We start from the raw sequence: 57,671 nt of genomic DNA on the forward strand, positions 1-57,671 counted from the left end.
TTTTACCTGCATTATTTGGTCCTATAAGAACATTTATCTCATTTAATTTTATCTTCACTTCTCTCAAACTACGAAAATTGTATATTTCTACTTTTGATATATGCATTTATTTACCTCCATATAGGAAAAGATACTTTTACTTTTAATGGTAATATATTAAATACTAAATTTTATAAAGAAAATTAAATGAGTTTCCTTATTTCTCCTTCATTAATAACTTTGCCTCTTTTAAATCTATTTTGGCCTTATGTCCATGTTTATGGAGTAAATGCAATAGATTATTGCCATTAAGTAAAGTTAAAGGTTTATCCTTAGTAAAGTTGTATGCATCGGGACCAAAATCTGCAGTAGAGACTAAAATCCCTTTTGTTGCTCCCTCATTCATTACTGTTCCATATAAATCACGAACCGCTGAGACTCCAACAACATTTGTATACCGCTTAGCCTGTATAACTATTTTCCCTCCCCTAATAGGGTCTGGATCGAACGCAACTGCGTCTACTCCACCATCTTTGCTTGCTCTTGTAATTTTAACTTCTCCACCAGATGTATTAAATTCTTTCTCAAAAAGTTCTCTTATTAAATGCTCAAAGTCCTGCCAATCCATTGCAGCTAAATTGGTTTCTTCATCAATTTCTCCTGTTACATTATAAGAATCAACAAAACGGCTATCTTCCCTATTAATTTTTTGAATAGGTGCAATTGGGGTAAGACTAGATAATTTACTGCTACCGATACCTTTTAGATTCTTAAAACAAGTTTTTGGATCTACCATTTTTAAATTTACTATATTAAACTCATCTTTTTGTGTTTGAACTGATAATATGCATATATTCTCCCTATTACCAGTTGCCTTGTTAACAGTATTCACCCATCCATTAAACACTATTGAATCTATTGCATTTATTGCATCTGCTTCAAAAAGTTCATGCAAAGTACGCAAAGTAATATCATAGAGTAATTTATCATACATCTTTCTAACTGCAGCCTCGGATAAAAGTGATTCTTTATACTCGTCCTTTGTAGCAATATATTTGACCTCTTTCAAGGTTGGTAAATCTGACATATCAGGTAGGATGTATTCGACAATCAATGTTCTGTTATTTGAATTATATTCAATATCAAATTCTTGTGGAAAATAATCAGGATAATCAGAATTAGACAAAACCATATCACAATACTCAATTATTGATTCACTTTCACCGGCTAAGTATTGTTCCTTTTTCTTTTCAATAGCATCATTTTTCTCTTTCTTCTCAAGTTCAAACTCTTGTTTTTTCTCCTCCCAAACTCTAAGCTTTTCCTCAAAAACAGTTAACTCTTTTTCATGCATTGATTTTAAGTCTTCTGTTTTTCGTCTCCAGTTATTTAAAGCGTTTTCAAATAACTTTCTAGATATCCCTATTTTCTTCTGTTTGCTTGAAGAAGAAATTTTATCCCACAAACCCAACTTAGGTTCAAAGTTTTTTTCCTCTGGCTCTATGGGGAACGACGGTTCCTTAGGTGCTAGTGGCTTTGGTTCGGAAAAATTAGATACATCTTTTAAAGAGTCCCAGTCGATCTTATCATCTATGTCTAAAGTATGTAGCAATGTCTGATCAATTAAATCAAGTTCATTTAATGCATCTTGTGTTTGTTGCTCTGCCATAGCTTTCTTTTGAGCCTTTTCCATTGCTGCATTTTCACGTTCACGCTTTTTTCGTTCTATTTCTTGCTTTTTATTCCACATTTCGTCCCATTGTTTCAATTGTACATAAGCCTTTTGTTCAACTACATACCTATCATTACCTTTAATTACACGATACTTATGTAAACCTTTGTGCTCTATCTCAACGGAATACATTTGGAACACTCCTTACAATTATAGTTATTGGAAAATTAGACCATATCTATAGTATATAATAACTAAACTGCTTTTTTCGACATTTTCATTAAATCTACTTCTATTTTTAGTATTAGATACATGTGTGAGAAGGGTTTTATAGGGAGAGGAAAAAGCAACTTTACGTGATTCCTACTTTTTAGCACAACAGTTCAATCTTGATATAAAAAAGAGTTTTAAGTACATAAACAAACCCTAAAATCACTTATAATTGTTAACGAAATCGGGGTTTAATTTACAAGAGTTAATCTTAACAAGTATCTTATATATATTTGTTCATCATTTTAACACCAACTCCGCAACTGCTTCAAAAGTCCAGAGTGTAAGTGCAACAAATGGGATACTGGTAATCTACGATAAAATATACAAGTATTTTCAAAGTCTGTAATTCAAGCTAGTGACATGTTCGAATATTCATCGTAAGTTTTATTGTTCTACTTCTCTTTCAAAACAGGATTTTTGCCCCCACCCCTTGCTTAAAGACAGGCTATATAATTACAAAAGCACCCTCGAAAAGGTGCCTTACTTTTTAAATTCCTTGTATTTTTGTAACCATTACCAATGATTAACAACATTATTATTGATAGAATCAACCAATACTGCCAAAACTCATATTGGCAATAAAAAGCGCAAATGAAGTCTTACTCCTGCTTTCACTTTCCATAATTACGTCTATCCTTATTAAACTTGCAATAGGGTCTGTATTATTAATTAATATCGAGATCACTTTCTGTAATTGCTGCTCCCATTCTTTGTTGGTTAGTCTATTCAGTTCTAAAGATGCAATTTCACCATAAGTGTAAAATAAGCATTTACTGATATATCTTGTTTATTATCAATGTTTTTGTATTCTCTTTTTTTGTATTAACATTACATAATATTCCCTAATGTTATCAAGGACAATATATTGTTCTTTACTACTAACCCAATCAAAGTTGCCGCGAAAGAAAACATTAATCTGATTGTTTTTATAATCTGTTTCAGAATAACTGAAATCTAGAAGTACATCAAAATGTTCGTTAATTTGTTTAGTTAAAAAATGGTTAATTTCTTTTGTTTTCTGCTGATCATGAATCCTTCAAACAACTATATCTGTAACCAAAGATGCTGCTAATACAACATACAATGCATTTTTTAAATTGCATCATTAAATATTGAGATTTCCTCATAATACCACCTCAATATTATTATTTTATAACTATGGTGAAAATTTATGGATATGTTAAGTTGGTTTTTATTAGGAAATTAATATTTTTTATGGGTTTATATGGTAAAATAGTCTTAATTTACAAAAAATATTACTGGGGGGTTCATCAATGTTACAAGAGCGTGTAAACGAATTGAAAAGCGGCATTTTGGATATTGATTATGGTAAAGTTCTTGTTACTGGATTTACACGTGAGGAAATGTTACTAAGGCATTTAGAAAATGGAACGCAATGTTTTAGTTCCAAAGGCATATATAAAAATCAAAATTTAGTATTTCATAATATTCAAAACGATGCTTTGATTATCGTTAGGAAAGATGGAAAAGAGATCCGTCGACATCAGTATAAGCCCATACATAAAGAGTTGATTCAATATAAAGAATGGAAAGACGGGGAAGAAAAGCTTTTCTCTGTTACATATACCATCCGTAAAAGCACCTACAGTGACCATTATCATTTTTTAACGGAAACATCGTCTTTGTTATTTGAAAATAAAGTGGAATTAGATAAATATTTATTAGAAAAATATAAAATTGGAGGGATAAAATTCGACTTTATTGCAATCGATTTTGAGATTGCCAGTAAGGAGCTAGGTAGTGCGTGTTCAATGGGTTTAGTTTTTGTAGCGAATAATGAAATAGTGGATAAAAAACATATTTATATTCAACCTCCTGGATTAGAATTTGATCCAGAGATGGTGGATGTTCATGGGATTACGTTAGAAGATGTTAAAGATGCAAAAAAATTTGATGAAATATGGATGGAATTTAAAGATATCTTCACAGATTCAAACATTTTTGTAGCTCATAATGCACAGTTTGATATGAGTGTTTTACATGCTTGTCTAACGGAATATAATATGGAACTGCCCGATTTTACTTACATAGATAGTATTGCAATAAGCACACGAGCATGTAGAGGAGTAACTGTGGGGAATTCTTTAAAAGAACGAACAGAATTCTTCGGCATTTCATTAGAAAATCATCATGATGCATTGGCTGATGCACTTGCAACTGCGGAGTTGGTTCTTCATTGTGTAAATTTAAAAAAGAAAAAGTCACTAGAATCATATTGTCGTTTACATCGTAGTATTACTATAAAATCCTTTTCGGAATTAAAACCAATAAAATCGTTTGTAAAAAGAAGAAAGTTTACTAAGGTGAGTGTGACAGAAATTTCCGCCCGCGCTGAAACGTTTGATGAAAATCATATCCTTTTTGGAAAAAACATCGTCTTTACTGGAGAACTAGAGACAATTGATCGAAAAACTGCGATGCAAAAAGTTGCGGATTTAGGTGGCGTTTTAAAAACCGGGGTTAGCAGCAAAACTCATTATTTAGTTGTTGGAAAGCAAGATAAATCACTTGTTGGTGAAGATGGATTAAGTACAAAAGAGGAGAAAGCTTACGAACTTATTGAAAAAGGGAAAAAGATCAAAATTATTACTGAACATGAATTTTTAAAAATGATTGATTAGTACACTAGTATAAATTAAATCATTACAGTTGGAGGTGGTGTAATTGGAGATTTGTGGGAATTACGCGCGAAATGGGAAAAATGCCTGTAGCCATCATGCCATTAGAGAGTAATTTCTTATTGATACAATTTCAACTGACATTCAAGAACTAGTTGAAGATATTGATAAAGACCATTACCTTAAGCAATTCGATGATGAATCCACGAAAATAAAAACAAAAGGCTCCAAAGACAGATCGAGATGTTGGACAAGCAAAACGATTCCATAAAGGATCGAAAAAGAAAATACATCAATTTACTAGCAAAAGAGATAATTTCAAAAGAAGACTATCCTGAAAGTGTCGAAGTGAATAATATTGAAATTGATAATTTAATCGAAAAGAAAAATGATTTACTAAGGGGCTTAGAAAATAAACAAACTTTGGATAACATTGGTCAGTTAGAACAAAAATTACAACAATTCCTGAATTCAGATGAGTTAACACCAGAAATCTTACATCGCATAGAAGTGAAGTAATGTCTGATGGAAAACCAGTTATCCATTATAGTTTCACGCCTCCTAAAATTGAATAAATGCAGCAGGAATCCCCTATTTGGGGCCTGCTGCTTCTTTTAAAACTATCTATGCAACCGCCTCCACGTGGCTTAAGTGTTGATCGCAGTCATATTGATGTAGTAGTGTTTACCTTTCGAGTTTAACGTTTTCCTATTTTTGATTCCAAAAAATCTATGTTCTATATTACTTTAGATATTGATAAAATATGTCTTTTATAATTTTTACGGTCAGATTCATACTAGGGATTTTAGCTGTATTTAAGTAGTATACTCTATATCATTGTGGAATATCTTTGAAGTTCTCTGATCTATAACGTTCTTCTATCCCATTGAAGAATGGTTATCTTTTTGCAAAAAAAAATTGTGCTATCGCTAGCACAATCTCCTAAAAGCTTAATTCACATCATAACCTTGATCATCTATAGTTTCTTTTATTTTATCTAAAGATACATCATTTGAGTTAAATTCCACATCAACAGTACCATTTTCAAGATGGACTTTTACGTTTACCACTCCATTTAAATCCCCAACGCTTCCTTCAACTGCTTTTACACAATGACCACAAGACATTCCATCTACTTTTAACGTTATCTTTTGCATTATTAAACATCTCCTTATTTTTTCATTAATTTTTGAATTGTTATTATAACTTCATCCAAAACTTCCATATCCCCTTCTTGAAGTCGATCAACAACACACCCTTTAAAATGACCCTCCAAAAGAATCTTTGCAACACTATTTAGCGCAGATTGAGTTGCTGAAATCTGTGTTATAACATCATCACAATAAGTATCTTTTTCGATTAATCCTTTAATCCCTCGAACCTGACCTTCTATGCGGTTCAATCTTGTAATCAAATTTTTCTTAACTCTATTAGAATGATGGCTTTTTCTGTCACTTAAGGGTGAGCAACATCCTTCTTCTTCTGATAAGAGGCTGTTTTCATATTCTGAATCTATTGCCATTTTAGTTTCCTCCCTCATCAAAACATCATTATTTATGATTTTTAGGATAAGAATAATCCTTTTTCGCTAATAATGTATTTATTTTATTTAATGATTAAACTATTAATGTATTACCAATCACTTATGATGTTTTTTCAAGTAATTGAGAATGGCAATGACAAGAAACAGAATGACCTGAATCAACTAGCTCAAGTTCAGGACATTTTGTATGGCAAACACTTTCTTGGTGTGGACACCTTGATACAAAAGGACAACCAACATCATTCTTCGTAGCATCCACTTCGCCATCCAGTATCAATTTCTCTCTATTTTGAATAAAATAGTTAAGGTCTTTAACGACAGAGACAAGCGCCTTTGTATAGGGATGTGAAGGACGTTGAATTATTTGCTTTGTTGGTCCTATTTCAACAATTCTACCTTGATACATAACTGCAATCCGATCACACATATAACTAGCGGTTGTTAAATCATGTGTAATAAACATCATAGTTAAACCCATTTTCTTTTTTAGTTCTAATAATAAATTAAGTATTCCAGCCCTCACAGATACATCCAGCATTGAAGTGGGTTCATCTGCTGCAATAAACGATGGTTTTAAAATGATTGCCCTTGCTATGGCAATTCTTTGTCTTTGTCCTCCACTTAATTGATGTGGGTAACGGTACATATAATCATCTGCTGGCACTAACCCTATGGATTCAATTGCCTCTTTGACTTTTTCTACTTTTTTACTGTATGGTAAGGCCTTTTCATGAGCATTAATTGGTTCCATAAGAATATCTAGTATTCTCATTCCAGGATTTAAGGTGTCATAAGGGTCTTGGAAAATCATCTGCATTTTGCTTCTCATCCGATTAGTTTCTGCTTCCTTTAAAGTACAGAGATTTTTTCCTTCAAACCAAATTTCTCCACTAGTTTCCTGCATTAAACGCATAATCATTCTCGCTGTTGTTGTCTTACCACAGCCGCTTTCCCCAATAATTCCAAGAATCTCTCCTTTGTGGATTTCAAAGTTAACATTATTTACCGCATAAACATTCGTAATTTTTCTCTTTAAAAATGTACCTGTTTTTTTCACAAATGTCTTTTTCAAATCGTTTACTTTTAGAAGTATTGAATTACTCATTTTCCTCCCCCTCTAAAAAACAAGCTGAATAATGACCAGGCTTTACCTCAACTAAATCTGGTGATTCTTTAAGACATCGTTCAAAAGCGTGAGGACAACGAGTATGAAATCGACAGGATTTAGAAAAATTAATAAGGTTAGGCACACTTCCTGGAATTGAAACTACTTCTCTATCTGGTTCTGCTAAATCAGGGGTTGCCTTTAAAAGCGCCTGGGAATAAGGATGTATTGGATTTTTTATTATTTCTTCAGTTGTGGCCCATTCCACTATATTACCTGCATACATTATTGCTATTTTATCGCAAATGGCTGTTACCATTGGTAAATCATGCGATATTATAATTACTGATGTATTTAGCTTCCTTTGTAAGTCCTTAATAAGTGCAATAACTTGTGCTTGTGTTAATACATCTAAACCAGTTGTCGATTCATCAGAGATTACTAGCTTTGGGTTACAAGCTAATGCCATTGCGATGGCTACCCTTTGTTTCATTCCACCGCTGAATTCATGAGGATAACTTTTCCACCTATCCCCATCAATACCAACTAGCTCTAACATTTTTTTAGCCCTAAGAATCGCTTCTGATTTTTTTATATCCTCATGAAGCATAATTGCTTCAATTATCTGATCCCCTACTGTATAAATGGGATTTAATGCATTCATAGCACTTTGCGGTATCACTGAAATCTCTTTCCATCTTAATTTATATAATTCTGATTCTGTTGCTTTTAATAAATCAATTCCATTTAATTTTGCGCTTCCGGAAACAACCTTTCCAGGGTACTCAATTAATCTTAATATAGATTGAGCAACAGTAGTTTTTCCACATCCGGATTCACCAATTAAGCCAAGCATCTCCCCCTCTTCAACGGTAAAGGAGACATTCTCTACAGCTTTTGCAATGCCTTTGTCTGTTTTAAAATAAGTAGATAGGTTCTCGACTGATAACACCGCCATGATTTAACGCTCCTTCCTTAAACGAGGGTTTAAGATTTCTTCTAATGAATAGCCCGTAAAAGCAAAACCTATAACAAGTGTGGTAATTAATAAGCCAGGCGGAAGCACCCACCAAATCCAAGCATCTGTTAAAAATGCCCCTCTCGCTTGAGCATAATACAAGATTGTTCCCCAGCTTTTTGTAAAAGGGTCTCCAAGTCCAAGAAAGCTTAAGGAAGCTTCTATTAATATCGCGTTACTGGCCGCAAGTACAAATTGTGAAAGTGCAATTGGGATAACACCAGGTAAAATGTGGCGTGTTAGAATTACCTTTATACTGGTTCCAATCGACCTTGCTGCCTCAACATACCCTTTAGTCTTCAAAGTTAAAACCTGAGATCGAATTACTCTGGCCGGACTTGCCCATGAAATTAAACTGATAACTAGAATGATATTCCAAAAACTCGGCCCTATGAAAGCAGCTAAAAGTATCATCAATGGCAGAAAGGGTATTACCAAAACCAAATCTACTAATCTCATTAAAATAGTATCGATTTTACCTCCGTAGTAACCAGCAATAATACCCACTATGCAACCTAACAATATTGATATAAAAGCCGCAATTACTCCAATTAATAAAGAAATCCTAGTTCCATATAAAAGTTCACTTAAAATATCTTGTCCGACATCATTTGTACCTAACAAAAATTGTGAACTTGGTTTCTCAAATGGGGCCCCTACTCGTAGAGAAGGGTCAAAAGGAGCAATAAGAGGTGCTAACAAAGCAATCAATAAAAATACTCCTAAAAGACACAAACCAAACATCCCGAGATTACTAGAAGTCAGTACATTCCAATATTGTTTCCACTTATTTTGATTACCCATTATTACTTCCCACCTTTGGATCTAGTAAAGGATAAATCAAGTCTGCTAGGAAATTTGCAATAACTACACTGAACGTAATAATTAAAAAGGTTGCTTGAATTAGAGGATAATCCCTACTTAAGACTGATTCAAACATTAAACGGCCTACTCCTGGATAAGCAAAAACAGTCTCTATTACGGTAGCCCCACCTAGAGTAAAACCAAGACTTAGCATAAATACTGTTGCGACTGGTAATAGTGCATTTCTCATTGCATGTTTATATTTAATAACTTTTTCTTTTACTCCTTTAGCCTTAGCCATCATGATATAATCCTCACCTAAAACATTTAACATTGAATATCGCATAATCATATATGTACTCGTGACTGATATTAGTACAAGGGTCGTTAAAGGGAGAATTAGATGTTTCCCGATATCCAGCATTCGATCAATGCCTGTAAGATTTGACCATGCTTTTTCGGCGCCAAATACTGGTAACCAGCCAAGTTGCGAAGCAAAGATTGATACCAATATCATACCTACCCAAAATGATGGCATTGCACTTAAAAACATAAACAAAGTTAAAAGGTTTGCATCAGTTTTAGTTCCTCTTTTCCACGCTGAAACAGCACCAAAAATAACCCCAATGATCGTGGACAATACAAGTCCCAGACCTGTCAAAAGCATCGTCCACGGCAAACGTTCCAACAAAAGTTCTGAAATTGGTCGTTTTTGCTGATACGAATAACCAAAATCGCCAGTTAAAATACTCTTTGTATAAGTTATATATTGCTGCAATATAGAATCATTCAGCCCATGTTTTTCTAAAATGGCTTCCTTTTCAGCACTTGACATGAAACCTACATCCTCACCAGCCAAAAATACCAAAGGATTTCCTGGCATGAGTCTTGGTAAAAGAAAATTTAATGTTAGCATTAAAAAAATAACGATTAAATATTGCAATAGCTTATTAGCAATAAATTTACCCAATGCCTTCACCCCCAATAAAACTTGTTTAAAATTTCTCCCGTAAAAGGTTAACCTACTACGGGAGAAAACAAATTAATTAAAAATCAAAATCATCATCTTGCTTAGTTTTGTTTTTGTTTCTTCTAAGTATGAAGAAAATAATACCACCTAGAAGAATAATAGCTCCAAAAACATAAAGCATAGTGTTGTTCGAATTAGTAGAAGCATTATCAGACGGTTTATTCGTCTCTGTTTCAGATGCCTTATCTTTCTCAATTCCTTGATTTCCTGTTTCTTCTAATGACTGTTTTTCACCGGAAACAAAAGATAATTTGTTGATAATACCCTTACCTACCTGAAACACAAATTGATCATATTTATCAGGATTATAAGCATTAATTATTTCCTGATAATATAACGTCACAAATGGCGCTTCTTCAGCCACAAAAGACTGCATCTCTTTAATAATGTTATTTCGTTCAGTCTCGTTAAAAGTTGCCCTTAGTTCCTCACCCAATTTATCAAAATCTTGATTGTTGTAACCACCTATGTTTACAGAGCCTATTGCTGGATCTGAGTGGAATAGTTCTACCATACGATCAGGGAACAATTGCATGGTATTTGACCAACTCCAAACTCCTAGATCATAATCTCTTCCTTTACTAACATCAAAATCAGGCCACATTAATGAATCAACAGTCGTTGAATCCATTGCTTTTACAGTGTTTTTAATTCCCACTTGATTTAGCCATTCAGAGATTAACTCTGCAGTCCGGATTCGGATTGGATTACTTGCATAAACTAGCGTAGTTAAATCAATTTTTTCACCATTCTGACCTTCTCTAAAACCGTCTCCATCTGTATCAACAAAACCAGCACTTTCCAATAATTCTTTTGCCTTTTCTGGATCAAATACTGGCTTTAAGTCACTGTTGTAAAATGTGGATGAAGGATGAATAAACCCTGGGCTTCCAACTTCCGCATATCCAAGTAAGACGGTATCCACTATATTTTTTTTATCAATTGCATAATCTATCGCTTGACGAAATGCAGTTTCTGTCATAGGATATTTCTCTGCATTAATCTGAAATAAACTAGTACTATATCCTGGGCCTCTTATTACTTTCAGAGAAGGATTAGAATCAAACTGTTCAACTAACTCAGGAGAAATACTAGAAGAAATAGCATCTATTTCACCAGCTTGAAGAGCATTTAACATGGCTGTCGTATCTTCGATGATTGGGAAAATTAACTCATTTATTGGTGGAGCACCTTTGAAGTAATCTGGGTTGGCTTTCATTTTGTAGTATTGACCTGATTTATGTTCTTCCAAAATATAAGGTCCACTTCCAAGTGCATTTGTCTCATCATCTGGTGTCGTAATTGAGGACCAAATATGTTCAGGTAAAATTGGTAGATCGGCAAGTGGTTGAATCATGAAGTTTGAATTTGGTTCAGATAACACAAGTTTAATCGATGTGTCATTTGCTACCTCTATTGATGTGATTGTTTTTAGTGGATTTGTAAACCGTGATTTTGGATACTTAATAAAATATTCCATTGTAAATTTCACATCTTGTGCAGTGAATGGTTCACCATCGTGCCAGTTTATATTTTCATGAAGTGTAAATTCATAAGTTAAACCATCATCACTTACTTTATAATCTTTAACAAGCCATGGCTGTGGAATATTGTTTTCATCAAGGTTAAATAGAGTATCATAGAGTAGATTTACTAAATCCAATCCTGGATAGCCCGTTACATAAGTATATGGGTTTAACCCATTTTCATCTTTTGTAATACCCACCTTTAGTGAATCAACAGCTTCTGCAGCTTTTACAAATGATAAATTTGAAAATAATAATAAAAATATTAATCCTATGCTTAGAAAATACTTCTTCATTTTTATCCCCCCCTAAATTATAAAGATTTTTTTTAAATGGTTAATTCCTGCAAATGAAAATTCCCTTCTCTTTTGTATGCTTCTGCAAGGGCAAAGTGTCCATGTGAAGGAAGACCGTGATAAACATGAACTGCCTTGTCAAGGACCTTGTGGATAGCTCTTCCTTTTTCGTGATTATTCTTTAATTGTGAAAAACCAGGACATAATATTTCCGCTGTTTCAGGATCTAACATTCTATCAAAATGCATCCCACTAAATTCCATTTGGCTTTCTAACATGTCCATTGCTTTTTCTTTCTTTTCCCATACATCGGCAATATCCACGACCGTATTTGGATGGTGTGGTGTCATATAATATATTGTCGGAATCGGATGTGGGCTTAATCCTGGCAACTCATCTAAACCAAAGTCTCTACTTGCTAATGCAATAGATTCTAACAATAATGTCATCGCAGGGCGACGATCGGGGTCTAAATCGTGAAACGAATGCTCTGGGTCTTGGGTAATAATAATATCTGGTTTCACTTCTCGAATCACTTTAATCAGTTTTAGTTTGGATTCTACACTTAAATCTACTTCCCCGGCTTGAAAATTCAAGAAGGAAACTTGAACACCTAATACTTCCGCAGCTTGCCTTACTTGCGGTTGACTTTTTTCCCGACAAAGCATTATCGAAGCGTATGATTCTCCACCACTTAACACATTTTTTGCTAAAGCTCCTCCACATTCGACAACTTCCATCCCATAAACACCTAAAAATAAAATTTTTTGACCCTTTGCCATTGTACTTCCCCTCCTAAGATACAATACCCCACTACTGTATATTGTGAGTATTATAACAATAATAGTATTAAATTTCGTGGTTGTAAATACTAAAAATTTAGAAAATTTAAAACTGTATTATCTTTTTCCACCTCCTTTTTTAATTAGTTCTGAGGAAGAATTAATTTTTAGCATTGCCTGTCTAAATCGTACATATCATTTAGGAATACAAGGAGGTAGAGTATATGAGTTTGTTTTATAATTTTGTTATAATTATCGTCATTGCCTGTACGTTGTTAGCAGTTGTTTTAACATTTCTACTAAAAAAAAGATTGAAAGATATGCATGGAATGGTTCTTTCAATGTCAATGGGAATGAATGTTGGATTAGTTGTTGGAGTATTATTCGGGTCTGTATATCAAGGAAATTTATATTATTCCACAATACTATCTATAACTATCGGTTCACTTGCGGGACTAGCTTGTGGACTTAGTTTAGGACTACTTCCTATTATTGAAGGATTCATGTCTGGACTTATGGGTGGGATGATGGGTGCAATGCTCGGGGATATGATTACTCAAGAACAAGCGAATGTTTTGATTAATATACTGCTCACTCTCACAATCTGCTGTTTACTTCTTTTTCTGGTTTTACCAAGTTCGCAAGGAAATGAAAATAAAATAGAAAAAAGAAGTTGGTTTTTAAAACCAATTCTTACATTTGCCTTTATAATCACTTTACTCCTTTTTGGTAATCAATTGGATAAAAATTCGAAAATAGCAAAACCTGAATCTTCAACAGGGACAAGTCATAATAACCATGAAAATCATGAAGGAACAACTGTAAATAAGCCATCAGAAATCACAATTAATATAAACTCATCAACATTTTCTTATACTCCTTCTAAAATTATTGTAAAAAAGAATCAGCCAGTTATACTAACTTTAAAGAATAACGATTTAATAGAACATGATATTGAAATTAAAGAAATCCCGATTCATTCCAAGAGCGAAAAAAACCACTCTGAGCACTCCCATGGTGAAGCAGATCTTCACCTGTATGCCACAGAGAATAGCAGTAGTATGATATACTTTACTCCTTTAAAAGAAGGCATTTACAAATTCAATTGTACAATTTCTGGTCATGCGGAAAATGGTATGATTGGAGAATTAGTGGTAGTAAAATAGCAGCAGGTCAATAGCCTGCTGCTTTTATGGTTGATTAGATTTTAGTTTAAATTAATCATTTTTTTTAGACAAAGATAGCTTGAATTCATAACTAAACAAAAATTCGCCACTTCTTCTGCACGATTATTTATATTTATATAATGTTTAATCCAACCCTTGATTTAGTTCTAGCTCTATTAGTATATTCATAATATTTTCTGCTGTTTTTATTGAACGAGCTAGGTAGATCCAAAGTGGATCTAAATCAATTTATACTCAATATGACAACTATGCCCCTCTTCATGGTCTTCCTCTCCCTCTTCCGAACCAATTAAATTAACTTTCTCCGTTACATTAACAATTAACACCATTTCATTTTCTAAAGCTTCAGCAACAGAATCAGTACAACCCTCTAATCCTGTACCTGTATGAATGAAAGCATCCCTTTCAGCAAAACTTGCCATTTGCCTTTATTAAATCGCCACCATTAAATTAGGGTTATTAAGTTTATTTTAAAAATCTTACCCAATATTCAAAATATTTATAATGACAATATCCCCCTAGGGGGGATATAATCCATTTATAGAAGGAGTTGGTATTATGAGTAAACAAGAAAATCACACCCATAAGCACAATCACAAAAATCGGAAAAGTGTCATTAATAGACTAGCAAGAATTGAAGGTCATGTAAGAAGCGTAAGACAAATGGCCATTGATGACAGAGATTGCTCTGAAATCCTTTTACAAATAGCTGCGGTTAGAAAAGCATTGGATAATACAGCAAAATTAGTTTTAACTGATCATATGGAAACTTGTTTGGTTGATGCGGTACATGAGGGAAATGAGGATATAGTCATCAAGGATATAAAAAAAGCACTAGATAATTTTATCCGTTAGGGAGATGAAAGGACATGGGGGAGGAAAAGCTTCAAGAACTTAAACTAAATGATAATAAAACTACAAAACAAAAAATTTTAGTTATTCTTGCTTTGGCCGTTCCAGCAATGATTGAAAATATATTACAAACGGTTGTCGGATTTGTTGATACACTTTTCGTTGCAAAACTGGGTTTACATGCTGTAACTGCCGTTGGGATAGCAAATACTGTGATAGCTGTCTATATTGCCGTATTTATGGCGCTAGGAGTTGGAACTACCTCTCTTATAGCTCGAAACATAGGAGCTGGTAACCTTCAAAAGGCAAGATCAATCGCTCGTCAATCAACGTTCATTTCAATAGTCAGTGGGTTGCTTTTTGGAGCGATTTCATTATTTTTTAGTGAACCTTTACTACGTTTAATGGGGGCAGAAGGTGAAGTACTAAACAATGGTATTACCTACTTCCAAATTGTTGCAGTACCATCTGTTTTTATTTCACTGATGCTCATCTTTGGAAGCATTTTACGGGCGGCTGGTGATACGAAAACTCCAATGAAGGTAAGCTGGTGGATTAATATTATACACATCGGGTTGGACTATGTTCTTATTTTTGGTTTACTGGGGCTAACAGGATTTGGGGTTGCCGGTGCCGGTTGGGCAACAGTAATTGTGAGAATTATTGGTACGATTGCTTTGTATTATTATATTAAGAAATCTCCAGTCGCATTTTCAATTATAGGAGAATCTTCTAAAGAGGATGCATCTGCAATTTTAAAGATATCAACACCTGCGGCCATTGAACGATTAATCATGCGCCTAGGTCAAGTTCTTTACTTTGGTCTTATTGTTAATATAAGTGCAGATACTTTCGCAGCTCATTCTATTGCTGGTAATATTGAAATGTTTGCATATATGCCTGGCTATGGATTAGCTATTGCAGCCACTACATTAGTCGGGCAAAATGTGGGTGCAAATCGTTCAAAGGAAGCATACCAATATGGGATGATTACCTCATGGATTGCCGTAGTATTTATGTCTGTTATAGGGATACTGTTATTTTTCTTGTCTCCTTGGTTTGCTACTTGGTTTACTACAGATAAAACCGCAATCGAGATGGTAGTAACCGCACTAAGAATTGATGCTTTTGCCCAACCCGCTTTAGCTATAGGCTTAGTTTTAGCTGGAGCCCTGCAAGGCGCAGGAGATACAAAAAGCCCAATGTACAGCACAGCTATTGGTATGTGGGTAATCAGAATCATAGGTGTATACGTACTTGGAATCCAATTAGAAATGGGTATAGCAGGAGTTTGGCTTTCTATTGCTATCGACTTATATCTACGTGCCTTCTACCTGTTTTATAAATTTAAATCAAAAATTAATTGAGGAAAATCAATTTCTAGATATGATGTTCGTATTTGAGTAAAAGGCATATCATTCTTCTGTACATGCTTTTACTTACTATAAAGTTACTTCTAGTTCTAGTTTATCATTGGTATCAATGTAGATAAGCATTGACATATTCGATTCTCAATAACCCTCAAATTCGTTGCGTTAGCATGAATATTCCCAAGTTGGCTTACACTTCTAGTTAGCAGTATTAAGTGATTCAGGAGTTGCAATCATTGTAATCTTAAATACATTACGAACTCTTAAAGTTGCTGAATGAAATGAAAATGAGATGTTCCATATTTAGAAACATCTCATTTTTAAACAGAATCTATTATTTACTTTAGCTGTACCAACTACATTAACTGCATTGTTGTTATACAAGTATTATCGCCTTCAAATGTGGAAATTTCAGATTCTGCTGTTTTTCCATCATATTCAATTTTTACTTGATATGTTTTATCCCGTGGTAACCATAGATTGATAAATCCGTTTTCGAGCGATGCCACCTTTTCATCGGCATCTACATTCCCCTCTTCATCTTGAATGTATACATCAAACTCTTTTTCAACTAATTCCCCTTGACAACTATCGGGGTTAGGAAAAGTCTCGATGTAATTCCTCGTGAATTAAACAAACAAACGTTGGATAACATTGGACAGTTAAAACAAAAATTACAACAATTCCTGAATTCAGATGAGTTAACACCAGAAATCTTACACCGCTTCGTTAATCGAATTGACGTTAAGTCCGATGGAATACCAATTATCCATTATAGTTTTACGGCTCCTAAAATTAAATAAATGCAGCAGGAATCCCTATTTGGGGCCTGCTGCTTCTTTTAAAACTATCTGCGAGACGCACTCGACATGCGCCGTATGCGGAAACATATCCACCGGCTGCACATACTCAACCTGGTAAAGCTTCGACAACACTTGAATATCCTTCGCTAAAGTAGACGGATTACAAGACACATACACCATCTTCTTCGGTTTTACCTTTAACACGGTCTGTAAGAATTGATCGTCACAGCCAGTACGTGGTGGGTCGACGACGATGACGTCTGGGCGCCAGCCTTCATTTACCCATTTTGGTAGGAGTTTTTCGGCTTTTCCTACGGCATAAGTTGCATTCTCGAAACCATGTTTTTTGGCATTTTTTCTTGCGTCTTCGATGGCTTCTGGGATGATTTCGATTCCGCGAATTTCGGCCGCTCCATCTGCAAGCCATAGTCCGATTGTTCCGACTCCACAGTACGCATCGACGATTTTTTCCTTGCCTGTTAATTGGGTTGCCTTTTTTACTTCATCATATAATTTAACGGTTTGCTCTGGGTTCAGCTGGAAGAATGCACGAGCGGATAGCTCGAATGAAAGGTCTCCTAATGTTTCTTGAATGACCTCGCTTCCGTGCAAATGAATCGATTCGTCTCCAAAAATGAGTGATGTTTTTTGACCGTTAATGTTTTGGATTATTGATTTCACTTCAGGTAAACGTTTTGTAATTTCTTCTATTAATAAGCTTTTTCGAGGGATTTCTTTTTCAGCTGTGATTAAGACAAGCTGAACCTCACCTGACTGGACACCTACTCTTGTAACAATAGTGCGGACTAGTCCCTTTCGATTTCGCTCATTATAGATTGATATTTTCAGGTCCTGTAGGATCATTTTTACTGTTTGTGTGACCTTGCTTGTTGCAGGATGTTGAATCATGCAATCTGCAATATCAATTAGTTTGTGAGAGTTTAGTCCATATAGACCCGCTATCACTTTTTGTTTATCAAGTCCGACCTGGAACTGGCTTTTGTTCCGATAGTTCCACGGGTTTTCCATGCCAATTGTATCTTTTATATTGAGTTTCTCAATAGGTGTTTTGCTGTAACGTTCAAACGCTTGGACGACAATGTCTCGCTTCTCCTTTAATTGCTGGCGATAATCCAAATGCTGCAGCTGGCAGCCTCCACATAAATCATAAATTGGACATGGTGGCTTCACTCGGTGTTCTGATTTTTTGCGGATTTTTTTAATTCTGCCCTCAGAGAATTTCGAAAGTACTTTTGTTGCTTCGACCACTACCTCCTCACCTGGTAGTGCCCCAGGTACAAAGACAACTTGCCTTTTAAAATAGCCGACGCCTTCTCCATTAATTCCGAGTCTTTTTATTGTAAGGGGGAAGGTTTGTCCCACTTGTAATTTTGCTTGGTTTTCTTTTTGTTGTTTCATCATACACACAACTTTCTATTCAATGCTTCGCCATAAATACAAGGAGGCATAGCTTAAGTATGGCTCCCATGGCTTGCTGTATTCTTCCATTTGTTCATAGGATGGCTTTTTTTCAAGATTGTATAATTTTTTGATGGCATTTTGGATTCCGATATCGGCCATGGGGAAGAGATTTGGTCGTCCCAATGCGAATAAAAGAAAATTTTCTGCGGTCCATTTTCCAATACCGCGAATTTTAACAAGCGTGTCCATGATCTCTTCATCGGTTTTGGATTGGAGATCCGGAAGTGTTAACTCTCCAGAGGCAATCAATTTAGACGTATCAATAACATATTCCGCTTTTCGTCCACTAAATTGCAATTCCCTAAGGTCCGCAACAGACAATTCGGCGACTTTCTCAGGGCGAGGATGTATCCACGTCCCCTCGATTTCTTGGCCATATGTGGTCAAAAATCTAGATGTTAGTGTGTGGGCGAATGTCATATTGAGCTGCTGATGGATGATACACTTCATCAAGGAAAAATACGGATCAAAATCTAAGACCAAAGGCGTTCCACGATGCTCTATGAAAATATCTCTAAGGTCTGTTTGTAAAAAATGGTCTTGGATTTCCTTCAACGGTACGTCCCATTGAAAAATGTGAGTAACATGCTGCAACGCATATTCCATAGAATCTTTATGAGGGCCTGTAACTACGAAAGTTGGCTCATCTGTTGTCCCTGTTGCTTTTACCGTGACTACGACAGGTTCATTTTTAAAATAAAAAGGCACCTTCACTAAGCGTCGATCTTTATTCAAATGATTCGTCGGATTGATTGATAGCCTATCTAGGACGCGGTCAAAATCGTATGGAGGCTGTACATGCACGGTTTTCTCCCACATGGAAACCACCTCAATTCATAAGTGTTAGTACACATTATACCATTTAGAGGTAAAAAAAATCCCCCTGCAAGCAAGAGGATTCGTACTGTTTATTTATTTAAGAGATCATCCCGAAGCGGAGTAAAAGCATCTAGTAAAATACCTTCCTCTAACGCAACGACACCATGTTTATGGTTGCCCGGAATAAAAATCGTTTCTCCTTGAGATACCGTAGTTTGTTCTCCTTCGATCGTGAACTGGAAGCATCCCTTCATGACATAAGTAAGCTGCTCATGTGGATGGCTGTGTTGATAGCCTTCCGCCCCTTTTTCGAAGTGTACTTCCATCATCATCACCGATTCACCCGGTGGGAATATTTTTCGTTTTACCCCTGGTTCTGCGTTTTCCCATTCTCCAACCATTGCTGCTCCCCCTTAATATGTATTCCCTTTCATTATAAGAGGAATCGCACTTTTTTCAAAGCGCCTTCGCTTTTGGATTCTCGATTTCTACTTCTTCATCTTTCGAAGAGTTTAATAAAATCACGCCACCAATAATTAGGACGATGCCTACTAGTTTAAGAGCACTAAAAACCTCTCCCTACACAAAAGCGCCGATTATCGCCGTGGCTGCTGTTCCTGCTCCAGACCAAATTGCATAGGCCAAGCTTAGCGGAAGTGTTTTAAGACATAAAGACAAGCAATAAAATGCAAGACCGTAGCCCACGATGACACCGATTGATGGGAATAGAACGGTAAATCCATCTGACATTTTTAGCATGACGGTCGCAACGATTTCACTAATGATTGAAATGGTTAACGCAAGATAGCCTCTCATTCGTGAACTCCTCCCACATTTAGCAAAATGACTCCCCCGATAATCATGAGGAATCCTAGAATTTTTTTCATATCGACATTTTCTTTATAGACGATGATTCCGACTAATGCCGTTAGCGCTGTCCCTACTCCTGACCAGATTGCATATGACAACCCGAGCGGTAATGTTTTTAATGTTTGCGATAATGCATAGAATGCTAGACCGTATCCAACCATTACGCCTAAAGAAGGCAGGAATTTTTTGAAGCCATCTGTTGCCTTAAGCATTGAGCTGCCAAACACTTCACTAATAATCGCTAGTATCAAAAGGATGTATGCATTCATAGTTGTTCCTCCTACCTAAAGAAGTATCTTTCTCCATTTTACCTTCTCAGTCAAATTTACGGAATATAGGACCTCAGTTGTAGCGAAAATTACATCTGTAGCACATTTTTAAGTCATCCTCCTCTTAGTAATATAAATAGTGCTGGTCATGACATTAGGAGGTATTGCAGTTGAAAAAAATCGGACCTAAAGGGATGAAATGGTTAAAAATTATTCACGTTTTTCTAGTCGTATTATTTTTCGGAGGCATTTTAAGCTCTCTTTCATTAAATCTTTACCTTGATTTTACTGAATTTAACGAGTCCTATCTCGGGTATAAAAATATTGTAATTATTAGTGATAATATTGTTCGCTGGGGTGCAATTGGCACATTAGTAGTGGGGCTCACCTATGGATTTTTTACGAACTGGGGGTTTTTCAAGCATCGATGGGTTGGCGTGAAATTCGTATTGTATATGATTCAAACGATCGTTGGGATTTTTATTATAGACAAGCTAATGATCACAAATATGGAGCTACTTGAAACTCAACGAGAGTTAGCCTTGACCAATCCTGAATTCATTCAAAATCATTTAATAAGGCAATATGCGGTCTATTTTCAGGTGGTAGTTACCATTTTTATTTTTATTATTTCATACTTAAAACCTTGGCGGAAGAAAAAAGTATCACCGAAAAAGAGCTGAACCTACAGCTCTTTTATCGTTTTTAGGATATAATTTTGGTAAAGTAGTTTACGAAGACAAACTTTACAAGGAGTTTTGCAATGAAGAAGTTTTTACTGTTTACAGTTTTGATAGCATTGTTAGCGGCCTGCGGAAATAAAGATGAGGAGACGATTTCGTCGCCGGAAGAACCAGCAAAGAGCGTAGAATATGAGGCAGATTCTAAAAAAGCGAAATCAAATGAAGCTGTTGATGCTTCAGATAGTGAAGAGGCAAATGCTTCTGATGAAAATGCGGATGCTCCAGATACTAGCATCGAAGCTACAGCCGAAACTAGTACTCTTAAGGACCAATATTTAAATGAACTCGCAACGATTGTAGAAGAAATCGAAAACAAGCCTGAGGGTGAAACGCAAATTGAATTGGAAGAAATCGCAGCAGGTACATATAAAATCTGGGATGATCAACTAAATAAAATTTGGAAAGAACTAGAGAAACAGCTTCCAACTGAAAAAATGGATAAATTGCGGGAAGAGCAACGCAGATGGATTAAATTTAAGTATGAAGCGGCAAGCAAAGAAGCCACACAATATGAAGGCGGCTCAATGGAGTCTTTAGTAAAAGTTAGCACACAAGCGCAGGTCACCAAAGAAAGATGCTATGAGTTAGTTGAAAATTATTTTTAAGAGAAAGGCTTTGTTAAACCTTAATGTTGATTTTTGATAATTAAGAAAGAATGTTCTATGATAAAGGTAACAATTCGATTCGGAGATGATTTGTCTATTGATTTAAAGGAGCTAAAAAAGCTTGCTGATACATTAGACGATAGTGGTAAGCAGGAACCTATCTTCTTTTTGCAATCCCGAACTAAGGGTGTGTCAGCTCCCGTTCGAGCAATTGACGAAATCCAAGAAAAACAACCCAAGTTGAATTATGCTAAAATGTAGTTTATGTGTAATGTAGATATCCCTCATGGACAAAGGAGAACTGAAAATGAGAAAACTCGTTCTATTTCTGCACGCATCACTTGACGGTTTTGTAGAAGGGCCGAATGGTGAAATGGACATTAGCTGGGTTTCCTACGATGCTGATTTGGAGAAACACGCGAAAGAAATTCTGAGTACTGCCGACACTGTCATTTGGGGACGTGGGACTTATCAGATGATGCACAGTTACTGGCCATCTGTGCCTTCGAACCCATCAGCTTCGCAGCATGAACGGAATCATGCCGATTGGATTGAAAAGACAGCCAAAATCGTTTTTTCCACGACGCTGGAGAAAGTCGAATGGAGTAATTCCAGACTCGTGAAAGAAGATGTCGAGGAAGAGATCAATTACCTCAAACAGCAGCCGGGCAAGGATATGGTCATCCTTGGCAGTCCTAGGTTTGCACACCACCTTATGCAGCTTGATTTAATTGATGAATATAAAATTACCGTTTCTCCCGTCCTGATCGGTAAGGGATTGCCGTTATTCCAAGGTCTTAAAGAGAAGATCAATCTTAAGCTAATCGAAAACAAGACCTTTGATTCTGGAGCCATAGGTCTCGTTTACCAGACGGTAAGATGACCTTGTCACTTAAGGTGATTACCCTAACGGGAGACGATAGCTCAATTAACCTCCTTTTCACAAAGGCGGTTTTCTTATGGTCACAAATCTACATTAGAATTTAACATAGCCAAGAGAAAAAGGACTTAGATAGGCGATTCTAAGTCCTTTTCCTATTTAGTCCATGTTAAAAAGCAACTCTTCTTTTATCGTTTTTTCCGCCATTAGCTGGTCTAAGCTTCTGAAGGTATAGCCTTCTTCGCGTAAGTCATCGATGGCTTTTCCAAGCGCTTCGGCATTATCCCTCGAAACCGTATGTAGCAAAAGGATGGCCCCAGGATGAATTTGTCTCATGATGTTGTTGTAGGCATACTCCCACCCACGTTGGTTATTAATGTGCCAGTCGACAAAGGCCAGCGACCAGAATACATTCTGATAACCAAGATTGTTGGATAAGGCTAATGTTCGTTCACTGAATATGCCGCGCGGTGGACGAAGATAGGTGACATCCTGTCCAGTCAGTTTCTTTGTTTCCTCTCGAACGGAATCCAATTCTTTTCGGAGTCGCTCGTCACTCACCCTCGTTAAATCCGGATGATACCATGAATGATTGCCAACGACATGCCCTTCCTTCGCCATTCGTTTGACGAGGTCGGCTTGATCTTTTAAATAGTGCCCCGTAACGAAGAAGGTCGCCGGAACTTTTTTCTTTTTTAACACATCAAGAACTTTTTCGGTGTAGCCATTTTCATAGCCGTTATCAAATGTAAGATAGATGTCTTTTTTCGTTGTATCCCCAATATAAAATGCGCCATATTTTGCGAGTAGTTGATCATATTCCTCACCCGCTGAGGCCGGTTCATGGTTTTTGCTCTTTTTGAACCCCCAATGGATGGGTGCATTTGAATAAGCTGCCGCCACCTGGTGGGCACCAGCCAATGAAAAGGTAACAATCAAAAGAAGAAGTATGCCACAAAGCCTTTTCAAACGTAAAACCTCCTAAAACTCCGTTAGTAGTAGCGTTAGTTTTTACCACAATAAGGGAGTTCATGCAGGGATAGATTACCAATCATGATTTTGTTGGGTCTGTGAATAAAATTTGATGTTGGGCTTGCGGGACATTGTAAGGGAATTTGGTTCGTACGTGTGCCACGAGACCATTTTTTTCTACATGCTTGTGACATGAAGCTAAAACTTTTTTAGCTATTCTTGAACATTCCATGACAATCACTAAATTATCACCTGTTTTTAGTATCAGGTATTATATTTGTCACTATTCAGTTTAGCCCCAATCACACAATAATAGAGAAGAAACAAATTAGAGATGAAATGGGGTATTCTTTTGAAATTTCCACAATTAAAAATCGGTCATATGTTGCCTAAGTTTCCCATCATGCAAGGTGGTATGGGCGTAGGTATTTCGTTAAGCGGTCTTGCGTCAGCTGTTGCGAATGCTGGGGGTATTGGAATTATTTCCGGTACAGGAATTAGTATCGAAGATTTAAGAATGCATATAAGAAAGGCACGTGCATCTATCGAGGGTAATGGTTATATTGGGGTGAATGTACTTTTTGCCATGAATGATTTTGCTGAAAAAATGAAGGTAGCCATTGAGGAAAAGGTTGATTTCATTATTTCTGGTGCTGGGATATCAAGAGATATGTACAACTGGGGCAAAGAATCTGGCACACCGGTCATCTCGATTGTGTCGTCGGCAAGGCTAGCTAAAATTTCAGAGCGGCTCGGTGCTTCTGCAGTTGTTGTAGAGGGCAATGAAGCCGGTGGTCATTTAGGGACCGAAAGACCGTTGTTTGATATTTTACCGGAAGTCGTGGAAGCGGTTAAGATTCCTGTTATTGCTGCTGGAGGGATCATGACTGGAGAGGATATCGCACGTGCAATTTCTATTGGGGCTTCCGGTGTTCAGATGGGAACAAGATTTGTCGCAAGTCACGAGTGTGATGCACCATTATCCTTCAAAGAAAAGTATGTCCAGGCGAAACAGGAAGATATCGTCATGGTGAAAACCACTGTAGGACTGGAAGGTCGCGCCATTAAGAACGCCTTTACTGAGAAAATATCTGATAATAAAAAGGTGAAAATAAAGAAATGTATCGATTGCCTGAAAGACTGCTCTTATCGTTTTTGTACAATGGATTCTATGATAACCTCTATGGAAGGTGATTGTGAGAATGGACTTGTATTTGCAGGGGCAAGAGTCCATGAAATTAACGAAATCCTACCCGTTCAGACGATTTTCAATAACATCAAAACTGAATATGAAGCATTCGCTTAATTTTATAGGTAGTGTTGTTTAGGCAATACTACCTTTACTTCATTCACCTATAAGGCCTAACAAAATAGAAAAACCCGCTACGCATAATCGTAACGGGCCATTAAACAACTATGATTAAGCGAATACTCGCTCTTTGAATTGTTCTAGTTTTTCTAATGAAGATTTGTCGACATCCTCGTGGAGGCTGTTGCCGTGTGAGTCCATTGTAACAACGGCTGTGAAGCCCTCAACAGATAGATGCCACATCGCTTCTGGGATACCGAACTGCATGAGATCAACCCCATCAACAGACTTGATACAGTCTGCATAATATTGGGCAGCCCCGCCGATTGCATTTAAGTAAACTCCACCATGCTCTTTTAATGCAGCAAGTGTCTTAGGTCCCATTCCACCTTTACCGATAACAGCGCGGATGCCAAACTTTTTCATGATATCGCCTTGGTAAGGCTCCTCACGAATACTTGTTGTTGGGCCAGCAGCTTTTACGTGCCAGTTGCCATCTTCATCCTTAAGCATAACCGGACCACAGTGATAGATGATTTGTCCATCCAGATCAACTGGTGCATCATTTTCAGAAAGGTGCTTGTGGATTGCGTCACGGCCAGTGAACATACGGCCATTAATTCTAACCACGTCACCCACTTTAAGTTCACGGATTTGTTCTTCAGTGATTGGTGCTTGAAGCACAACTTCGCGAGTCTCAGACTTTACTTCAACTTCTTCTTGATCTTTAGAGAAGTCGATTTCTTCTCCATCTTGGTATAACCAATCTTTGATATCACCTGTTTCAGCATTAAGTGTGACACCTAGACGGCGGTATGCCCAGCAGTTGTACGCAACAGATACGAAGAAGCTAGCAGGAATACGGTGCATCACGCCAACTTTACAACCAAGTAGAGTTGTTTCACCGCCGAAGCCCATTGTTCCGATTCCAAGCTTATTCGCATTTTCCATTACATATTCTTCAAGTTGACGAAGATCTTCGTTTGGATTAACATCCTCAACAGAGCGGAAAAGCTGTTCTTTTGCTAACTCGTAGCCAGACGTACGGTCTCCCCCGATTCCAACGCCGATGAATCCAGCACTACAGCCTTGTCCTTGTGCTTGGTAGACAGAGTGCATGATACATTTACGAATTCCGTCTAAATCACGGCCTGCACGACCAATCCCCTCTAGCTCAGTTGGTAAGCTATATTGAATGTTTTTGTTCTCACATCCGCCGCCTTTTAAAATAAGGCGTACATCGATGTAATCCTCTTCCCATTGTTCAAACTTAATGACTGGAACACCTTCACCAAGGTTGTCCCCACTGTTTTTACCTGTTAATGAATCAACAGCGTTTGGACGTAGCTTCCCATCTTTTGTTGCTTCTACAATTGCTTCACGAATGGCTGCTTTAATTTTTAATTGGTTCACACCAACAGGAGTTTTCACTTTGAAGGTTGGTAGACCTGTATCTTGACAGATTGGTGATACGTTTACATCTGCCATTGAAATATTATTGGTGATTGTTGAAAGAGACATAGCAGCACGAGTACCCGCACTTTCACTCGCTTTTGCGCGAGCAACCGCTCTACGTACATCCTTTGGAAGTCTTGTTGATGTCTCTACAATTAATTTGTACATACTTTGTTGTAGCTTATCCATCTGTATTCCCCTTTCCCTTACATCCCCGAGAGGATGTTCAAAAAAGTCCGGTGAAAATGACACATCGAATTTCTTCGTTGGCTAGTTTTTCCGTTCCTCACGTATTAACTGCATACGCTCCGGTACTCAAAACTGCGCCGCCTCGAACTTCTTGGTCCTTTTCATCCTCCTTTTTGAACATGCACTCAAATTTATACATTTTATCTGTAATCACAATTTTCATTATACTCCTAGAAGTTTTTTTCGGAAAGGGATTTGCAAGCGATTCCAGTTTTTATGTGTTCTTTTTCTTTTATTAAATTCACCCCAATTAAACCTACGATTGAAAAAATCACGGGGATTACGAAACCGAAATAATATCCAGCTGTAAAATGGTCTAATACACTCCCAAAAATAGCTGGTAGTAACACCGCACTTAAAAACCCACCCGTGTTCGCAAACCCTGATACCATACCTGACTCACTTGTTGGAAAGGTTTTTCGAACAACTGCAAAGGTTAAGGAATTTGATCCAAACGCAAATCCGATGATAAAGAAAAGCGAAATGACCAAGAATAATGGTGGTCCCTCCTTAAATAAAAGAAATGTTGACCAACACATAACAGTGACAGCATGAAAAAAGATATATGGTCGTTTGATTGTGCCTAAGCGACTTGAAATCCAACCGATTAGAGGCGCACCAATGAGGGCTCCGATTAAACTAAACATAATAAGCTTACTTGCGCCCAAACGGGTCAGCCCGTGAATATCCATTCCATAAGGCACGGCCCACGAACCGATAAAGCCTAAATACCCTCCGACAAGCCCAAAGTGACATAGAAACAAAGCCCATGCTTGCCGATTTGAAAAAATTCGACGCAATAACACCGATGTTTTTTCACGTTGAACTTCGTTTTTCTCAATAATCGAGTGTCCCGGCTTTTTTACTAGCACAAAATAAAGAAAGATTCCGCACAAACATAGGAGGATTCCCCCTGAAAGAAAGGCTCCCCGCCAACCGAGTAAGACAATCAATGCTGAGAACGGCACAGTTGCCATCAGGAAACCAAGACTTCCAGTCATTCCTGCAACTCCAATTAGCCGAGTAAATTCTTTTTCATTAAACCATTTGCTTAAAATGAGCACTAAATTAACCCAAATGGTCGCATCCCCAATTCCTGTTAGGATTCGTGCAAAAAAAAGGATGAACTCATGGGTACCGACGCTATAAACAATGGTTCCAACGCCTGTCAGGCTGGCACCTAGTATCAGGAAAAAATTAGGTCCGTAGCGATCTGCTAAGATTCCCATTGGCATTTGTAACCCTGTGTACACGAAAAATTGGATACTTGTGAGTAGACCGATCGTTGTTGCGGTGACTTGAAAATCAATCATCAATTGGTCTGTAATCAGTCCGGGTGCTGTGCGTTGACCAGACATCACGACATATGTAAACAAAACTGAACCAAAAATTACCCATCGATACTTCCTTTTTTGAATGCCCAATGATATCTACCCCCGTACTATGTATATGGGCTTTTGCACCCGGTAGTGCTCATACACTTGCGAAAAAATCAATCATTACAATTTTGAACTCATACATGTATAATCAAAAAATGGGAGTTGAGATACAATGAATAAAAAAGACATCGCAAACATCCGCAAGCAATTTAAGTTGAATAATCAATACTTAAAAATTAATGAAATTTTTAATGTGTATGTTAAAAAAGAATCTAATGAAATTTATCACCATATTTGTCAGCCGTTCGAGCTGTTAGAACAGGAAGCTCAAGAATTATTTTTAGATAACTTTAAAAAGACTTTGGCTGGGCAGCTTGATACAAAGCTGTTTGAGTTGAAGTTCCAGCACGATGTTGAAAATAGCACGCGTGACCTTCTATATGACGGGCTGCAAATGGAAGATACCGAAGATTGGTTAGAGCAAATGCTGCAAATCGTAGAGAAAATGTATGCTACTAAGGTTTATGATTTTGATACAGTGGTTACATTCATTCGTGCCGAGTATCGCAAACCAACGCGAAAACGTAGTGCTGAATCTGAGGAAGGCGGCTCTGATGAGGTTTATTTCAGCCCCCTCATTTTATGCACCTTAAATAAAATAGATCAACCGAAAAAGACATTGGTTTTTGATTATATTGAAAGAACGTTCAAATCAAATACGGTGCTGGACCCGGTTATTAACCTGACGGCTCCGTTAACAGGGTTTCTTTTCCCAGCCTTTAACGACAATGCGGCAGATGTGAATCATATTCTATATGCTTCAGGGAAATCGAACGAGCCTAGCTATTCTTTCATTGCCGATGTGTTGAATTGTGAGGATATCATGACGGCCGAAGATGATAAGATCGGCTTTGAGATGATCCTGAAAAATGTGATTGGGGACACGGTCGAGTCCGAGGTTATTTCGAATGTATATGAAGAAATCGACAAGTTCGTTCAGGAAAAAGAAGAAGAGGAAGAAGAAGAAAGCGAACCACCAATGATTAACTACCAGGACGTCGAGCGCATCTTGAAGGTGAGCGGCGTGGAAAATGTAGACACAGTAAAGGTGGAGCATGCTTTTAAAAGTGTACTGGATGATGAGCGGCATGAATTTAAAGCAGCCAATCTTGTACCAAAAACAATCAAAATCAACACAAAAGTCGCCGACCTCAAATTGAGTCCAAAAGAATTAAAATACGTCAAATACATCATGTACCAAGGCAAACGCTGCTTGTTGCTGGAAATAGACGAGGACGTCGTTGTTGAAGGGTTGACGTTGGAGACGAAGAATCATGGGGACCACAGGGACGGTTCTACTGGTTCCTTTTAAAGCAAAAACAGCGGATTTCTAATCGAAATCCGCTGTTTTTATTTGAATTCGAACAATTGCGTTTCCATTTGAGTCTTCTTCATTGTCAATCGGGTAAGATTCTATCGCTTGCGTTACTCTTTGCACCTTCCTCATTGCCAATTGGGCACGATTCTATCGCTTGCGTTACCCTTTGCCTCTTCCCCTTTGCAAATCGGGCACGATTCAATTGCTTACGTTACCCTTTACACCTTCTACATTGACAATCGGGCACGATTCATTCGCTTCCGTTACCCTTTGCACCTTCCCCACTGACAATCGGGCATGATTCAATCGCTTGCGTTACCCTTTGCACCTAACCCATTGACAATCGGGCACGATTCACTGTTTTTTCCAATTATCGCCCCTCCCTCAACAAACAAACAAAACAAACGCCCAGCACCAGTCCTGAGCGTCTTCCAACAAATCTATTCCTTCCAATCCTTCTTAAATCGTTCATATTTTCCTTCTAAGTCATCGAGCATCTCAATGAGGCGGTCGATGTCCTCTAAATCAGTGGATTCGGGGTCCATTGAATCAATGACCTCTAGAAACATATTTAGGCGGTTTTTTAAATAGGATATTTGTGAGTCCTTATCATGAATCGCGTTTCCCAAGCTACAACGTTCCTTTCCTACTTCAATCGTTTTAGGCCCACAGGAAGTGGGTCACAAAGACCTTGCCACAGGATGTGGCGTTCTTAGTCTTTGTTCATATGCATTATTATATCTGTATTGACAATTATTTTTCCAGCCAATTGCGGTTCAACAAATTTACAAATTAGATGTAAAAAAATTCGGGCGCTGCTTTGTCGCCCGAATTTCTTTTTTCATCTCGGAGTTTCTGAAACGAGGAATCCGTAAGAAACGTGGTCTTGAACTGGGATCCAGGCGCCGATTCCTTGGTGGGTTACGTTTTTTACAACGATGGATTTTTTGCTTCCTTTTAGAACAAGGTAGACTTCACCGTATGTAACCTTCCCTTTTTCATTGACCGCCGGCGCATATGCATATAAGTACCCTAACCTTTTCGGGGGTACATTATAAACTTGGTCCTTTTTGGTTCCACCCCCAATGATTGTTGTAAAGGAAAGTGGAAGCTTCGACTTTTGCGCGGCTTCGATTAACATCATTTTCTTTACCTCATCTGCATCCTGAATCTCTGCAGTTAATCCACCTCTGACAATCTTCTGCATTTCTTGTTTGTAGTGGATTTTAAATGGTGTCTTTCCGCCACGATTGTCATAATAGTTTGTGTTGATTTTTTCATACTCCCAATTCGTGCTTGTTTCAGACGATTCATAGTTTAGCGGCCATTGTCCTAAGTAAATGGTTGCGCGATATCCAAGCGCAAGCGGTGTCGTCTGGATGGCCGACTCATTTAAAATACGAATAAGATCCGGATTTTCTATTTCTACATCAGCACTATTAATAAGCTCTTTTGTGAGCTTACTTGGCTGGAGATATGGTAAATCCTGCGTCGGATTCGGATAGGTATTATCCTGTGAAATGTCTAAAACAGAACTAGGTATTTTAAATTTATTTACTTTTTCACCCTTTGTTTTATCGGTACCTTCCGCCATTGTCGTTCCTGCAACAAAACCAAACATCAACATGACGGCAACTATAAAAAGAAATTTTCGTTTCATAGACGGTACTCCTTTCTTTAGCTTTGTGCTTAGTGTTTTCGAAGAATTTGCAGTTTATCCATCCTTTTATTAGGAAATGTAAAAAAGCTAGCAGGTTTATCCCTTGCTAGCTTTAATCCCCTTACTCATCAACCTCTCAAAATACGGAAAAAAGAATTGGATGATAGGGCCAATCCCGAATGTGACAACCAAGGTTCCAATCCCAATCGGGCCTCCAACCAAAAGGGCCAAAATCAGGCCTGTTGTTTCAGCAATTGTTTTGGCAACCCCAAATTTCAGCTTAAATCGTTTGCTAATCGCGAGCATCAAATTATCGAGTGGTGAGAGTGGAAACTTCGCCTGCAAATAAATGGAGATTCCGAGTGAGGCAACTACTAATCCTCCTAATAAAACAAGAGTTTTCACTAATAAGCCTTCCAAATTCCATTCATCCAACGCAACTAATAACCAAAAATCAATAAAAAATCCAATTAAAATGATGGTTCCAATTGCTAAAAACGCAGGTCTCTCACGCAGCAATAGAGCATTCACAAGCATGACTATAATCCCGACAATAATAACCCAATTGCCGACTGTGAGTCCGATTTTTTCGGATAGCCCGACATTAAGAGCATCCCATGCCCCGGCACCGATATCTGCAATTATCATCAAACTGATTCCAAGCGCCAAGATAAACAACCCAACGCAAAAGAATATAATTCGTCGTGTAATCATGGTTGAGCTCCCTTAGGTTTAAAATATTATTTTTAGTTTATACATTGCACTTAATTATAATCGACTCGAATTAATTAATCGATATTTTTCATTTTCGTAAAATTTATTCGAATATTTTTAATCTTAGGTAAATAAGATAAAGTATACCTTACTTGAAGGAGGGATAAGGAGACCATACCTTTAATGACAGGGGGTATGCTATTCGATTACCGGACAAAGAAGTACAGCAAATGAAAGTTATCCCTTAAAAGTACTTAAATGAAAGTCATAAAAAACCAAACGACTCTGTGTAGATAAAATGTCTGCACAGAGTCGTTTTTTGTCTTTATAATAAATAAAACCCAATCCCCATAATTGCGTATGCCGCTAACAATGTACCACCTTCAAACCAGTTTGTTTCTCCATCATTCGTTAAGGAAATCGTTAAAAATACTGCGGTGATCATCGCGATTAACTCTGGCATGGAAAACACGAGCGCCATCTTTGTATCCAGGAATAACGAAATCAACACTAACAGCGGCGCAACAAACATGGCAACCTGCAAGGTTGAGCCAATGGCGATTTCGATGGCAACATTCATTTTATTTTTATAAGCCATCATTACGGCAGAAGCATGCTCTGCCGCGTTTCCAACTATTGCTACGATAATGATCCCGATAAAAATTTCACTCCACCCAAAGCTTTCAGCAACGACTTCAAAGGTATGGACGAGATTTTCGGACACATATCCAACAGCAACCGTCGATATAGCCAGGATAATAAGGGCCTTCCATTTCCCCCATTCGGGCTCCTCATGCTCTTCATTTTCCTTCTCCACTTGCTCAGAATCCTGCTGATAAATCCCGCGATGAGAAACAAGCTTAAAGAAAAGGCCTGCTAAATATAATAGGATTAAAATAACCGAAATACCGATACTTAACGTAAATGTATCCTGATCATTCATCTCCATTGAAAAAACCTCTGGAATGACAAATGCTAAAATAACCGAAAAAATCAGAAGGCCTGAGTTATGACGTGCATCATGGACATTAAATTTCTGTCGCTTGAACTTAATGCCTCCAACTAGAAAAGAAAGTCCGGCAACAAGTAATAGGTTTCCAAGTACAGAGCCTGTAAGGGAGGCAAGCACAACTGTGACAAGTCCAGCCTTTAAAGCAAATATCGAAATAATAAGTTCAACTGCATTCCCAAAAGTTGCGTTTAATAGACCACCAATCCTTGGTCCAGCAATGATCGCAAGGCTTTCCGTCGCCCTGCCCATGAATCCTGCCAAGGCGATAATCGTTAAACAATAGATAATGAACATCATGACGGCTGGCCAATGCAAGAGGCTCCCAATCACTGAAAGTGGAACACCTATCACAATCATAATCATAAAAAGTCGATTCATCAGAACACAACCTTTCCTATAACCTACTATCAAATGCGCTAAAGCGCATTTGTTTGCCCGATTTTTTTCGACTTGCTCGAAAAATTTCCATTGAAAAATCGAGGCATCCGCCGGAGGCTTTAACTTTTTTCAATAGGGGTTAAAACCCTATTGAAAAAAGTTAAAACTACGCCCAGCTTTTGCGTAGTTTTATTCTCTATAAAAATTATGTTCTAATATGATGTTTTTATTCGTCAATGATTTCAAAACTCTCCGTAATTTCAATGCTTCCTTTTACCGATTGCGCCATCGGACAATTGCGGGAAGCGACTTCGATGGAACGCTCAATTTTTTGTTCGTTTAAATCGGCTCCTTTTATGAGGTAATGAAGGTGAATTTTTTCAATCCGATTTGCTCGGGCCTCATTTCTTTCAACCTTCGTATTGATGGTGATGTCCTCCACCTGCATCCTCTTTTTTTCAAGAATCTTCCGAAGTGTACCCCCGCTGCAGACTGCGATGGAGGATACTAAAAGCTGATACGGTCTGAATCCATGTGCTTCATCTCCTGCAACATGCAACTCCCCGTATTCCACATCTGTGTAAAAGCCAACTTCCTTCATTTTAAAAATCATGAAAAATGCCCCCATTATCGTAAGTTATCATTAGTTTACTCTTGTTCTACCCCAAATGAAAAGAAAATCAAACTCTAGAAAATAAATAGGAGCAAGTCTTAACAGACATTGCTCCCGAAATGTTAAAACGATTCACGTAGCGCTCTTTGAGCCTCCGATATTGCGAAGCTGTCGTTTAAGGATTTTCCCACTGGCGTTTCGCGGCAATTCCTTCACGATTTCGACCTGCTTCGGCACCTTGAAGCTAGCTAAATTGTTCCTGACATGCTGGAGAATTTCCTCCTCAGACACGGGAGCCTTGATGACAACGAAAGCAGTGACTGCCTCAATCCATTTTTCGTCCGGTACTCCGACAACTGCGACCTCTGCAACCTGGGACAACTCATAAATGCAGTCCTCTACCTCGCGGGAAGCCACAAGTATACCGCCTGTGTTGATGACATCCTTCACCCGATCAATCACCTCGATGTATCCGTCCTCGTCCTGCTTCACGAGATCTCCGGAGTGGAACCAACCTCCTACGAACGCCTTTTCTGTAGCTTCCCTTTTGTTCCAGTAGCCTAGACAAAGCTGGGGCGAACGGTACACAATTTCTCCAAGTTCACCGGCGGGGACACTATTGCCCTCGGCATCTACTACGCGCGCCTCAACAAAGAGCATTGGTCTTCCTGCGGAACCAGGGTGGTCCGCATGCTCCTCAGGACGCAGAACCGTGCAGGCAGGACCCATCTCGGATTGGCCGAACACGTTGTAGAAACCGAGCTCTGGCAGACACTTCTGCAGCCGCTCGAGTATTGGCCCAGGCATGATTGAAGCTCCGTAATAGGCCTTCCGAAGATTTCCGAGACTTCTTGTTGTTAGTTCAGGGTGATTCGCGATTGAAACCCAAACGGTTGGAGCGGCGAAGAACGATGTAATCGCGTCCCGTTCCATGGTTTCAAGCACAGTACCAGCCTCTGGAGCCGGAAGCACCTTGTTCCAGCCACCCACCAACAGCGCCGGCAGCATGAACACATGCATCTGCGCGGAGTGGTAAAGAGGCAGGCAGTGGAGCGCACGGTCTGACTCCTTGATGTCCAGACCTTGGATGCAGCTCATGTAGTGGTACATCAGAGCACGATGCGTCATTATGGCACCCTTTGGATCCGAAGTAGTACCCGATGTGTATAGTAGCTGAGCGACATCTGTGTCATCAACATCGAACTCATCATCCTCCAAGGGACGGATGTCGTTACTGGTAGCCCACTCCATGATTTCGTCCTCGAATCTCAGTACCCTCCGATGACTATTCGACTTAGTCTGTGTGATTGCATCGGCGAGTCCTCGGTCAGCGATGATGAGTGCTGGATCGGAATCTCCGAGAATGTAGTCGAGTTCCCCAGCCCGGAGTTGAAAATTCACCGGAACGTGGATGGCTCCAATACGTGCTGTGGCCAAAAACAGCAGCACGTACATATCGGAGTTTTTTCCGTACGAGGCGACTCGGTCACCTTTTGCTACACCCTGTTTACACAGTTGGCGCGCAATACACGTGACCGCCATGTCGAGTTCACGATAACTCCACTCCCTGTCATCAAACACAACGGCAGTATTACGTGGGACGCGTGCGGCCGTACGACGGACGGCCTCGGCTATAGTGCTTGTTCTCATATTCATTTCAGTCCTCTCTTATCAATTTAGGTTGGAGCACAACACTTGTGAAACTCAGAGCATCCATCGATTTTTTCGACAAGTGCAGTAAGATTTTATGTAACACGAAAACAATGATGATTACCAAAAATTTTGAATATTCATTTTAAATATAAACCTACTCCCATTAAGCTGTCAATGTAATTGCGAGGTCGCTTTATCACCTTAAAATTTATTATTTGTATTAGTTTTTTGCCCCACTAAATATTGTTAAATCTTTTCAATTCCCAATCTCTGGTTCTTTTTGTATGATTAGAATGGAAAAGAAACTGGGGGAAAACAACATGAAATTGCGTTTTTGGATATTAGTGAGCATAGTAGCTGTCTCGGGGTTTAGCCAAGGCATGCTGTTGCCGTTGATTGCTGTTATCTTTGAAAATAGTGGACTATCATCCACCTTAAACGGGTTGAATGCAACCGCCCTATATATCGGAATCTTATTTGTATCTCCTTTTATGGAGTACCCTTTGCGCAAATATGGGTATAAGCCGGTCATTCTATTTGGGGGATTGCTCGTGGTCATCTCACTCGCCTTATTCCCATTATGGAAATCGTTTTGGTTTTGGTTTGCATTGCGGCTCTTGGTCGGGATTGGTGACCACGCCTTACACTTTGGAACTCAAACATGGATAACATCATTTTCTCCAGAGGATAAGCGCGGAAGGAACATCTCCTTATATGGATTATTCTTTGGGCTAGGCTTTGCCACAGGTCCATTAATGACACCGTTAATCAATATCAGTGAATCATTGCCATTTATTCTTTCTTCTGTCCTTTGTTTATTCGGTTGGTTCTTTTTATTCCTATTAAAAAATGAATTTCCTGAAACAGATTTAGGCGTGAACTCCTTTAGAGAAACGATCAATCGATTTTCAAAAGCCTGGAAATATGCATGGGTTGCGTTTTTACCGCCTATGGCTTACGGGTTTTTGGAGTCATCCTTAAACGGGAGCTTCCCAGTTTACGGCTTACGGATTGATTTAAATGTAACGTTTGTATCGATTTTATTAACGTCGTTCGCGCTTGGTAGCATCATCACCCAGCTTCCATTAGGTATTCTAAGCGACAAGTTTGGACGAAGAAATATTTTAATGATTGTCCTATTTTTAGGTTTTGTAAGCTTTACGATTGCAAGCTTCCTTGAACACTCTCATGTCGGACTCTGGCTCTGCATCACGTTTGCAGGGATGGCGGTTGGATCGACATTTTCACTCGGCATCTCTTATATGACAGACTTAATGCCGAAAAATTTACTCCCGACTGGTAACCTGCTTTGTGGAATCTTTTTTAGTATCGGCAGCCTAATTGGTCCGTTTGTAGGTGGAGTATTTATCCAATACTTTGATAACATTAGCTTTTTCAATGTCATTGGGATCATTTTATTAGCCATCTTTATTGTTTTGACTATGTTTGGTTCTAGAACAGCAACTAAAACAGTTGGGAATGAGACTTCCTTCTAGGGAGTCTTTTTTGTTGTCTAGCTTCAGGTGCCATCGGCTCTCTGGTCTAAGCCAATCGCTTCGGAAGGCAAAAAGCCCCTTCTGTCAGCGCTCGTCTTATCCTTGTCACCGATAGACGAAACATTAAGCTTTTCTATTTTTGTTGCCTATTTTTCAGAATTTTATTGACGTTTTTGAAAAATCTGTTATATAATACAAATAATATTAATACACTGTATTAAAACAGATGTGTAGGACGAAAAATGAAAAGGGAGAGGATTTTAATGAGTAGGCAAGAGCGCAAAAACATGATTGAGTTTATTGAAAAGGTCAGGGGCATTGATAAAATGGAGTTCATGTATATGACAGATGCAGATATCGAGCATATCTATGACACAACCTATTATCACTATGAGGAAATTGTGGAATAATGTAAAAAACTCGCCAATTGGCGAGTTTTTTCATTCTGGATCATCTTCCCTGTATTCTAAAATATCACCTGGCTGACAGTCTAGCGCCTTGCAAATTCCTTCTAATGTGGAAAATCGAACCGCCTTTGCCTTTCCATTTTTTAAAATAGACAGGTTGGCCATTGTGATTCCGACTCTCTCCGATAGCTCGGTTACGCTCATTTTTCGTTTTGCTAACATGACGTCTATGTTAATTATGATTGCCATTGTTTTCACCTCAAACCGTTAAGTCATTTTCTTCTTGAATTGCAATTGCATTTTTCAATAGCTTTTGAAGAACGGCAGCAAAAACCGATACAACAAAACAAGCGAAAATAATGACTAATGCAATAAGTAGTACCCCAGGATTACCCGCATCTTGTGAAATCACAAAAAAGAAGCCAATGACATACCATGCACTAATGATGGCCGAACAATATTTAATGAATGTTAAAGATTTTACCGAATTATTAGAGAATGCACTGTTTTTATCAATATAAACGAGTAGTTTAAAGCCATGATAGAGCGCAAATAAATACGGAATCAACGTTATCTCGATTCCAATTAGTAAAGGATACTTCAAATATGCGAATTCTACATTTTTGACTGCTAAGTCATTTGCTGCCCAAGGTAACCAAAAAATACATAATGCCAAAACAACGATTCCCATGAAAAAGATCGCTGCTTTTAAAAAGAGGGTATTCCCTCGTTCTTTTAGCCTCAAGATTTCCTCCATAATAAGCACCTCACCTATTTTTTACCTTTTTGAATAGTGTACTAGAACATTTATTGTTTTTCAATAAATTATTATCATTTTCCGCTATTTGTGAACTTATTTAAAATAATTATAAAAAGGACTTTTAAAATTTGGGAGATATGATATAATTAATAATAATTACAAAATAGAAATGATTAAAACGAAGTGCTGCTATCAAAACGATTGCAGTTTTCTTGTTTAAACGGCTTATTGATTGTGATTCCCTTTCTCAATTAGCAAAAACACGTTGATTTTAATTCTCAATTAGATGGTAGAAAATGATTATTTTTCTCAATTAGAAAATGGAGGCGACTGAAATGAGTACAGAAGTAAAGACCGCTCCTAGGCAACATATTTATAAACCTGAACAAGAACCTTCTCCATTCCTCGAAAAAGTGAAGCTTCATGGGGAATTGATTGCAGCTTTAACAAGCGGTGTGTTAATTGCGATTGCATGGATAATAGGTCATTTTGAACATAATACGGCTTCAATCATCATGTATCTACTTGCATTTGTCATTGGTGGTTATGCAAAGGCAAAGGAAGGGATTACAGATACAATCGCTGAAAAAGAATTGAATGTAGAAATGCTGATGATCTTCGCCGCCATTGGTTCGGCCATCATTGGTTACTGGAATGAGGGGGCGATTTTAATCTTCATCTTCGCTTTAAGTGGTGCCCTTGAAACCTATACGATGAACAAGAGCCATAAGGAAATCTCTTCTCTCATGGGGCTACAGCCTGAAGAAGCAACCCTTATTCAAAACGGAATCGAAAGAGTTGTACATGTTTCATCTCTTCAAATCGGGGATACTATTTTAGTTAAGCCAGGCGAGCGCATTCCGGCAGACGGAAAGCTTTTAAAAGGCGACACAAACGTGGACCAGGCAGCTATAACCGGTGAATCAATTCCGGTACAGAAATCCAGTGGGGATGAGGTTTTTGCAGGAACGGTTAACCTCCGTGGTTCGATTACCGTTGAAGTGACAAAGCCAAATGAAGATTCGTTATTCCAAAAAATTATTAAACTTGTTCAATCTGCACAAAGTGAAAAATCACCTTCACAGCAATTCATCGAAAAGTTTGAAGGAAAATATGTGAAGTTCGTGTTAATTGCCGTTGGTTTCATGATGTTTCTACCTCACTTCCTTTTAGGATGGACATGGACAGAAACCTTCTACAGAGCAATGGTCTTACTAGTTGTTGCATCCCCATGTGCGCTTGTTGCTTCGATTATGCCTGCCACTTTATCGGCAATTTCAAATGGGGCAAGACGCGGAATTCTTTTTAAAGGTGGCGTACACCTAGAGCAACTTGGGAACCTAAAAGCGATTGCGCTTGATAAAACGGGAACATTAACAAAAGGTAAGCCTGTTGTAACGGACGTAATTGTAGCCGATACAATCGAGCAAAATGAATTTTTACAAATCGTTGCTTCGATTGAAAATCAATCCACACATCCATTAGCTGGTGCGATTGTGTCTCACGCCAAATCGAATGAACAGGAGCTCCTTTTAATCGACGGAATCGAGGATATGCCTGGGTTTGGAGTAAAAGCAACAGTTGGTGAAGTTGATTGGCTAATCGGTAAATCCGATCTTGTCGGGAAAGATGCAGCAGTTGCTTTTGAAAATGGGATTGCGAAACAATTGGCCGCTGAAGGTAAAACGATTGTTTATGTAAAATCAGGTGACGACATTGCTGGGATTCTTGCGCTTAAGGATGTTGTCCGGGAAGATACGGTTTCGGCTATTTCAGCCTTAAAAGATCTTGGAATCTACACAGTTATGCTAACCGGTGATGGTGAAAAAACAGCCGAAGCAATTGCTGCTGAAAGCCATGTTGACCAACATATTGCTGAATGTTTACCAGAAACAAAGGTTAGCCATATTAAAGAACTGATTTCAAAATATGATACAGTTGCGATGGTCGGAGATGGAATCAATGATGCTCCTGCTTTAGCAACGGCCAATGTCGGGATTGCGATGGGGCAGGGTACAGACGTGGCACTTGAAACTGCAGATGTCGTTCTTATGAAAAATGACCTGCCGCGAATTGCTGAAGCAGTTAGGCTTTCAAAACGCATGAATCGGATTATCAAACAAAATATTATTTTTTCAATCGGCGTCATATTGCTGTTAATTGTGTCTAATTTCTTTCAAATCATTGATCTCCCATTTGGTGTCATTGGCCACGAAGGAAGCACCATTCTAGTCATCTTAAACGGCCTTCGATTGTTGAAGTCATAAAGGTAAGGACTTGACCAGATGAGGTCAAGTCCTTTTTATGTCGGGGACCAGTGGAACCGTCCCTCTAGTTCCTAATGGTAGCCGTTGCTGCCGTTAGCTGAACTGCTTGTTTTTTGTTTTGGATTTTTATTTTTTCCCTTTTGCTTTGTGTTTCCATTTTTTTTAGCCATAATAAAGGTTGCCTCCTTGTATTGTACTTACAACCCCTATTATCTCTCGCTACCCTCTTTTCCATGAAGGTAACTTTCGGAAAAACTCACCGACCGTCCCTAATCCGATGGCAGTTTAAGATCGCGTTGATTTCTCCGCCGATGATGATGATCATCGCAGATAAATAAAACCAAATCATGAGTACTATGATGGCTCCGAGGCTTCCATATGTCGTGGAAAAATGCCCGAAGCTATTCACATAATATGAAAACGCGAGGGACACAAACATCCAGCCAAAGGTGGCAAAAAAGGCTCCTGAAATGATTTCTTTAATCTTTAGCCGGCGGTTCGGCGCGACCCAATACAAAAAAGTAAACACGATAAACAGGATCGTCGCACTCACAATCCAACGAATTCCATTCCAAATATCTAAAAATTCGTCAGACAGACCAAACGAAGAAAAAATAAAAACCCCAATTTGCTTACCAAAGACCGGCAATAACAAAGCAATAATAATGACAAAAATCATCCCAAACGTTAATAAAATCGAAATCCCTCGTGTAAAAAAGAAGTTCCGAGTTTCTTTCACATCATAGGCTTTATTAAATGCACGAACGACCGCATTAATACCATTCGAGGATGACCACAGAGTACCGATGATACCAATGGATAACAGCCCGCCTTTTTGCGAACCGACAATAAAATTCAAATTTTCTTCAATCATATCAACAGTACCCACGGGTGCGTACTGCCTCACAAACGACAACACATCGATTTGGGAGATTGGCAAATATCCAATCAGTGTCACTAGAAAGATTAAAAATGGAAATAACGAAAGCAAGAAAAAATAGGCAAGCTCTGCTGAAAGACTACCTACTTCATCCTCCTTATATCGCAAAAATAATTCCTTAATAAACCGCAAATCTAAAGTTCGAATTTGGGTCATCTTTTCACCTCTCTATATTATCGTCCCTCATACCTTCCGAATTATTAGAGATTGCGTCCTTTGTTTCCTTCACTGCTTCAACAATTGCTGGAGTCGTTTCTACAATTTCATTCACCTTTGAGGTCACGATGCGAACGTCCTCTGCTACCTGTTCTACGGTTGTACGAACCGCGTTAAATCGTTCCTTCACAAGCTCTGTATAACCCTGCGGATTTTTCATCACATCTGCTGCTTTTCTACTAACTCTTTTACTAGTATGTAAAAACTGCTCTCTTGTTTCCTTATCGAATAAAGAAATCGCCGCTCCTAGGACAGCCCCAATGACCATGCCTTCCACCATTTTATTGCGCTTTGCCAATTTGGATTACTCCTTTCCAACAAAATTTTCTTTTTTTATGATAGCTAAAAGACGCTTACACCCATCGCTCACAAGCTCATACACTTCATCAAAATTCCCCGTGTAATATGGGTCAGGCACATCTGTAACCTTACTGCCATCGACGAAATCAAGAAGCCTTTTGATCTGGCCCGTTTTTGCTGTACCAGTCATTTTTTTGTAGATTGCCTAAATTGTCAGAGTCCATCGCGATAATATAGTCAAATTGCTCAAGGTCTGCTGGAATAACCTTGCGCGCCTTAATACCTTCAAAGGACACATTATATTTAGTTAAAATGGTTTGCGTGCCTTGATGTGGCGGATGTCCGATGTGCCAATCACCAGTGCCTGCAGAGTCCACTTGAATTTCATCTGCAAGCCCTTCTTTTTTTACCATATCTCGAAAAATGGCCTCCGCCATCGGTGATCTGCAAATGTTCCCTAAACATACAAATAATACTTTTATCATTATGTAAATACTCCTTCATGTCATATTTTTCCGTATGGTACCATATTAAATAATAGCAGAAACGTGATACAATAAGAATACACTGAAAATTGAAAGGATGAAAACATGGATCTCTCACAAAAGTCGGTCGAAAATGTAGAGTTTATGATCGAGAAAATCAAAGAAAAGCTTAAAGTCCTAAACTTTGGTGCAATTAAGCCTTCCCATTTTGATGAAGAAATGTACGAGGAATTAAAAGACATCTACGACCTCACCATGAGAAAAAGCACATTCAGCCCGAATGAAATGCAAGCACTCGTCGAAGAGCTCGGAAGCTTACGCAAAAATAAATAATACATAATTTGTATGGCGGCCATGGTGGCCGCTTTTTTGTATGTGAGGGTTTTGCGGAGATGCAAATATTTCCGGTATGACGCATATATTCCCGGGACGACGCAAATTTCCGCTGGACGACGCATATACCCCTGCGACGACGCATATTTCCACGCAACGACGCATATTTCCGCTGGACGACACAAATACTCCCGCAGTGACGCATATATTCCACGCAACGACGCAAATACTCCCGCAATGACGCATATATTCCCCGCACTGATGCAAATACTCCCCCAATAACTCATATCCCCGGCGCGATGACACAAATATCCCGGAAAAGACACAAGTCCTCCATGAAGATGCCATAACCAATTTCTAAATAATCAGTCAATAACCTCCTCGTCTTGCATATACGTATAGAAAGGGGCGTCTTTGGGTCAGGGGGACAGGTCCATTGTCCCAGACTTCATCGTTTCTATCTTTCCGCAGCCCCAATCTAAAGGGGGGAATACATGTGTTAGGACTATGGCTAACGCTTATTGGAATAGCTGTGTTGTATTTTATCTCCGCTGGATTCTGGTTTTACTTTGTTGCATCATCGATGGATCACGATGACACCACAAGAATTGACCCGCTTCCGAAAGACCAAGATTTATAAAAAAGCCACACCCGATGCGGGTATGGCTCTTACCGTGTAGGCGAACTGTCTACACTTTTTTATTTTCTTTTTAAATGATAGACCACTGATTCATACGGTCGTAAGCTGATGCCTTTTGAAATATCGGTTTGCGAATCTCCATAGTTGGAAATAAGTAAATCCGTTGTGTAGTTTTCCATCTCAATATTTCCAGGAACCGCGAATGTTGCTTCTTTCCCGTAAAAATTATTTACCACAAGAAGCTTCTCATTTTCCCCGTTTCTTACATATGCAAAGATTTGCGGGTCTTCCTCATCTAATAGCTCGTAATCACCATAAGTGATAATATCGTATTCCTTGCGAAGCTTAATCAATTTTTGATAATGATAGAAGACTGAATTGTTGTCCTCTAATGCATTTTCAACGTTAATAGATTTGTAATTGGCAGCAACATTGATCCACGGTGTACCGCTTGTGAATCCTGCATGGTCAGATGCATCCCATTGTACGGGTGTACGTGAATTATCACGCGATTTATGTTTCAAAATCTCGATGATTTGATCGTTGCTCAATCCCTGTTCTTTTTTAATATTGTAAACGTTAAGCGATTCAACATCCCGATATTCAGAGATATCCTCGAATTTCGGATTGGTCATGCCGATTTCTTCACCTTGATAAATATATGGCGTTCCTTGCATCATATGAATCGTTGTCGCAAGCATTTTCGCTGATTCGGTTAAATACTTATCATCATCGCCATATCTCGATACAATACGCGGTTGGTCATGGTTGCACCAAAATAGCGCATTCCAGCCCCCACCCTTATGCATTTCCACCTGCCAGGTTGAGAGGATTCTTTTTAACTCTTGGAAGTCAAAATCGGCAACTGTCCACTTATCCCCATTCGGATAATCCACTTTTAAATGATGGAAATTAAAGGTCATACTTAGCTCTTCACGGTCGGGATTCGAATAATTAATACAATCGTCAATTGTTGTTGAAGACATTTCCCCAACCGTCATACTGTCGTATTTTGAAAAAACATTCTGATTCATCTCATGCATGAATTCATGGACCCGAGGACCGTCTGTATAAAACTTGCGGCCGTCACCAGGAGCCACAGACCCATCATCATCAGGGAAGCCCTGGTCTTTTGAAATTAAATTAATTACATCCAGCCGGAAGCCATCTACTCCTTTTTCAAACCAAAAAGTCATCATGTCATAGACTTTTTTCCGAACCTCTTCGTTTTCCCAGTTCAGGTCAGCTTGTGTTACATCAAAAAGATGTAGGTAGTATTGACCCGTTTTTTCGTCAAACTCCCAGGCATTTCCGCCAAACTTAGATTCCCAATTGTTTGGCTCATGGCCATCTTTTGGGTCCTTCCATATATAAAAGTCTCGATATGGGTTATCTTTTGACTCACTAGATTGCTTAAACCATTCGTTTTCAGTTGACGTATGGTTGACAACGATGTCCATAATAAGTTTGATTCCGCGAGAATGAGCTTCTTCAAGCAAGCGGTCAAAATCCTCCATCGTGCCATACTCTTCTTGAATCGCAAAATAATCACTAATATCGTACCCGTTATCTCGCTGCGGGGATTTGTAAATTGGCGTTAACCAAATAACATCAATACCTAATGCTTTCAAGTAGTCGAGTTTTTCGATGATCCCTTGTAGGTCACCAACACCATTTCCAGTTGTGTCATTAAAACTCTTTGGATAAATTTGATAAACGACAGACTTCTTCCACCAAGGCTGTTTCAACTGCTACACCACCGTATAAGTAATCATGTTTGTAGTATTTCATAAATAAAATAAACTTATTTGTTTTTAGTTTAACTTGTATATACAAGTTAGTCAAATTTAAAAATGGTGAGTGCAGGCACCTTGATTGGAAGACCTGTAATTGATCTATTAGCCATAAACTTTTTTTATTAGCCGTATTTTTTTGTTATTGGCCGTAAATTTTGATTAACAGACATATTTTTATAATATTGGCTAGAGATCATCTATTTAGAAGCTTTCCGGTGAATCTTTTCTAACCATTCCCTCAACACAACCGCCTGGTTATGCGCTTCGTCCTTTGCCCCAAAAAGAAGAGTCACTTTCTTTTCTCCGATCATGCGCAACAATTCCTCAATTGCAGTTTTTTTCTCTTCATCATTATGTAATTCCTTTATGTAGTGCTGTTTAAATTCTTCAAATCTTTCAGGTTTATGGTTGAATTCCTTGCGGAGCTCGGTGCTCGGGGCGATTTCTTTCATCCACAAATCGAGTTGGGCTTTGTCCTTTGAAATGCCTCGTGGCCAAATGCCGTCCACTAATATTCGTTTTCCATCTTCCACACTAGCTGGTTCATAAATTCGTTTTAGCACCAGATTTTCCAACATGATTTTCGTTCCTTTCTAAAAGAAAAGGGCAAAACGCAATGGTTTGGCCCTTTCACATTATTTAAACTTGTTGTGCAATTTCATTTGATAGTCTTTGAAAACCGCTGAGTGAGAGGTTTTTCGATTTTTTAGGATTTGATTTAGGCGAAACTGTTTTTCGTTTAGCTTTTTCTGATAGATGACTCTCTGTTCCTCATTTTCACAGTTATCAAGCAGGTTCTCAATGGTGAGCAGCTCTTTTTTGATCTCAGTTTCTTCATTAATGAATCCTGAATTTTTCATGACACGATATGCCATGCGAATATCCGCCGGAATCGCGGAATCATCATCAAGCTTTAGCGGCTTGCCGTATCCTGGTAGGTTGTCAAATTCTCCATCCTTGTAGGCCTTGCGAATTTTGTCCTCTGATACAATATTTGAAAAATCCATCGTTACATCCTCCTTTTTTGGAGTGTATCTTCTATTACTATTTTACGTGTATTTTGAACAAATTGCCATTCTCCCCTTATATTTCTCCTATGTTTCATTTTTTACAATATGACAACAACCCCCAAAAATCGACATTTCGTCATGAATTCCTATAACGTGAAGTGGGTTAAAATGACTACTCATAAAATTTTATAAAGAGTGGCTAAAAATGTTTTGGAGAAGCATTTTGGGCTATTAGAAATATAACCCCAAACTTTTTGAAGGATGGAGATAATATGTTTTCAAACACGGAAATAGGAATTGATTTAGGAACTGCAAATATTCTGGTATACACTAAAAATAAAGGCATCATCATTAATGAACCATCCGTTGTAGCGATTGACACCGCAAATAACAATGTCGTCGCTGTTGGGACAGATGCAAAAAGAATGATTGGAAAAACGCCTGAAAAAATCGTGACAATTCGCCCTTTACGAAAAGGTGTGATTGCAGACTTCAACGTTACAGCGGATATGCTTCGCCATATTATGAAGAAGGTAAGCCAAAAAATTGGCTACTCGATTCGTAAGCCAAATGTGGTCGTTTGTACGCCTTCTGGTTCAACTTCGGTTGAGAGACGTGCCATCCAGGATGCCATTAGACAATGTGGTGCTAAACAGGTTTACTTAATCGAAGAACCTGTTGCAGCTGCAGTTGGATCTGACCTACCTGTCGATGAGCCGGTCGCAAACGTAATCGTTGATATCGGCGGAGGCAATACGGAGGTTGCGATTATTTCCTTTGGAGGGGTTGTGACATGCAACTCTGTTCGAATTGGTGGTGACCAGTTCGACGAGGATATCATTCAATATGTACGTAAAAAATACAATGTCTTGATCGGGGAACATACCGCTGAACAGGTTAAATTTGAAATCGGATATGCACTTATTGATCATGAAGTAAAAACAATGGAAATCCGAGGGCGTGATCTTGTTACAGGTCTACCTAAAACCATTTCATTACGTTCAACCGAGGTTCAAGAAACATTAAAAGAATCGTTACTTCATATTTTAGAAGCAATCCGAGCCACATTAGAAGATTGCCCACCTGAATTAAGTGGTGATATTGTGGACCGCGGGATTATTCTAACAGGCGGCAGTGCCTTATTAAATGGAATGCAGGATTGGCTCAGTCAGGAAATCTTTGTTCCTGTACATTTAGCTCCAAATCCACTTGAATCTGTCGCAATCGGAACCGGTCGTTCCCTAAGCATCATCACCAAGCTTCATAAAATTGCAAAATAATAAGTTAGTCCCATAAGTCATCTTATGGGGCCTTTTTTAAATATGCGATTAATGCCTCCAGCAACGTATCGATTTCTTCTTGAATTCGTGCATGCTTTGGAATTTCGGGAATGTCAAAGCTATCCAGTAATTGCCGTTGTTCAATTGATTGAGCCATTGTCTCAAAAATGTATAAAAATTGAGCAATCTCTCCTTTTGTTAATGATTGATTCCTAGCTCCCGCTTCAAGAAAATAGCCCAGCTGTTCCATTGAAAAAACAACCGGTGATAAGAGACTCAATGAAGCAATATTATTCGGAATTTCTCCGAGTGCTGCTCCGTAAACGGTGCGTAAGTTATTTAAGTTGGTTCTCATTTTACTTTTCAGATGTCTGTCATCTATTTTCTCACTGTTATTCGTAAAGATTTTATAAAATAGCTGTGATTGGCTGCGAATGGTTTTAGACATCAAATGTGGAATCCGGCTTGAAGCTGATTGACGCCCCACAAGCAGCACGCCTAAAATTCCGATGATACATCCGATGATGACATCGGTGATTCGAGCCGTTGCAAAATACGGCAGATTGTTCAGCCTTGTTGTGTTTTCCGCGATTAATATTGCATTTGGCGTAATGAACGTAACGGCAAGTGCATAGTTCCGTACCATCAAAGATTCAGTAAAAAAGTTAAACATGGCAATCAAAAGAGCAACAACGATGGGTGCAGGGCTGAGTGAAAGAATAATCCCGGCAACTAATATGCCGACCAGTGTGCCGATTGACCTTTGAATTGAACGATGAAATGTACTTATAATAGTGGAGCCGAGCATAACGGAACCACAAGTAACCGGAATCCAATAGGAACGCTCAAATTCAAATGAAAAAGCAATCATTGCTGAGATTCCGAGCACAACTGCATAGCGTAATGCAGTTAAAAAGACGATCGAGTTTTTATCAAATGCATCTAATAATTGCTTTGCAAGCGAATGTTTCATGATATGAATTTCTTGGTCGACAACTGGTACTTGTGTCACTTTAGTTGCTTCCACGACTTTTTCAAACAAATGTCGTTCTGGTCCTTCTAGTTCTACCTCTGGAATCTCGATTCCATTGCTTTGATTTTTTTTGCAGAGTGATTGAGTAATTTGGTTTAATAAATCCATAATTTCAGGTGCGATTTCTGTTTTTCCACGTGACTCAAGTTCCAAAATATCGCCCCAAATCGAATGGGATATATCTTTCAATACATATAATCGTTTAAAAAAGGCAGAGCCTCGCCATGAAACATAACCAAATGAAAACGTAGTTTCAACTTCTCTCAACGTAAATAAGGTGCTTTCTTTTATTTCATCAAATCTTGAAGTACCAATCGCTCCCGCTAATTTCGATAGCTCCAGATATATTTGATGAATTGCTTTTTTCTCTGGCTCGTATGGGTCTGAAAACCAGCCAACCATCGCGACAATCCACGAAACAATTCCACCTAAAAAAACAAATGAGGCACGTAAAAAAGCAGCATCCGGATCAAGTTCCATGGCAGATGTCATCGCAAAAATAATCACAAAAAAAATGGACGCTGGCCCTCGAATGTTCAAAGCGCCGAAAATGAACGTACCAAGCCCACCGATTAATCCTAGAATAAGCGCAAATATATAAGGAGAAGCGGCAGTTAGCGTACCGAGTCCCATCACTGAAGCCAATCCAAGCATCACGATAAATACCTTTTTTGCACGATGTTTATAAGGTTCATTGAACACGTACAAATAGGAAAAGCCTCCAATTCCCGCCAATAACCCGTATTGAAAATTCCCAAGTATTAGGCCAACCATAACAGGAACCGACGAACTAATTGCCGCTCCAACCGCCCTTCGCATTGGAAACGGCGTCTTTTTAATCTTAAACGCATCCTTAATAATCGACCCCGGCATCCAAACTCCTTCTTTCTTGGAACCAAGGGGACGGTTCTACTGGTCCCAAATAGCAAAAGGAACCACAGGAACCGTCCCTACGGTTACTCTTGGTTCCCTTTAGCTTTAGCCGAGCGATTACCAATTATGTAAATAGGAAAAGGCCAAATCAGGAAACGATTTGGCCTTTAATTTCATTATGCTGTATGTTGTAATGCTTCTTTTTTCGCTGCGATTTTTTTGTTTTTAAAATAGCCAATTCCTAATATAAGAATGGTTAAAACAGCTGCGATTAGGTATGTTACTGGTCCATGTTCAATATGAAGGAAGTTTGTTAACCCTTTATCCTTCAACACCATTTCTCCTGCAGTCCAAGCAAGAATACCTGCACCGACATATGCAATCCACGCATATTTGTTCATTGCTTTCACAATGAATTTAGAACCAAAGATCATAATCGGAATACTTATTAGAACTCCAAGCGCAATCATGCCAATGTGTCCGTCTGCAGCACCTGCAACGGCAACAACATTATCAAGACTCATTACCGCATCCGCCATAATAATTGTACCAATCGCTGACATAATACCAGATGATGACTTCACATGTGCTTCTCCTTCTTCTTCAACTAATACCTTGTAGGCGATGAAAAGAAGTAATACTCCACCAATTACATTAACGTATGGAATCTTTAATAAGTAAACAATGATAGCTGCAAATAAAATACGTAAAATCACAGCTCCACCAGTTCCCCAAAAGATTGCTTTGTTTTGCTGATGTTTCGGAAGATTTCTAGTTGCCATTGCAATTACAACAGCATTGTCACCAGATAAAATAATATCAATTGCAATGATTTTTAATAACGCAATTGTAGCTCCTGAAGAGATAGCTAGTCCAAGAATTGATAGCATATCCATAGGGTAATTCCCCCTTGTTTAATATCGTAAAATAGTTATATGACAATTACATAATCTAGCATACTCCTATTTTTTGTCACATTCAATATTTTTGCAAAGAATCTTGCTTACAAAATTACCACTAATATCCATTATATTCACTTTTAAAAACTCATATATTATTGTAGTATATCTTCCTTGACATAACACCTTTTGGTTTCATATAATAAAAAATATGAAACTAAATGGTGTTATTTAAATTTTAAAAGGAGAATGATTATGACTACCGTACCTGATATAAAACAAACTGTATTAATCGAAGCACCGATTCAAAAAGTATGGGAGCTTGTGTCGACTGGTGAGGCGATCGGAACGTGGTTTATGCCGAATGATTTAGTCGCAGAGGAAGGACATGAATTTCATATTCAATCTCCATTTGGACCCTCTCCATGTAAGGTTCTAAAGGTTGAGCCACCACATCGACTTACTTTTTCTTGGGATACAGAAGGCTGGTTTGTAGAGTTTTTATTAAAAGAAATTGATGGCAATACAGAGTTTACCCTCATTCATGGTGGCTGGAAGGATTCTGAAGAAACGATTGAAAAAGCAAAACGGTCAACTGCAGAGATTCGCGAAACGATGAATGGCGGTTGGGCAGGCATTGTACAAAAGCTACGTCAGGTGGCGACAAACAAGTGAGTGAGTCTGCTCAAAAATATGATGTGTTCCAAGCAATTGCTGATCCCACACGTAGAGAGGTACTGCGCCTACTCTCGAAAAAGGAATTACCAATTTCGGAAATAACGAGTCATTTTTCAATGAGCCGGACGGCTGTGGTGAAGCATCTTCACATCCTGTCAGAGGCGAATTTAGTGAGCGGTAAAAAAGTCGGAAGAGAAAAACGCTATCGCCTCCAGCCCGAAACTTTTTCGGAGCTGCATGAATGGCTTGCGTATTTCGACCAGTTCTGGAGCAACAAGCTATCGGTATTAAAGCATATCGCCGAGAATGGTTCGGACGGCGGTTTGCTGAAAGTGTTGGGGTCGGCGGATTCGGATGGGGAGTAAGACCTTGCTTTGCTGTTCAACGTTATGAAAGGCAAAACGTTGATGAAATCCTTGCGAAATGCTCTTCATCAACGCTATGAAGAGGAAAACGATCATGAAACTCTTTGCGAAATCCTCTTCACAGGCGCTATGAAAAGGAAAACAATCATGAAACTCTTGCGAAATCCTCTTCATCGACGCTATGAAAGAAAAAACGAGGTAGTAACTCCTTCAAAACGGTCTTCATCCCCTTGATGATGACCGTTACAGTCTAAACCTAACTCGCATTGGGTCTTCATCACCCCAATGAAGACCGTTACAATCTAAACCGAACGGGCTTTGGGTCTTCATCACCCCGATGAAGACCGTTACAATCTAAACCGAACCCACTTTGGGTCCTCATCCCCTTGATGAAGACCGTTACAATCTAGACCGAACTCCCTTTGGGTCTTGATCCCCTTGATGATGACCGTTACAATCTAAACCGAACCCACTTTGGGTCTTCATCACCTTGATGATGACCGTTACAATCTAGACCGAACTCCCTTTGGGTCATCATCCCCTTGATGACGACCGTTACAATCTAAACCGAACCCACTTCGGTCCTTCATCACCCCTATGACATCTTCAACCAACCATACCGCCAATGCAAAAAGGTCTTCATCCCAGATGAAGACCTTCTTCTATAATCGGCAACAAAATTTCTACGGTTGTTCCTTGGTGTTCTACACTGTCGATTGTCATTTGGCCGCCGTGTTCTTGGATGATGGTTTGGCAAATCATGAGGCCGAGTCCGGTTCCTTTTTCCTTTGTGGTAAAGAATGCCTTGCCAATCCTCTGTAGCTTGTCTGCCGGGATTCCAGCGCCATTGTCTGCAATTCGAATCACCGCGTTGCCTCCCTTTGGATAGAGCGAGATATCGATGAGTCCCCCATCTTCCATTGCTTCGATGCTATTTTTCAAAATATTAATAAAGACTTGCTTCAGCTTGTTTTCCTCACAATGGATGAACACGCCTTTACGATCATCATGATAGGCTGTCTTAATTTGGATATTATGAAGAATCGCCTGAGTGTCTAACAAAAAAACAACCTCATTTAGCACATTTGTGATATTTTGCTTTCGCAATTGAAGCTTCTTTGGCTTTGCGAGCAACAGCATCTCATCGACAATCGTATTAATGCGATCAATTTCAGACACCATAATTTCGGTATAGGCGTTCTTTTTTTCATCCTGTAAAAGCTGTACAAAACCTTTTATGCTTGTAAGTGGATTCCGAATTTCATGGGCGATACCCGCTGCCATCTCTCCCACCATTGAAAGCTTATCTGTATGTTGAATGAGCTCCTGGCCCTTTTTCAACTCCGTTATATCACGAACGACAACATAGTGGCAGCTTTCTCCTTGATACGTAATTGGCATTATTTTTATCTCTACATCTATCTCTCCCAATGTAGAATGGTCGATTTTCCCTTCGGTAATCCTTTTAAATTTGTGTCCTTTTTCAATTTTCCTCGTTGTGTTTTCAAAATTGTATTGAATAAAGTCAGTCAGCGGATGCCTAATAACCGATTTCTCATCTTCAATGCCAATTAGATATTTCCCAGTATCATTGATATAAATGATTTCCTCTTTGCGCATAAGCAGAATGGCATATGGGGCATTTTCCACGAGAAAGCGGAACTCTCGATTTTTTTGTGATTCATAAATGGATAATAATGAAGCAATGAGTGCCATCAGTAAAAGATAAGGCTCCAATCGATTCATAAGTCCGACAAAAAAGATTTGTCCTAAAATCAAAATTAGACAACATAGAAAAACTGCAAAATTAAGCGCTTTCCATCTTCTATTTCCCATTTCCACCCAACCTTTTCCCTATTCTCCCGTAAAAAGAAAAAGACCTAACCTCAAAAAGAAGTTAGGCCATGACGAAGGCTTATCCCAAAAGACATCCTCGCATTTACCATGTTTAGAAGATGTTCAAAAAGTCCGGTAAAAATGACACATCGAATTTCTTCGTTGGCTTGCTTTTCCGTTCTCACGTATTAACTGCATACGTTCCGCTATTCAAAGCTGCGCCACCTCGAACTACTCGGTCCTTTTTATCCTGTTTTTTGAACTTTACTATTATTTTAAAATAAAACAAATTAAGCTATTATCATTTTTAAAGTTCCAGTCAACAAAGATATCGATAATCTCTCGCTGAAATAATTGATCAAATTTTCCATAGCGATGCAGATAGCTTTTTTCAAGATCGTCCTTTGTAAAATGGAGTTCCTTCTGAAAGCCTGATTCGATTAATGCCTTTTCAATCGGAACCAATATTCCTTCACGCTTCACGATAAACATCCTAGGGGAAATTTGAAAACTGAAGGTTTCCTCCGGTGTCTTTTCGACAAGAAGGCTGATCCGCGCGACTTCGGATTCAAGAAGTGAAAAATTGACTTCCTCATTTTTTTCCATTGGCAATAACGTATCTTCCAACTCTGCAATAATGACACCTGTGTTATTCGGAAAGTTCCAATCATGAAAAAAGTTCCTTACCTCTGTTTCAAGGGTCACCTGGAATACACCCTTTAATTCGGGTAATATGCTTTTTATCACAACATCCCTTGCATGATCCACCTGAACATGCTGATTCTCCTGTAAAAGAACCTCTTCCATCGGAGATACAAAACCACGGATATGTAGGACTAAAAAGCGATCAGCTGTAACCGCAAAACAGTTCTCAGGTCCTCGACCAAATTTATTTCGAAGGAGTTTACTCGTGTAACTGCTTATGTATTTTAATTTTTCCGATAAATCCATGTGCTTCCCACCTTTTGGGAATTCACCACAATAACCAATGACCTCATATTCATCAGCCTTTATTATTGTAGCATCGTTCCCCTTTCATTTCCATATTTACCATTTAGTTTGTCGACTTTGGTGGGATTTATGAAAAAAGTTCACTTACAATAAAAGATTTTATAGCTTTCATCTTGTTCGTAATTCCAAATCATAAAAATATCATTAATTTCATTGTTGATGATTTTGTTAAATCGATATCTATTTGCTTCGTATCTTTTTCGAATGTTATTTTCTCTTTCCTCAAGGATATGCATTCCTTTTTCAATAAGGATTCGTTCAATTGGGAGTATGTAGCCAGCACATCTTATGATATATATCGTTTCACCAATCTTTGTGAAATCAAGTTCATGAGGTTGATACTGATAAAATTCGCTTTGCTTGCTGATTTCGTTTCGAAGCAGCATAAATTCAAGCGAATTTTCCATTTCAGCCTTCTGCTCTGTTTTTACTATTCCAAGCAAAACCCCAGAGTTTTTATGAAAATTCCAGTCCTGGTAAAGCTGAATGAGAGGTTTATCATATATTTCTTCCAACGTTTCCTGTATTGGGTCAAAAAGGTCTTTCATTATTTTTTTTCGAATCTTACAAGCCGTCGCAAAATCCTCTTTCTTCACAAGTTCATGTTCAATTTTTGTCATAAACTTTTTGATATGAACAACTATATATTGATCTGAAATCGACGTATAACAAGTTTCCGGCCCTTTTCCGAACTTATTTTTTATTAGTTTACTAACATAGCTGCTAATCTGAGTTAATTCTTCCTGTTTTGTAATGTTGCTCCTCGACATGCGATCCATTATCCTCCTAAAACACAATAAAAAATGGCCTAACCTCTACACAAATAGAAGTTAGGCCATGGTTAGACTTATTCGTATTCTACCATTTACCAATCTTTAGAAATTGTATTTTTCAATTATAATAGTCAAATTTATCCATAAAATAGGTGATTAATGACAGCTAGACATTAATCATGCTCATTATATCACGAAGCAATCTCGATAACAAACAATTAAGCAGCAGTCCCCAAAAATTTTGTCGAAATCACGGAAACTCCGATTTTTCTGCAGATCGTAACGTAATGCATCAACGCAAGTAAGACAGCACCCATGTTCATGCCGATAATGATTCCTTCCATTTGAAGGGTTTGGAGAGAACCTAGGGTGAACATAATCGCAAAGGACACAACGGTTGACCACACATTGTGAATGAATGCATCCTTCACTAATCCAAGCCCAATTAAGTAAGCCTGCATTGGAATTAAAAAGAAGTGGAATAAAAAATATGGCCACAGCATTTGTAAATAAACAGTTGCCGCTGATGATTCAAAGAATATATGGGTGAGCGGTTCTGCGAAATAGTAAAAAATGATACAGGCTGGGATTCCGTATAGGAAGGTCATTCTCATTACCTGTTGGAGCAATGATTGTAGCATCGACATATCCCGCTTTGCATAAGCTTCAGACACCGTTGGAATCAATACAATAAGCAATGAATGTGCAATGAACGCTGGGAAAAAACCAATCGTTAAGGCGACCCCTGTCATCAATCCAAAATGCTCGGTTGCCACTGCTGTTGTCATACCCGCTTTCAGTAAAGCTGCCTTAATTAGAAATGGCTGAACCGCGTGTGAAATGGCATGAAATATCCGCATCCCGGTTGTCGGCAAGGAAACAGCAAGTAGGTTTTGCCGTACCGCTTTCCCACTTAATGATGATCCGGGTCTTTGCCCCAATCTACGGTAATGGAGTAGATATTCATAGCCTAAATAGCCAAACACGATTAAATCACTTGCGACTAGCGTACAAAGCGCAATTAAAATCGATGTATGAATTTCAAAATCGAGCAATTGATAAATGAACGCTAACAAAATTAATTGTACGGCTTTACGCAAGAAGTTCGCGAAGGCTATGCGCCCCATCGCTTGAATCCCCATAAAATAACCCCTGGCAATCGATAAAAATGAAACAATCGGGATAAATAGGATGACTAACCATTTCACAAAGGGATGGTACTCATCAAACAAGGGTATGACAGGTAAAATCACAAATGCTAAGGAAATAATGATCGCGGTAAAAACTGTGGTTAAAACGGTCGCATGCTTTAACATACTCAGGTGGTACCTGTCCTCTTTTTCGGCAACAAATTTTGAGATGGACACGGGTAGCTCCAGACTTGCCAAAATGACAACTAAAAAAATCGATGGCAAGATTGTCATATATAATCCCATTCCATGCCCACCAAGTTCTTTTGCCAGAACGAGATTAATAAAAAATTCAACACATTCTCCAATAAATGCTGCGATAATCAGTAACAATGCCCCTTTAAAAAATGTCTTCATCACAAGAGCCCCTTAATCTTTTTTTCAATACTATATGAATATGAGACAAGTCCGCAGATTATTTTACGAAAAGAAAATTTTTACTGTACTTCTAGTAAAGTCCCCTTTCCAACCCCTTGTTTTCTCGTTTATAATCGGTGTAGAGTGATTAACTTTATTCATACTGAATAAAGTTAAAGCCTCCGGCGGATGCCACGATTTTTTAAAGGAATCTTTTCGGGCAAGCCGAAAAAAATCGGGCGCAAATACGCCTTGGCGTATTTGATTTATTTTGTGTTAACTAATCTTATGAAAAAGGTGTAAATAGATGAGTATATTAACAGTTTCGAATGTGAGTCACGGGTTTGGTGATCGTGCGATTTTTAATGATGTTTCGTTCCGTCTTTTGAAGGGCGAGCATATTGGGTTAATTGGTGCAAATGGTGAGGGTAAATCAACCTTCATGAATATCATCACTGGGAAGCTTGAGCCTGATGCAGGTAAGATTGAATGGTCAAAGAATGTCCGTGTTGGGTATCTTGATCAGCATACTGTGCTTGAAAAAGGTATGACCATCCGTGATGTGTTAAACACTGCCTTCAAATATCTATTTGATATGGAAGCGGAAATGAATGAGCTTTACGGAAAAATGGGTGACGCCACTCCTGAGGAGCTTGAAAAAATGCTTGAGGATGTTGGGATTATCCAGGATACTCTTACAAACAATGACTTCTACGTTATTGATGCTAAGGTCGATGAGATTGCCCGTGGATTGGGCCTTGAGGATATCGGTCTTGAACGTGATGTTCAGGATTTAAGTGGCGGACAGCGTACGAAGGTGCTACTTGCGAAGCTTTTGCTTGAAAAGCCGGATATTCTTTTACTAGACGAGCCGACGAACTATTTAGATGAACAACACATCATCTGGTTAAAACGCTATCTGCAAGAATATGAAAATGCGTTTATCCTGATTTCGCATGATATTCCATTTTTAAATAGTGTCATCAACCTCATTTATCATATGGAAAACCAGGAGCTTAATCGCTATGTTGGGGATTATGACAACTTCCAGAAGGTATATGAAGTGAAAAAGCAACAGCTAGAGTCTGCTTATAAAAAGCAGCAACAGGAAATTTCTGAGCTTAAGGACTTCGTTGCTCGTAACAAGGCGCGTGTATCTACACGAAACATGGCCATGTCTCGTCAGAAGAAGCTTGATAAAATGGAAGTGATTGAGCTAGCAAAGGAAAAGCCAAAGCCTGAATTCAATTTTAGAATCGGAAAAACCTCTAGTAAGCTTATTTTTGAAACAAAGGATCTTGTCATTGGATATGATGAGCCACTTTCAAAACCGCTAAGCATCCGCATGGAAAGAGGCCAAAAGATTGCCTTAGTTGGAGCGAACGGAATCGGGAAAACAACGCTTCT

At 38.5% G+C, this 57,671-nt stretch carries 57 protein-coding genes and 4 pseudogenes (1 of these 61 running past the window's edge); 21 read left to right on the forward strand and 40 right to left on the reverse strand.

The window, feature by feature from the left end:
- Together V7112_RS20375 and V7112_RS20380 are read right to left on the reverse strand one after the other, a co-directional pair.
- On the reverse strand, positions 1-106 hold a 106-nt coding region (locus tag V7112_RS20375), incomplete at its 3' end, for an AAA family ATPase (RefSeq protein WP_335423340.1).
- Between the two features lie 90 nt (positions 107-196).
- Entirely contained in the window at positions 197-1,843 is a 1,647-nt protein-coding gene (locus V7112_RS20380; RefSeq protein ID WP_335423245.1) for a restriction endonuclease, read from the reverse strand.
- Between the two features lie 1,355 nt (positions 1,844-3,198).
- Between V7112_RS20380 and V7112_RS20385 the strand changes: the two genes are divergently transcribed.
- Positions 3,199-4,566, forward strand: coding sequence for an exonuclease domain-containing protein (locus tag V7112_RS20385; protein WP_335423246.1), 1,368 nt, complete (start codon positions 3,199-3,201; stop codon positions 4,564-4,566).
- Positions 4,567-4,806: 240 nt separating this feature from the next.
- Complete coding sequence (locus tag V7112_RS20390; protein ID WP_335423247.1) at positions 4,807-5,082, forward strand: hypothetical protein; 276 nt, start codon at positions 4,807-4,809, stop codon at positions 5,080-5,082.
- A gap of 431 nt (positions 5,083-5,513) precedes the next feature.
- Here the strand turns inward: V7112_RS20390 and copZ are convergent, their stop codons facing one another.
- The 8 genes from copZ to V7112_RS20430 all read right to left on the reverse strand — a co-directional run bounded on the left by copZ (position 5,514) and on the right by V7112_RS20430 (position 12,667).
- A complete protein-coding gene (gene copZ, locus V7112_RS20395; protein ID WP_335423248.1) occupies positions 5,514-5,720 on the reverse strand; it encodes a copper chaperone CopZ in 207 nt (68 codons plus the stop codon).
- 14 nt (positions 5,721-5,734) lie between these two features.
- On the reverse strand, positions 5,735-6,085 hold the full coding sequence (locus V7112_RS20400) for a metal-sensitive transcriptional regulator (protein ID WP_335423249.1): 351 nt from the start codon (positions 6,083-6,085) through the stop codon (positions 5,735-5,737).
- A gap of 121 nt (positions 6,086-6,206) precedes the next feature.
- Positions 6,207-7,211: an ABC transporter ATP-binding protein gene (locus V7112_RS20405; protein WP_335423250.1), complete on the reverse strand. Its 1,005-nt coding sequence runs from the start codon at positions 7,209-7,211 to the stop codon at positions 6,207-6,209.
- Positions 7,204-8,169 (reverse strand): ABC transporter ATP-binding protein, encoded by a 966-nt coding sequence (locus tag V7112_RS20410; RefSeq protein WP_335423251.1) that lies wholly within the window; start codon positions 8,167-8,169, stop codon positions 7,204-7,206. Before V7112_RS20410 ends, V7112_RS20405 begins: the two co-directional genes overlap by 8 nt.
- 3 nt (positions 8,170-8,172) lie before the next feature.
- Complete coding sequence (locus V7112_RS20415; protein WP_335423252.1) at positions 8,173-9,033, reverse strand: ABC transporter permease; 861 nt, start codon at positions 9,031-9,033, stop codon at positions 8,173-8,175.
- The gene (locus V7112_RS20420) at positions 9,026-10,003 is read right to left on the reverse strand and encodes an ABC transporter permease (RefSeq protein ID WP_335423253.1); all 978 of its coding nucleotides are present in this window, start codon (positions 10,001-10,003) and stop codon (positions 9,026-9,028) included. The genes V7112_RS20415 and V7112_RS20420 overlap by 8 nt, the downstream gene beginning before the upstream one ends.
- Positions 10,004-10,079: 76 nt before the next feature.
- Complete coding sequence (locus V7112_RS20425; protein ID WP_335423254.1) at positions 10,080-11,885, reverse strand: ABC transporter substrate-binding protein; 1,806 nt, start codon at positions 11,883-11,885, stop codon at positions 10,080-10,082.
- A 32-nt stretch (positions 11,886-11,917) separates the two neighbouring features.
- The gene (locus V7112_RS20430; protein WP_335423255.1) at positions 11,918-12,667 is read right to left on the reverse strand and encodes a PIG-L deacetylase family protein; all 750 of its coding nucleotides are present in this window, start codon (positions 12,665-12,667) and stop codon (positions 11,918-11,920) included.
- A 224-nt stretch (positions 12,668-12,891) separates the two neighbouring features.
- Between V7112_RS20430 and V7112_RS20435 the strand changes: the two genes are divergently transcribed.
- Positions 12,892-13,833: a cupredoxin domain-containing protein gene (locus tag V7112_RS20435; protein ID WP_335423256.1), complete on the forward strand. Its 942-nt coding sequence runs from the start codon at positions 12,892-12,894 to the stop codon at positions 13,831-13,833.
- Positions 13,834-14,072: 239 nt separating this feature from the next.
- Here V7112_RS20435 and V7112_RS20440 read toward each other — a convergent pair whose 3' ends face one another.
- Positions 14,073-14,276 carry a hypothetical protein gene (locus tag V7112_RS20440; protein ID WP_335423257.1) on the reverse strand — a complete coding sequence of 68 codons (204 nt, stop codon included), beginning with the start codon at positions 14,274-14,276 and terminating at the stop codon, positions 14,073-14,075.
- Between the two features lie 136 nt (positions 14,277-14,412).
- Between V7112_RS20440 and V7112_RS20445 the strand changes: the two genes are divergently transcribed.
- On the forward strand, positions 14,413-14,709 hold the full coding sequence (locus tag V7112_RS20445; RefSeq protein ID WP_335423258.1) for a metal-sensing transcriptional repressor: 297 nt from the start codon (positions 14,413-14,415) through the stop codon (positions 14,707-14,709).
- 14 nt (positions 14,710-14,723) lie between these two features.
- On the forward strand, positions 14,724-16,073 hold the full coding sequence (locus V7112_RS20450) for an MATE family efflux transporter (protein ID WP_335423259.1): 1,350 nt from the start codon (positions 14,724-14,726) through the stop codon (positions 16,071-16,073).
- Positions 16,074-16,432: 359 nt separating this feature from the next.
- Here V7112_RS20450 and V7112_RS20455 read toward each other — a convergent pair.
- Positions 16,433-16,663 (reverse strand): annotated as a pseudogene (locus V7112_RS20455) (CueP family metal-binding protein); the annotation flags it as partial.
- 57 nt (positions 16,664-16,720) lie between these two features.
- Between V7112_RS20455 and V7112_RS20460 the strand changes: the two are divergent.
- A complete protein-coding gene (locus V7112_RS20460; protein WP_335423260.1) occupies positions 16,721-16,879 on the forward strand; it encodes a DUF4368 domain-containing protein in 159 nt (52 codons plus the stop codon).
- 15 nt (positions 16,880-16,894) lie between these two features.
- Here V7112_RS20460 and rlmD read toward each other — a convergent pair whose 3' ends face one another.
- The 5 genes and pseudogenes from rlmD to V7112_RS20485 form a co-directional block, all read right to left on the reverse strand.
- Complete coding sequence (rlmD, locus tag V7112_RS20465; protein ID WP_335423261.1) at positions 16,895-18,301, reverse strand: 23S rRNA (uracil(1939)-C(5))-methyltransferase RlmD; 1,407 nt, start codon at positions 18,299-18,301, stop codon at positions 16,895-16,897.
- Positions 18,302-18,313: 12 nt separating this feature from the next.
- Entirely contained in the window at positions 18,314-19,180 is an 867-nt protein-coding gene (locus tag V7112_RS20470; RefSeq protein WP_335423264.1) for a DNA-3-methyladenine glycosylase family protein, read from the reverse strand.
- An 89-nt stretch (positions 19,181-19,269) separates the two neighbouring features.
- Positions 19,270-19,581 (reverse strand): cupin domain-containing protein, encoded by a 312-nt coding sequence (locus tag V7112_RS20475; RefSeq protein WP_335423266.1) that lies wholly within the window; start codon positions 19,579-19,581, stop codon positions 19,270-19,272.
- 55 nt (positions 19,582-19,636) lie between these two features.
- A pseudogene (locus V7112_RS20480) lies at positions 19,637-19,996 on the reverse strand (DMT family transporter).
- Positions 19,993-20,319, reverse strand: coding sequence for a DMT family transporter (locus tag V7112_RS20485; protein ID WP_335423268.1), 327 nt, complete (start codon positions 20,317-20,319; stop codon positions 19,993-19,995). The pseudogene V7112_RS20480 and the gene V7112_RS20485 overlap by 4 nt, the downstream one beginning before the upstream one ends.
- Before the next feature lie 170 nt (positions 20,320-20,489).
- On the opposite strand from V7112_RS20485, the gene V7112_RS20490 reads away from it, so the two are divergent.
- From V7112_RS20490 to V7112_RS20505, 4 genes and pseudogenes are all read left to right on the forward strand, one after another.
- Positions 20,490-21,002 carry a DUF2269 family protein gene (locus V7112_RS20490; RefSeq protein WP_335423269.1) on the forward strand — a complete coding sequence of 171 codons (513 nt, stop codon included), beginning with the start codon at positions 20,490-20,492 and terminating at the stop codon, positions 21,000-21,002.
- 80 nt (positions 21,003-21,082) lie between these two features.
- The gene (locus V7112_RS20495; RefSeq protein ID WP_335423272.1) at positions 21,083-21,667 is read left to right on the forward strand and encodes a lysozyme inhibitor LprI family protein; all 585 of its coding nucleotides are present in this window, start codon (positions 21,083-21,085) and stop codon (positions 21,665-21,667) included.
- A gap of 96 nt (positions 21,668-21,763) precedes the next feature.
- Positions 21,764-21,907: pseudogene (locus V7112_RS20500) on the forward strand (IS1595 family transposase); the annotation flags it as partial.
- Positions 21,908-21,974: 67 nt separating this feature from the next.
- On the forward strand, positions 21,975-22,550 hold the full coding sequence (locus V7112_RS20505) for a dihydrofolate reductase family protein (protein ID WP_335423273.1): 576 nt from the start codon (positions 21,975-21,977) through the stop codon (positions 22,548-22,550).
- Positions 22,551-22,706: 156 nt separating this feature from the next.
- On the opposite strand, the gene pdaA is transcribed toward V7112_RS20505, so the two are convergent.
- Positions 22,707-23,486: a delta-lactam-biosynthetic de-N-acetylase gene (gene pdaA / locus V7112_RS20510; RefSeq protein ID WP_438823932.1), complete on the reverse strand. Its 780-nt coding sequence runs from the start codon at positions 23,484-23,486 to the stop codon at positions 22,707-22,709.
- A gap of 367 nt (positions 23,487-23,853) precedes the next feature.
- Here pdaA and V7112_RS20515 point away from each other — a divergent pair, with 367 nt between their 5' ends.
- Positions 23,854-24,825 (forward strand): NAD(P)H-dependent flavin oxidoreductase, encoded by a 972-nt coding sequence (locus V7112_RS20515; RefSeq protein WP_335423276.1) that lies wholly within the window; start codon positions 23,854-23,856, stop codon positions 24,823-24,825.
- A gap of 114 nt (positions 24,826-24,939) precedes the next feature.
- Here V7112_RS20515 and V7112_RS20520 read toward each other — a convergent pair whose 3' ends face one another.
- On the reverse strand, positions 24,940-26,472 hold the full coding sequence (locus V7112_RS20520) for a fumarate hydratase (protein ID WP_335423278.1): 1,533 nt from the start codon (positions 26,470-26,472) through the stop codon (positions 24,940-24,942).
- Positions 26,473-26,702: 230 nt separating this feature from the next.
- Positions 26,703-27,956 (reverse strand): MFS transporter, encoded by a 1,254-nt coding sequence (locus V7112_RS20525; RefSeq protein WP_335423280.1) that lies wholly within the window; start codon positions 27,954-27,956, stop codon positions 26,703-26,705.
- 127 nt (positions 27,957-28,083) lie between these two features.
- Here V7112_RS20525 and V7112_RS20530 point away from each other — a divergent pair, with 127 nt between their 5' ends.
- Positions 28,084-29,283 (forward strand): DUF4317 domain-containing protein, encoded by a 1,200-nt coding sequence (locus V7112_RS20530; RefSeq protein WP_335423282.1) that lies wholly within the window; start codon positions 28,084-28,086, stop codon positions 29,281-29,283.
- A 446-nt stretch (positions 29,284-29,729) separates the two neighbouring features.
- Here the strand turns inward: V7112_RS20530 and V7112_RS20535 are convergent, their stop codons facing one another.
- The 6 genes from V7112_RS20535 to V7112_RS20560 form a co-directional block, all read right to left on the reverse strand.
- Positions 29,730-29,918 (reverse strand): SE1561 family protein, encoded by a 189-nt coding sequence (locus V7112_RS20535; RefSeq protein WP_335423285.1) that lies wholly within the window; start codon positions 29,916-29,918, stop codon positions 29,730-29,732.
- A gap of 212 nt (positions 29,919-30,130) precedes the next feature.
- Positions 30,131-30,949, reverse strand: a complete 819-nt coding sequence (locus tag V7112_RS20540; protein ID WP_335423287.1) for a YfkD famly protein — start codon at positions 30,947-30,949, stop codon at positions 30,131-30,133.
- 96 nt (positions 30,950-31,045) lie between these two features.
- Positions 31,046-31,663, reverse strand: a complete 618-nt coding sequence (locus V7112_RS20545; protein ID WP_335423289.1) for a YczE/YyaS/YitT family protein — start codon at positions 31,661-31,663, stop codon at positions 31,046-31,048.
- Between the two features lie 325 nt (positions 31,664-31,988).
- Positions 31,989-33,053: a calcium/proton exchanger gene (cax, locus tag V7112_RS20550; protein WP_335423290.1), complete on the reverse strand. Its 1,065-nt coding sequence runs from the start codon at positions 33,051-33,053 to the stop codon at positions 31,989-31,991.
- A 226-nt stretch (positions 33,054-33,279) separates the two neighbouring features.
- Positions 33,280-33,666, reverse strand: a complete 387-nt coding sequence (locus tag V7112_RS20555; RefSeq protein ID WP_335423292.1) for an OsmC family protein — start codon at positions 33,664-33,666, stop codon at positions 33,280-33,282.
- A 132-nt stretch (positions 33,667-33,798) separates the two neighbouring features.
- Positions 33,799-35,322, reverse strand: a complete 1,524-nt coding sequence (locus tag V7112_RS20560; RefSeq protein WP_335423294.1) for a fatty acyl-CoA synthetase — start codon at positions 35,320-35,322, stop codon at positions 33,799-33,801.
- 317 nt (positions 35,323-35,639) lie between these two features.
- On the opposite strand from V7112_RS20560, the gene V7112_RS20565 reads away from it, so the two are divergent.
- Both V7112_RS20565 and V7112_RS20570 read left to right on the forward strand, forming a co-directional pair.
- Positions 35,640-36,815: an MFS transporter gene (locus tag V7112_RS20565; RefSeq protein ID WP_335423296.1), complete on the forward strand. Its 1,176-nt coding sequence runs from the start codon at positions 35,640-35,642 to the stop codon at positions 36,813-36,815.
- Positions 36,816-37,078: 263 nt separating this feature from the next.
- Positions 37,079-37,225, forward strand: a complete 147-nt coding sequence (locus V7112_RS20570) for a BH0509 family protein (RefSeq protein ID WP_335423297.1) — start codon at positions 37,079-37,081, stop codon at positions 37,223-37,225.
- Positions 37,226-37,255: 30 nt separating this feature from the next.
- Here V7112_RS20570 and V7112_RS20575 read toward each other — a convergent pair whose 3' ends face one another.
- Both V7112_RS20575 and V7112_RS20580 read right to left on the reverse strand, forming a co-directional pair.
- Positions 37,256-37,471: a helix-turn-helix domain-containing protein gene (locus tag V7112_RS20575; protein WP_335423300.1), complete on the reverse strand. Its 216-nt coding sequence runs from the start codon at positions 37,469-37,471 to the stop codon at positions 37,256-37,258.
- 10 nt (positions 37,472-37,481) lie between these two features.
- A complete protein-coding gene (locus tag V7112_RS20580; protein WP_335423301.1) occupies positions 37,482-37,979 on the reverse strand; it encodes a DUF2975 domain-containing protein in 498 nt (165 codons plus the stop codon).
- Between the two features lie 338 nt (positions 37,980-38,317).
- Here V7112_RS20580 and V7112_RS20585 point away from each other — a divergent pair, with 338 nt between their 5' ends.
- On the forward strand, positions 38,318-40,249 hold the full coding sequence (locus V7112_RS20585) for a heavy metal translocating P-type ATPase (protein ID WP_335423303.1): 1,932 nt from the start codon (positions 38,318-38,320) through the stop codon (positions 40,247-40,249).
- Positions 40,250-40,505: 256 nt separating this feature from the next.
- Here V7112_RS20585 and V7112_RS20590 read toward each other — a convergent pair whose 3' ends face one another.
- The 3 genes and pseudogenes from V7112_RS20590 to V7112_RS20600 all read right to left on the reverse strand — a co-directional run bounded on the left by V7112_RS20590 (position 40,506) and on the right by V7112_RS20600 (position 42,190).
- On the reverse strand, positions 40,506-41,345 hold the full coding sequence (locus V7112_RS20590) for a YihY/virulence factor BrkB family protein (RefSeq protein ID WP_335423305.1): 840 nt from the start codon (positions 41,343-41,345) through the stop codon (positions 40,506-40,508).
- Between the two features lie 4 nt (positions 41,346-41,349).
- Positions 41,350-41,703 (reverse strand): YtxH domain-containing protein, encoded by a 354-nt coding sequence (locus tag V7112_RS20595; RefSeq protein WP_335423307.1) that lies wholly within the window; start codon positions 41,701-41,703, stop codon positions 41,350-41,352.
- A 6-nt stretch (positions 41,704-41,709) separates the two neighbouring features.
- Positions 41,710-42,190, reverse strand: a pseudogene (locus V7112_RS20600) (low molecular weight protein-tyrosine-phosphatase).
- Positions 42,191-42,295: 105 nt separating this feature from the next.
- Between V7112_RS20600 and V7112_RS20605 the strand changes: the two are divergent.
- Both V7112_RS20605 and V7112_RS20610 read left to right on the forward strand, forming a co-directional pair.
- A complete protein-coding gene (locus tag V7112_RS20605) occupies positions 42,296-42,523 on the forward strand; it encodes a DUF1128 domain-containing protein (protein WP_335423309.1) in 228 nt (75 codons plus the stop codon).
- Positions 42,524-43,019: 496 nt separating this feature from the next.
- Positions 43,020-43,163, forward strand: a complete 144-nt coding sequence (locus tag V7112_RS20610; protein WP_335423311.1) for a hypothetical protein — start codon at positions 43,020-43,022, stop codon at positions 43,161-43,163.
- A 59-nt stretch (positions 43,164-43,222) separates the two neighbouring features.
- Here the strand turns inward: V7112_RS20610 and treC are convergent, their stop codons facing one another.
- The 3 genes from treC to V7112_RS20625 form a co-directional block, all read right to left on the reverse strand.
- Positions 43,223-44,911, reverse strand: coding sequence for an alpha,alpha-phosphotrehalase (treC, locus tag V7112_RS20615; protein ID WP_335423313.1), 1,689 nt, complete (start codon positions 44,909-44,911; stop codon positions 43,223-43,225).
- 245 nt (positions 44,912-45,156) lie between these two features.
- Entirely contained in the window at positions 45,157-45,537 is a 381-nt protein-coding gene (locus V7112_RS20620; protein WP_335423315.1) for a DUF488 domain-containing protein, read from the reverse strand.
- A gap of 57 nt (positions 45,538-45,594) precedes the next feature.
- Positions 45,595-45,966, reverse strand: a complete 372-nt coding sequence (locus tag V7112_RS20625) for a DnaJ family domain-containing protein (RefSeq protein ID WP_335423317.1) — start codon at positions 45,964-45,966, stop codon at positions 45,595-45,597.
- Positions 45,967-46,241: 275 nt separating this feature from the next.
- Here V7112_RS20625 and mreBH point away from each other — a divergent pair, with 275 nt between their 5' ends.
- Positions 46,242-47,249, forward strand: coding sequence for a rod-share determining protein MreBH (mreBH, locus tag V7112_RS20630; protein ID WP_335423320.1), 1,008 nt, complete (start codon positions 46,242-46,244; stop codon positions 47,247-47,249).
- A 22-nt stretch (positions 47,250-47,271) separates the two neighbouring features.
- On the opposite strand, the gene V7112_RS20635 is transcribed toward mreBH, so the two are convergent.
- Together V7112_RS20635 and V7112_RS20640 are read right to left on the reverse strand one after the other, a co-directional pair.
- Entirely contained in the window at positions 47,272-49,155 is a 1,884-nt protein-coding gene (locus V7112_RS20635) for an FUSC family protein (protein WP_335423322.1), read from the reverse strand.
- Between the two features lie 176 nt (positions 49,156-49,331).
- Complete coding sequence (locus tag V7112_RS20640; protein ID WP_335423323.1) at positions 49,332-50,051, reverse strand: TerC family protein; 720 nt, start codon at positions 50,049-50,051, stop codon at positions 49,332-49,334.
- Between the two features lie 258 nt (positions 50,052-50,309).
- Between V7112_RS20640 and V7112_RS20645 the strand changes: the two genes are divergently transcribed.
- Both V7112_RS20645 and V7112_RS20650 read left to right on the forward strand, forming a co-directional pair.
- Complete coding sequence (locus tag V7112_RS20645; RefSeq protein ID WP_335423325.1) at positions 50,310-50,729, forward strand: SRPBCC family protein; 420 nt, start codon at positions 50,310-50,312, stop codon at positions 50,727-50,729.
- Entirely contained in the window at positions 50,726-51,097 is a 372-nt protein-coding gene (locus V7112_RS20650) for an ArsR/SmtB family transcription factor (protein WP_335423326.1), read from the forward strand. The genes V7112_RS20645 and V7112_RS20650 overlap by 4 nt, the downstream gene beginning before the upstream one ends.
- A gap of 639 nt (positions 51,098-51,736) precedes the next feature.
- On the opposite strand, the gene V7112_RS20655 is transcribed toward V7112_RS20650, so the two are convergent.
- From V7112_RS20655 to V7112_RS20670, 4 genes are all read right to left on the reverse strand, one after another.
- Positions 51,737-52,933: an ATP-binding protein gene (locus tag V7112_RS20655; protein ID WP_335423327.1), complete on the reverse strand. Its 1,197-nt coding sequence runs from the start codon at positions 52,931-52,933 to the stop codon at positions 51,737-51,739.
- Positions 52,934-53,203: 270 nt separating this feature from the next.
- Positions 53,204-53,884, reverse strand: coding sequence for a Na-translocating system protein MpsC family protein (locus V7112_RS20660; protein WP_335423328.1), 681 nt, complete (start codon positions 53,882-53,884; stop codon positions 53,204-53,206).
- Between the two features lie 140 nt (positions 53,885-54,024).
- On the reverse strand, positions 54,025-54,714 hold the full coding sequence (locus V7112_RS20665) for a Na-translocating system protein MpsC family protein (protein WP_335423329.1): 690 nt from the start codon (positions 54,712-54,714) through the stop codon (positions 54,025-54,027).
- Positions 54,715-54,935: 221 nt separating this feature from the next.
- The gene (locus V7112_RS20670) at positions 54,936-56,264 is read right to left on the reverse strand and encodes a polysaccharide biosynthesis protein (protein WP_335423330.1); all 1,329 of its coding nucleotides are present in this window, start codon (positions 56,262-56,264) and stop codon (positions 54,936-54,938) included.
- Positions 56,265-56,571: 307 nt separating this feature from the next.
- Here V7112_RS20670 and V7112_RS20675 point away from each other — a divergent pair, with 307 nt between their 5' ends.
- Positions 56,572-57,671, forward strand: partial view of an ABC-F family ATP-binding cassette domain-containing protein gene (locus V7112_RS20675; protein ID WP_335423332.1) — the 5' portion only. It continues 457 nt past the right edge of the window; the window shows 1,100 of its 1,557 coding nt (coding positions 1-1,100); it begins with the start codon at positions 56,572-56,574; its stop codon lies off the right edge, out of view.

The sequence above is a fragment of the Bacillus sp. JJ1566 genome (assembly GCF_036962685.1).
Classification (GTDB): Bacteria; Bacillota; Bacilli; order Bacillales; family Bacillaceae_L; genus Ferdinandcohnia.

What these genes read in the sequence shown, in the direction of transcription:
- V7112_RS20380 (WP_335423245.1), bottom strand. Translation starts at nt 1,843, where the DNA reads ATGTATTCCGTTGAGATAGAGCACAAAGGTTTACATAAGTATCGTGTA.
- V7112_RS20385 (WP_335423246.1), top strand. Translation starts at nt 3,199, where the DNA reads ATGTTACAAGAGCGTGTAAACGAATTGAAAAGCGGCATTTTGGATATT.
- V7112_RS20390 (WP_335423247.1), top strand. Translation starts at nt 4,807, where the DNA reads ATGTTGGACAAGCAAAACGATTCCATAAAGGATCGAAAAAGAAAATAC.
- copZ (WP_335423248.1), bottom strand. Translation starts at nt 5,720, where the DNA reads ATGCAAAAGATAACGTTAAAAGTAGATGGAATGTCTTGTGGTCATTGT.
- V7112_RS20400 (WP_335423249.1), bottom strand. Translation starts at nt 6,085, where the DNA reads ATGGCAATAGATTCAGAATATGAAAACAGCCTCTTATCAGAAGAAGAA.
- V7112_RS20405 (WP_335423250.1), bottom strand. Translation starts at nt 7,211, where the DNA reads ATGAGTAATTCAATACTTCTAAAAGTAAACGATTTGAAAAAGACATTT.
- V7112_RS20410 (WP_335423251.1), bottom strand. Translation starts at nt 8,169, where the DNA reads ATGGCGGTGTTATCAGTCGAGAACCTATCTACTTATTTTAAAACAGAC.
- V7112_RS20415 (WP_335423252.1), bottom strand. Translation starts at nt 9,033, where the DNA reads ATGGGTAATCAAAATAAGTGGAAACAATATTGGAATGTACTGACTTCT.
- V7112_RS20425 (WP_335423254.1), bottom strand. Translation starts at nt 11,885, where the DNA reads ATGAAGAAGTATTTTCTAAGCATAGGATTAATATTTTTATTATTATTT.
- V7112_RS20430 (WP_335423255.1), bottom strand. Translation starts at nt 12,667, where the DNA reads ATGGCAAAGGGTCAAAAAATTTTATTTTTAGGTGTTTATGGGATGGAA.
- V7112_RS20435 (WP_335423256.1), top strand. Translation starts at nt 12,892, where the DNA reads ATGAGTTTGTTTTATAATTTTGTTATAATTATCGTCATTGCCTGTACG.
- V7112_RS20440 (WP_335423257.1), bottom strand. Translation starts at nt 14,276, where the DNA reads ATGGCAAGTTTTGCTGAAAGGGATGCTTTCATTCATACAGGTACAGGA.
- V7112_RS20445 (WP_335423258.1), top strand. Translation starts at nt 14,413, where the DNA reads ATGAGTAAACAAGAAAATCACACCCATAAGCACAATCACAAAAATCGG.
- V7112_RS20450 (WP_335423259.1), top strand. Translation starts at nt 14,724, where the DNA reads ATGGGGGAGGAAAAGCTTCAAGAACTTAAACTAAATGATAATAAAACT.
- rlmD (WP_335423261.1), bottom strand. Translation starts at nt 18,301, where the DNA reads ATGATGAAACAACAAAAAGAAAACCAAGCAAAATTACAAGTGGGACAA.
- V7112_RS20470 (WP_335423264.1), bottom strand. Translation starts at nt 19,180, where the DNA reads ATGTGGGAGAAAACCGTGCATGTACAGCCTCCATACGATTTTGACCGC.
- V7112_RS20475 (WP_335423266.1), bottom strand. Translation starts at nt 19,581, where the DNA reads ATGGTTGGAGAATGGGAAAACGCAGAACCAGGGGTAAAACGAAAAATA.
- V7112_RS20485 (WP_335423268.1), bottom strand. Translation starts at nt 20,319, where the DNA reads ATGAATGCATACATCCTTTTGATACTAGCGATTATTAGTGAAGTGTTT.
- V7112_RS20495 (WP_335423272.1), top strand. Translation starts at nt 21,083, where the DNA reads ATGAAGAAGTTTTTACTGTTTACAGTTTTGATAGCATTGTTAGCGGCC.
- V7112_RS20505 (WP_335423273.1), top strand. Translation starts at nt 21,975, where the DNA reads ATGAGAAAACTCGTTCTATTTCTGCACGCATCACTTGACGGTTTTGTA.
- V7112_RS20515 (WP_335423276.1), top strand. Translation starts at nt 23,854, where the DNA reads ATGAAATGGGGTATTCTTTTGAAATTTCCACAATTAAAAATCGGTCAT.
- V7112_RS20520 (WP_335423278.1), bottom strand. Translation starts at nt 26,472, where the DNA reads ATGGATAAGCTACAACAAAGTATGTACAAATTAATTGTAGAGACATCA.
- V7112_RS20530 (WP_335423282.1), top strand. Translation starts at nt 28,084, where the DNA reads ATGAATAAAAAAGACATCGCAAACATCCGCAAGCAATTTAAGTTGAAT.
- V7112_RS20540 (WP_335423287.1), bottom strand. Translation starts at nt 30,949, where the DNA reads ATGAAACGAAAATTTCTTTTTATAGTTGCCGTCATGTTGATGTTTGGT.
- V7112_RS20545 (WP_335423289.1), bottom strand. Translation starts at nt 31,663, where the DNA reads ATGATTACACGACGAATTATATTCTTTTGCGTTGGGTTGTTTATCTTG.
- cax (WP_335423290.1), bottom strand. Translation starts at nt 33,053, where the DNA reads ATGAATCGACTTTTTATGATTATGATTGTGATAGGTGTTCCACTTTCA.
- V7112_RS20555 (WP_335423292.1), bottom strand. Translation starts at nt 33,666, where the DNA reads ATGATTTTTAAAATGAAGGAAGTTGGCTTTTACACAGATGTGGAATAC.
- V7112_RS20560 (WP_335423294.1), bottom strand. Translation starts at nt 35,322, where the DNA reads ATGAATATGAGAACAAGCACTATAGCCGAGGCCGTCCGTCGTACGGCC.
- V7112_RS20565 (WP_335423296.1), top strand. Translation starts at nt 35,640, where the DNA reads ATGAAATTGCGTTTTTGGATATTAGTGAGCATAGTAGCTGTCTCGGGG.
- V7112_RS20570 (WP_335423297.1), top strand. Translation starts at nt 37,079, where the DNA reads ATGAGTAGGCAAGAGCGCAAAAACATGATTGAGTTTATTGAAAAGGTC.
- V7112_RS20575 (WP_335423300.1), bottom strand. Translation starts at nt 37,471, where the DNA reads ATGGCAATCATAATTAACATAGACGTCATGTTAGCAAAACGAAAAATG.
- V7112_RS20580 (WP_335423301.1), bottom strand. Translation starts at nt 37,979, where the DNA reads ATGGAGGAAATCTTGAGGCTAAAAGAACGAGGGAATACCCTCTTTTTA.
- V7112_RS20585 (WP_335423303.1), top strand. Translation starts at nt 38,318, where the DNA reads ATGAGTACAGAAGTAAAGACCGCTCCTAGGCAACATATTTATAAACCT.
- V7112_RS20590 (WP_335423305.1), bottom strand. Translation starts at nt 41,345, where the DNA reads ATGACCCAAATTCGAACTTTAGATTTGCGGTTTATTAAGGAATTATTT.
- V7112_RS20605 (WP_335423309.1), top strand. Translation starts at nt 42,296, where the DNA reads ATGGATCTCTCACAAAAGTCGGTCGAAAATGTAGAGTTTATGATCGAG.
- V7112_RS20620 (WP_335423315.1), bottom strand. Translation starts at nt 45,537, where the DNA reads ATGTTGGAAAATCTGGTGCTAAAACGAATTTATGAACCAGCTAGTGTG.
- V7112_RS20625 (WP_335423317.1), bottom strand. Translation starts at nt 45,966, where the DNA reads ATGGATTTTTCAAATATTGTATCAGAGGACAAAATTCGCAAGGCCTAC.
- mreBH (WP_335423320.1), top strand. Translation starts at nt 46,242, where the DNA reads ATGTTTTCAAACACGGAAATAGGAATTGATTTAGGAACTGCAAATATT.
- V7112_RS20635 (WP_335423322.1), bottom strand. Translation starts at nt 49,155, where the DNA reads ATGCCGGGGTCGATTATTAAGGATGCGTTTAAGATTAAAAAGACGCCG.
- V7112_RS20640 (WP_335423323.1), bottom strand. Translation starts at nt 50,051, where the DNA reads ATGGATATGCTATCAATTCTTGGACTAGCTATCTCTTCAGGAGCTACA.
- V7112_RS20645 (WP_335423325.1), top strand. Translation starts at nt 50,310, where the DNA reads ATGACTACCGTACCTGATATAAAACAAACTGTATTAATCGAAGCACCG.
- V7112_RS20655 (WP_335423327.1), bottom strand. Translation starts at nt 52,933, where the DNA reads ATGGGAAATAGAAGATGGAAAGCGCTTAATTTTGCAGTTTTTCTATGT.
- V7112_RS20660 (WP_335423328.1), bottom strand. Translation starts at nt 53,884, where the DNA reads ATGGATTTATCGGAAAAATTAAAATACATAAGCAGTTACACGAGTAAA.
- V7112_RS20665 (WP_335423329.1), bottom strand. Translation starts at nt 54,714, where the DNA reads ATGTCGAGGAGCAACATTACAAAACAGGAAGAATTAACTCAGATTAGC.
- V7112_RS20670 (WP_335423330.1), bottom strand. Translation starts at nt 56,264, where the DNA reads ATGAAGACATTTTTTAAAGGGGCATTGTTACTGATTATCGCAGCATTT.